The sequence below is a fragment of the Pseudomonas prosekii genome (assembly GCF_900105155.1).
GTDB classification, from domain to species: domain Bacteria; phylum Pseudomonadota; class Gammaproteobacteria; order Pseudomonadales; family Pseudomonadaceae; genus Aquipseudomonas; species Aquipseudomonas prosekii.
The window spans coordinates 1,031,934-1,089,604 of the sequence record NZ_LT629762.1 but is presented as its reverse complement, the minus strand read 5'-3'; the positions used below and the strand labels follow the sequence as shown (position 1 = coordinate 1,089,604).

The following is a 57,671-nucleotide window of genomic DNA, read 5'->3' as shown; positions in this document are numbered from 1 at the left end:
GGGGTCCGGCATGTAAACCGGCACTCCCAAGGTCGATGCAGCTAGAATAGCCAAACATTTTTTACAGGAGGTGGCCGATGCAGGCTCTCGACGCTTTGCTCAACCGTGTTTCCGTTCCTCGACTGGTCGAACCGGCCCCTAGCGCTGAACAACGTGAAGCATTGTTCGCCGCCGCCATGCGCGCACCGGATCACGGCCATTTGCAGCCATGGCGCTTTTTGACCGTCGAAGGCGCGGCCCGCGAGCAAATGGGCGAGCTGCTCGCCGAAGCGGCGAAATTGCACGACGGCGAAGTGTCCGAAGCCGCGGTGGACAAGGCGCGCAACGGTCCGCTGCGGGCGCCGTTGGTGGTGGTGGTGATCGCGCGGTTGCAGGATCACGTCAAATATCCGAAGTCCGAACAGTTGTTGGCAGCCGGCTGCGCGGCCCACGGGATTTTGCTCGCGGCGTACGCGCAAGGCATTGGCGCGGTGTGGCGGACCGGCGAGTTGGCGTATTCGGCGCACGTGGCCAAAGGTTTGGGCCTGACCGAAGGCGAGGAAGTGATTGCGTTCCTGTACCTCGGCACCCCGCAGAAAGAACCGCGCGTGGCCGAGAAAGTTGACCTGGCTGAATTCGTCAGCGCCTGGCCTGGTAAAGCCTGATACAGGTTGTTTGTGGGTGAGGGGTGAGTCATTGAGAGTCACCCCTCACCCCAACCCTCTCCCCAAAGGGGCGAGGGGGCTGACCGAGTTGCATGGGCTATGTGCTGGGACCTGCGGCTCCGAGTCGAACCAGGGTTTGAAAGGCTTGAAGATGGGCTCCCTTTCCCCCTCTCCCCAAAGGGGCGAGGGAGCTGACCGAGTTGCATGGGCTATGTGCTGCGACCTGCGGCTCCGAGTCGAACCAGGATTTGAAAGGCTTGAAGATGGGCTCCCTTTCCCCCTCTCCCCACTGGGGCGAGGGGGCTGACCGAGTTGCATGGGCTATGTGCTGCGACCTGCGGCGCCGAGTCGAACCAGGGTTTGAAAGGCTTGAAGATGGGCTCCCTTTCCCCCTCTCCCCACTGGGGAGAGGGGGCTGACCGAGTTGAATGGGCTATGTGCTGCGACCTGCGGCTCTGAGTCGAACCAGGATTTGAAAGGCTTGAAGATGGGCTCCCTTTCCCCCTCTCCCCACTGGGGCGAGGGGGCTGACCGAGTTGCATGGGCTATGTGCTGCGACCTGCGGCGCCGAGTCGAACCAGGGTTTGAAAGGCTTGAAGATGGGCTCCCTTTCCCCCTCTCCCCAAAGGGGCGAGGGGGCTGACCGAGTTGCATGGGCTATGTGCTGCGACCTGCGGCTCCGAGTCGAACCAGGATTTGAAAGGCTTGAAGATGGGCTCCCTTTCCCCTCTCCCCAAAGGGGCGAGGGGGCTGACCGAGTTGCATGGGCTATGTGCTGCGACCTGCGGCTCCGAGTCGGACCAGGATTTGAAAGGCCTGAAGATGGGCTCCCTTTCTCTCTCCCCAAAGGGACGAGGGGGCTGACCGAGTTGAGTGAACTATGTGCTGCGACCTGCGGCTCCGAGTCGAACCAGGATTTGAAAGGCTTGAAGATGGGCTCCCTTTCCCACTCTCCCCAAAGGGGCGAGGGGCTGAACGAGTGAATGAACTATGTGCTGCGACCTGGGGCTCTGAGTCGAACCAGGATTTGAAAGGCTTGAAGATGGGCTCCCTTTCCCCCTCTCCCCACTGGGGAGAGGGCTGGGGTGAGGGGTGGTTTTCAGGGCTGGACCACAGCCCCCGGCACCAGCGGCAATTCAAGGCTGGCGATGAAACCGCCTTGCGGGTGGTTGGACAATACCAGGCTGCCACCGTGGCGTTCGGCGGCACGGCGCGCAATCGCCAAGCCCAGGCCATGCCCGGCCGCGGTCTGCCCCGGCGCGCGGTAGAACGGTTCGCCGAGCAGGCTCAAGTGTTCGGCTTCGACGCCCGGCCCATGGTCGCGCACGCTGACCACCATGCGCTCGCCCTGACGCGAGGCGTGCATTTCAATCGGCTGGCCCACCGGGTTGAAGCGCTGGGCATTGCGCAGCAGATTGTCCACCGCGCGCTCGATCATCGTCGGCCAGCCCTTGAGGCTCAGTTGCGGTTCGGCCTCTAGGCGCACGGTCTGTTCCGGGAAGCCCAGTTGCGCGTCCTTTTGCAAGGTCTGCAGCAACGCATTCAGATCCACTTCCTCGGCACTGGCGTTGTCGGCATCGACCCGCGCCAACACCAGAATCTCGCTGATCAACGCTTCCAGCCGATCACATTCGCGGGTCAGGCGAGGCCAGAGTTTTTCGCGTTCTTCAGGATTGGCGCGCTCGGCCAGCGCCAGCGCAATGCGCAGTCGGGCCAGCGGTGAGCGCAACTCGTGGGAGACGTCGCGCAGCAGTTGCCGTTGACTGCCGATCAAACTCTGCAGGCGCGCGCCCATGCGGTTGAAATCGTTGGCCAGTACGCCGAATTCATCGCGGCGGTTGGCCAGTTTCACCAGGCTGTTCTGCTGATAAGTGGTTTGCCCCAGATCATGCACCGCGCCGCGCAAACGGCTGAGCGGGCGGGTGATCGACAGCGTCACCAACAGGCTGAACAACGTCAGCACCACCAGCGCAATACCCAGCGCACTCAATGGCCAAAGCAGACTTTCGCGGTGCCAGGCGTCGAGTTCCGGGTGGGCGATGCGGTAGATCAGCAAGTACGTGTTGCCGGTTTTTTCGCTGGTGTACTCGGCGGTCAGACGGCGCCACGGCAAGCGTCGGTCATCGTCATTTTGCCGCGCTTCAAAAGCCGCCGCGCGTCGTGGGAAAGTGCCGCGCACCACCGGGTCGCCGCTTTCGTTGAGCACCTGGACGTCGATGTGATATTGGCGTTTGCGCTGTTCGAGAATGTCTTGTGCGGCTTCTTCGCCCTGGGCTTCGAAGGTTTGCGTCCACTGCTCGGCGAGGTTGTTGAGGCCCGGATGGCGGCTGAGAATCCATGCGTCCTGGTTGAGCATGTGCCCCAGCAGAATGGACAGCCCTGCCACCAGAGCGATGGCCAGCCAGAAGCTGGCCAGGATACGCCAGAACAATGAACGCACAGAAAATCCTCAAGCAAACACAAATCCCATGTGGCGGCGGGTTTGTTGTGGCGAGGGGGCTTGCCCCAGTCCGGCTGCGAAGCAGTCGTGAAGCGGTCGGCACTTTCCAATCCAAGATCGCACTGACTGCTTCAGGAGCGCTTCGCGCTTCAACGGGGGCAAACCCCCTCGCCACACAAGCCTCGTTCCTGCAGGGGGCTGAATGGCAAAAAACCCAACGGCGTTGGCCGTTGGGTCCGGGGTCAGCGCATTATTGCGCTTTTTGCGGCTGTTGCGCTTTCCAGGCTTTGAACTCAGCCCACTCGGCGCGGCGCTCGGCTCGTTTTTTCTGCATCTCGTCGAATTTCTTCTGTTGATCCGGTTTCAGCACGGCGCGGACATCGGTTTGCGCTTTTTCACGTTTGGCGGCGATTTCGTCCTTCATGGCTTTCTGGTCAGCCGGGGAGAGTTTCTCCAGGTATTTGTCGACCAGTTGTTTGCGATCATGCATCTGCTCGCCCATGATTTTGCGGATCTGTTCGCGCTGTTCCTTGCTCAGGTCCAGCTGGCTGTACGGACCTTTGCCGTGCATGTCGCCGTGCATCTGACCGCCGTGGCGCGGGCCGTCCAGCGGACCACCCATTGGGCCGGCGCCTTCAGGCATGGCCATGGCAACGGTTGGCAGAGCGGCAGCGAACATCAGAGCGATAAGAGTCTTGCGCATGGTGAATCTCCTTGTCTCGTTCCCGGTACGTTCCGGATGAGTTCAGATTACGCAGATCAAGGTCAGCGGCGGTCAGCGGAGCGTAAAGCTTGGGTAAAGACACCATCTCGTCAACCTGACAAAACCACCCCCCACACCACAAACCACCCATGCTTATGTAGCAGCTGCCGAGCACCAGCGAGGCTGCGTCCGACGACAAAGTCAGACGCAGCCTCGCTGGGCTCGGCAGCTGCTACAGGGTTAGCGACGGATTCAGAGGCTGTAGTAATAACCGCGGCTGCGCAGCGCGACGATGCGCGGGCGGCCGTCGGGGTGCGGGCCGATCTTCTTGCGCAGGTTGCTGACGTGCATGTCGAGGCTGCGGTCGTACAGGGTCAGCTTGCGGCCGAGGGCGATCTGCGCCAGTTCCTGCTTGTCCAGCGGTTCGCCGGGCTGCTTGATCAGCGCTTCGAGCAAGCGACTTTCGGAAACTGTCAGGGTGAATTCCTGCTCATCGATGCTGACCACGCCGCGCACCGGGCTGAAACACAAGTCACCGAGTTCGAGCTGACTCGACACCGCCGCCGGATGGCTGCGGCGCAACACCGCGCGCAAACGGGCGGTCAGTTCCCGTGGATCGCACGGCTTGGCCAGGTAATCGTCGGCGCCGAGTTCGAGGCCGAGGATGCGATCCAGCGGCTCGCCACGCGCCGACAACATCAGCACCGGCAAGTCCGGGTGATCGCTGCGCAACTGCTTGAGCAGTTCCAGGCCGCTGCCATCGGGCAGCATGACGTCCAGCACCACGGCGGCCGGGGAGGTTTCGGCCAACGCGCGGCGGGCACTCTTGCCGTCGTGGCAGGCGTGCACGACAAAGCCTTCCTGGCTCAGCCAACTGCTCAGGAGCTCGCACAGCTCCTGGTCATCATCAATTAATAACAGCTCGCTCATGACTCACTCAATTTAGCCATTGCCGACGTTTTCGACTTGCTCCGCTGGCAAAGATACCGCACAGCAGGGCCAATAGCGCTACTCCACCGCCGGTGACGAACCATTGCTGCTGGTCGGTCAACAGCCGCGACACCGGGCTGGCGGCCAACGCTTCCTTGAGTTGCAGCTTCAGGCGCTGGTTCTCCTGGCGCAACCGGCTCAGTTGGGCGCTTTCACGTTCGGCAGCGGAATTTTGCAATTGTTTGCTCAGTGCTTCCCGTTGCTGCTCGCTGACTTTCAAGCGCTGCTGCAACTCGGTGATCTGACTGCCGGCGCTCAACGACAACGGCGTCGAAGCAACGCCATCGGCGCTTTCCTCACCGTGGGCGGGGAAGCCGATCGACAACGTGACCAACATCAGACACAACGGACCCTTGCGCATCGCGACTCCTGATTCCAATCGAGTGATTGGGCAAGTTGTCGGCCGGCAAACGAGAATAATGAGCGATTGAGAGCGCGATGAACCGAGAAGGTTCATCGCGTGAGCAGGGGATTGCCGGGGATTGATGCGATTTACGGCAGGACTTGCTTGAACGGCTTCACGGAAACGTTGGCGTAGACGCCAGCCGCGACAAACGGATCAGCCTCGGCCCAGGCTTGCGCAGCGCTCAGGGATTCGAACTCGGCAACGATCAGGCTGCCGGTGAAACCCGCCGCGCCCGGATCATTGCTGTCGACTGCCGGGTTAGGGCCGGCGAGGACGATGCGACCTTCACTTTTGAGCTGGTGCAGGCGCTCAAGGTGCGCCGGCCGGTTGGCCAGGCGAGCTTCCAGGGAGTTGGCGACGTCTGTAGCAACGATGGCGTAAAGCATATCAGTCCTCGGTTTTTGGCGTTGTGGTGTCGGTGTCATGCAGATGGCGCGACAGGTAAATACCCTGCGCGACCAGGAACAGCAGCGTCATGCCCAGGCTGCCGAAGACCTTGAAGTCGACCCAGTAGCTCTGGAAGGTGAACGCGACAAACAGGTTGGCGGCGCCGCAGAACAGGAAAAATGCGATCCAGGCGATGTTCAGGCGCGTCCAGATTTGATCCGGCAATGTCAGCGCGTGGCCCATGATGCGTTTGATCAGCAACTGGTCGCCGATGAAATGGCTGCCGATGAACGCCAGCGCAAACAGCCAGTTGACCACCGGCGCTTTCCATTTCAGGAAGGTTTCGCTGTGGAATGCCAGGGTCAGGCTACCGAAGACCAGGCACGCGATGAGGGTCAGCCATTGGCTCTTTTCCAGCTTGCGCTGCTTGATGAAGAGCGCGCCGTAGACCACCAGCGAGCTGATGATCAGCATCGCGGTGGCGCTGTAGATACCGCCTACAGTGACCTCATGACCGGCAATGTCGACGACCCGTGGGTCGATTTTGAAGACAATGAAAAACAGCAGAAGCGGGATGAAGTCGATGAATTGTTTCACAGTGGCAGCCAGAAGCAGGATGTGTCGGCATAATAACAAACATATTGGCGCGCGATAGCGCCAGCTGATTTGAGGTTACAAAGCCCTGTGAATGTTGATTTGCACTGCCATAGCACGGCCTCCGATGGCGCCCTGGCGCCTGCGGTACTGGTTGCGCGTGCGTTCGAGAAAGGCGTGCGAGTGCTGGCCTTGACCGATCACGACACCCTTGAGGGCCTCGACGAGGCCCGCAGCGCCGCGACGGCGTTGGGGATGCAATTGGTCAACGGCGTCGAATTGTCCTGCACCTGGGGCGGCGCGACCATTCACGTGCTGGGCTACGGTTTCGACGTCAACGCTGTACCGTTGGTCGAGGCGATTGCCAAATTGCACGATGGCCGTTGGCTACGGTCAGAAGAAATAAGTCGCAAACTGGAACTCAAGGGCATGCCAGGCGCGCTCGAAGGTGCGCGGGCCCTGCAGCAGGAACTGGGCGACAGCGGCAACGCGCCGGCCCGTCCGCATTTCGCCGACTGGATGGTGCGCGAAGGTTTCGTCAAGGATCGCGCCGAAGCGTTCCGCAAATGGCTCGGCGCCGGCAAACTCGGTGACGTCAAGCAACACTGGCCGACCCTCGAAGACACCGTCGCGACCTTGCGCGCTGCCGGCGCCTGGGTCAGCCTCGCGCATCCTTGGCACTACGATTTCACTCGCAGCAAGCGCCGTCGCCTGATTGCCGACTATATTCAAGCAGGCGGCCACGCGATTGAAGTGGTCAATGGCCATCAGCCCGCCGAGCAGGTCGGCAGCCTGGCCATTCTTGCCCGCGAGTTCGGTCTGCTGGTCAGCGCCGGCAGTGATTTTCATGGCCCAGGAGGCTGGTCGGAGATCGGTGAGTACCGCCCGGTTCCGGAGGATCTGCCACCGTTATGGTGTCGATTCAAACATGACCCAATTATTGCCGCCGTCTGAACAGGTAGAGAATGTGAGTCAATTTTTCCAGATTCATCCGGAAAACCCGCAAGCGCGCCTGATCAAACAGGCTGTCGAAATCATCCGCAACGGCGGGGTGGTGGTTTATCCCACTGACTCGTCCTATGCCATCGGTTGCCAGATCGGCGACAAGAATGCCGTGGAGCGCGTGCGCCGTTTGCGCCAGCTCGACGATAAGCACAACTTTGCGCTGATCTGCAGCGATCTGTCGCAACTGGGGATCTTCGCCAAGATCGACACCGGCACTTTCCGGATTCTCAAGGCGCATCTGCCCGGGCCTTACACGTTCATCCTTAACGCCACACGTGAAGTGCCGCGGCTGTTGCTGCACCCGAAAAAACGCACCATCGGCCTGCGTGTGCCCAGCCATCCGATTGCCCTGGCGCTGCTCGCCGAACTGGGCGAGCCGTTGATGAGCGTGACCCTGATCATGCCCGGCGACACTGATCCGATGAGCGATCCCTACGAGATTCGCCAGTTGCTCGAGCATCAGGTCGACCTGATCATCGACGGCGGTTTCGGCGGGATCAAGGCGTCCACCGTGATCAATCTCGCCGACGGCGAGCCGGAAGTCATCCGCGTCGGTTGCGGCGATCCTGCGCCGTTCATGGCCGAGGCCTAGATGTCGGCAGTGGAACCCGTCGACAGTCAGGCCGGCGCCCAGCAAGAGCTGCCATTTGCCATGGTCTATGGCCAGGCAGTCATGGAAATGCCGCTGGATTTGTACATTCCGCCGGACGCGCTTGAAGTATTTCTCGAAGCCTTCGAAGGCCCGCTCGACCTGCTGCTGTACCTGATCCGCAAACAGAACATCAATATTCTCGACATCCCGGTGGCGGAAATCACTCGCCAATACATGGGTTATGTCGAGTTGATGCAGTCGGTGCGCCTGGAACTGGCCGCCGAATACCTGGTGATGGCCGCGATGCTGGCCGAGATCAAGTCGCGGATGTTGCTGCCGCGTGCCGAAACCATCGAGGCCGAAGAAGACGATCCGCGCGCCGAGCTGATTCGCCGCTTGCAAGAGTACGAGCGCTTCAAAGCGGCGGCGGAAGGCATCGACGGCCTCAGCCGGGTGGGCCGTGACGTCGTGGTGCCCAAGCTCGATGCTCCCGAAGCGCGGGCGCGCAAGCTGTTGCCGGACGTCAGCCTCGAAGAGTTGCTGATGTCGATGGCCGAGGTCCTGCGCCGTGGCGACATGTTCGAAAGCCACCAGGTCAGCCGCGAGGCGCTGTCCACCCGCGAACGCATGAGCGACGTGCTGGAACGCCTCAAGGGCGGCGGTTTTGTGCCGTTCGTCGAGCTGTTCACGGCGGAGGAGGGCAAGCTCGGCGTGGTCGTGACTTTTATGGCGATTCTCGAACTGGTCAAGGAATCCTTGGTCGAGCTGGTGCAGAATGAGCCGTTCGCGCCGATCCATGTGCGGGCCCGAGCCGAATAACGAGTTGAATCATGAACCTGACTGAACCCCGCGAGCTGGCGCCACTGCTTGAAGCCTTTCTGTTGGCCTCGGGAAAACCGCAATCGCTTGAACGCCTGTTCGAACTGTTTGAAGAAGGCGAGCGCCCGGAGCCGCCGGTGTTCAAGAAAGCGCTGACGATTCTCGCCAAGTCCTGCGACGGCCGCGCCTTTGAGTTGAAGGAAGTGGCTTCCGGGTATCGCTTGCAGATTCGCGAGAAGTTTTCGCCGTGGGTCGGGCGGTTGTGGGAAGAGCGCCCGCAACGTTATTCGCGGGCGATGCTCGAAACCATGGCGCTGATCGCCTATCGCCAGCCGATCACCCGTGGCGAGATCGAAGACGTGCGCGGCGTCGCGGTAAACAGTGACATCGTCAAAAAGCTGCTGGAACGCGAGTGGATTCGCATCGTCGGCTACCGCGACGTGCCGGGGAAACCAGCGATGTTTGCGACCACTAAAGGCTTTCTCGATCACTTCAACCTGAAGAACCTTGACGATTTGCCGCCGCTCGCCGAACTGCGCGAAATGGAACCCGACCCGGTGCTCGACTTCGACGACGCGCCGGTGCCCGCCGGTTTGCAGGAGCTGGCCGATGCCAGCGCCGAACCGGAAGAGCCCAAGGAAGAAACCAGTTTCCACACGTTGTTGCTGGAACTGGATGACATGGAGCAGGGGATCAAAACCGATTTTGATGATTTGTTGCGCGATGGCGCGGTGACAGAAACTGAAGACGGTTCGGATCGGGCAGCGCCGGATGGGCAAATCCAGGTTGAACTTCAAATCGAGCCCGAAGCCTCAATTGAAGACGTGCCGGCAGACGTCCCAGAACCAGCACCGGAGGAAGACGTGTTGGGTGTGGCCGAAGCCCGCGAGAAACTCCTCGCCGCCGTCGCCGCCCTGCAGCAACCGGCGCCCGAGAGCGAAGAAAGCGAGGAAGAAGCCGAGGCCCGCGCGCTGGCCGAAGCCATTGAAGCTGAACGCCGCGAATTCGACGACTGACATACGGTCGGCGAATGATGAAATTCCACTGTGGGAGCAAAGCTTGCTCGCGAGACGGCGGCACAGCCAGCATTTGCGTCGCAGGTACACCGCCATCGCGAGCAAGCTTTGCTCCTACAGAGTGCGCATTCTCAGGAGGCATTAATGAGCTCAACCAAAGACCCGTGCATCAGCGTCTGTAAGTTCACCGACGATATCTGCGTCGGTTGCGGGCGCAGCAAGCGTGAGATCAAGTCGTGGAAGAAACTCGACAAGGCCGATAAGCGCACGGTGCTGGCCGAAGCGGCGCTGCGTTTGATCAAGCTGGGCGCGACCGGTCGGCGGAAACACAAGTAAGTCACCCGCCATCAGCTAGTCTCTGATGCGCGAACGCTGACATGAGCGTATGATTCGCGACCCTCCGACGATCCCTTCGTCCGAGAACAAGTTTTCAACGCTTCAGGCCCTCACCTCAGAGCTGCCTGAACAGACCACACCGGGAGGTGCCCAGATGAGTATCAACGACCAGAAAGACGGCCCAAAAGACGATCAGGAAATCGGTCCTGCAGGCGAAAAACTGCAGAAAGTCCTCGCCCGCATCGGCGTCGGCTCGCGCCGTGACGTGGAAGCCTGGATCAGCCACGGTCGCATCAAGGTCAATGGCAAGGACGCGACCCTCGGTCAACGCGTCGATATGCACGACGCCATCACCATCGATGGCCGCGTGATCAAGCGCGAAGAAGCCGCCGAGTCGGTACGCCGCGTGATCATGTACAACAAGCCCGACGGTGAAATCTGCACTCGCCTTGACCCGGAAGGCCGTCCAACCGTATTCGACAAGATGCCAAAACCGAAAGAAGGTCGCTGGATCAACATCGGTCGTCTGGACATCAACACCACCGGTCTGCTGATGTTCACCACCGACGGTGAACTGGCCAACCGCCTGATGCACCCTTCCTACGAAATGGACCGTGAATACGCGGTGCGTGTGCGTGGCGAAGTCGATGACGAGATGATCGAGCGCTTGAAAGCAGGCGTCGTCCTCGAAGACGGCCCGGCCAAGTTCACCGACATCAAGCAGGCGCCGGGTGGCGAAGGTTTCAACCACTGGTACCACTGCGTGGTAATGGAAGGTCGCAACCGCGAAGTTCGTCGTCTGTGGGAATCCCAGGGCCTGGTGGTCAGCCGTCTGAAACGCGTGCGTTTTGGTCCGGTGTTCCTCAACTCGGACCTGCCGATGGGTCGCTGGCGCGAAATGAGCCAGTACGAAGTCGACATTCTCAGTGCTGAAGTGGGCCTGACGCCTGTGGCAATGCCGCAGATGAACGCCAAGAGCAAAGACAAGCTCGACCGCATGCAGCGTAAATCGTCGCGTCCGATGGGCAAGACCGAGCGCGTGCGTTCGTTGCGTCCAGCGATCGGCAACCAGACCGCCGCGACCCCGCGTGATACCCGCGAGCCGCATATCGAAGGTGAGCGCCCGGCCCGTAAACCGGTAGCACCGCGTGCTGACGGCGAACGCGGTCCACGCACGCCACGTCCGGCCAATGGTCGCACCGAGCGCGGCGAAGGCCGTGGTGCGCCAAGCGGTGGTCGTAGCGATCGTGGTGCTCCAGCAGGTCGCGGCGAGCCGCGTGGTGATTCGAGTCGCGGTGCGCCAGTGGCGGACCGTCCGGCCGATACCAAGCGCCCGGCCAAGGCCCCGGCGAAAAAACGCCCAGGCATCGTTCTGGTCAACAAGGACGCGCCATCGGGCAAGCGTCGCGGCGCACCTGCCGGTTCGGGCCAACGCCCGGGCTTCGGTCGTCGCAAGCCGGAGTAAGCGGCAAGCGCTGGATAAAAAAACGCCAACCTTCGGGTTGGCGTTTTTTTTTGGTCTGGCGTTAGTGGTGCGGCGTCTGGGAGTCAGTCATCGCGAGCAAGCTCGCTTCCACAGGAGATTATCGGTTTGGCGAAGATGCAATGTGGGAGCGAGCTTGCTCGCGATGAGGTCGGTAGCAGCACCGCCACTTCAGGGCTTAAAAGACAAACCGGCCATCAAATACCGGCTCGTCATCCAGCGCCAACACGCCGCTGGAGAAGATCAAATCCAGATGATGGCTGCCCTTGGCCCCACCGCCCAAGCCGAGGTGCAAGCCGCAATGGCGTTCCTCGAACCCGGCGTTGCGCGCATAGAGTTCCTTCACGCCTTCATTGGTGCCAATGCCCAATTCTTCGATTCGCCGATTTGACGGATTGGCGTCCAGGTATTTATTGAAATCATGTTCCAGCCCCGGAACATCTGTAGCAATTTTGCTGATAGTCGAGTTCTCGATCCATAACTCCAGCGGCGACTCCAATACCCCGTATTTACGGGCGAATGGAATAGTACTGAGGAACGTCCCCATAAACTTCACGCGACCATTAATGGCTTCGCTGTGCGTGGCAATTTCACCAGGCGCCAAGTCGAAGTTGCCGACACCATTGATATCGGTCCACTTCTTGATACTGCTCATGGGTGTTTCAAACCATGAGCCATGTTCATCTTTGAAACTAAGCGTCGTGGCGTGGGCCATGCGCTGGATCAAATGGCTATTGAGCCCGGCAATACGCTGCGGGGTGACACTGAACGTGTCGTAGAAGTAATCACCGTAATCCTTGAACAGCAGCGACTTTTTCCAGTTCTCCGCCATTACCCCTTGCAGCGCGCGGACAAAATCCGGGCCGTCGGGACGAGGGTTGGGGAGGGTGGAAGAGTCGTAAAAGAAAATGTACAGATCGCTGTCGGCAATCGCCTGGGCCAGCAGATCCGTGGGTTCGAGGTCCAGGCGCATGGCGCTGAAGCTGAACTGTTGGCTGTTTGCGGCCTGTTCGGCGATGGCGCCGGTCAGTGCCTGGTAATCAGCGGTGTGGCCGAGCAAGACCTTCGCCGGGTTGATTCCGACAAGGGCTGGGTGGTGTTCGAGGTAGTAAAGGAAATGCGAGATAGCACGTTGCTTATCCATGTAGTCCTCCCTGACAAACCGAGAAAATGTGGCAGGCACGACCGGCCGGATCGTGCCTGCCTGGATCGCTTACAGAGGCCACATCGCCGTGCCGAACGGAACAACCGCGTCGGCTTGCATCATTTCCACGGCGGCTTCATGGGTCGGTGCTTCAAACCAATCGTCCAGTTGCAGTTCAGTTTCCAAGTCTTTTTCAAGTGCTTGCATTGTGAATCTCCTAGATGACTTTTGAGTAATAAAGCGGCGCTGCTTTCAGTCAGTGAATACAACACCAACTTGCCGGTCGAGGCGGCTCGGCAAGTCGCTCAAAAACTAGTTCAGACAGTTTGATAATGCAAAATAATAATTAAATAAGATTGTTGGGAACTTGTTTCGCAGTTCTTTGGAAGTAGATTTTGTGTTTAAAAAACAAAAAACTAACTCGACCTGATCCTTAGGAAGCTTCCTATCGTCAATTTGCAGGCGTCCTACAGCCTTATCTGATTTGGCAAATTAACGTTACGGCGTGTAACGGAAGTTTTACGAAATCTGCGATGAAGTCCCGTGAAATGAAGCTGTCACGGAACGCGTAAGGAAAACCTTCCGCACGTCCGATTCGTGCTAGCGCTGCAAGGCTCTGGCGTGCTTGTTTCAGAGGCGTTTGAAGGGTGAGATGCGCCCCATGCCTGCCGTGCAGGTGCATAACAAGAAGGAGGCGCAATGAACGCCGTGCATCATCTCCATCTCTCCCCGTGGGCGGATTTTCCCCTCGCTTGCGTCGATGACCTGCAAAGGTCTGACTCCTTATTTGCAGCCGCCCGAGTGCTTCGTGGCGGACACAGGCAATCCCGGCAACCGACACGCTGATCCAGAGGTGTCTGGCAGCAGGGGGTTAGCGGTGTACAATGCGCCGCGTTTTAACTGTGACCTCCTGCGCATCAGCGCAAATTTCAAGGCTATCCGCCTTGTTCACTCCGCCGCGCCACAAGCGTGTCGGGTTCGATTTCGTCACAGATAAAAACAAACAGGTGACGCATGACCGTTGTTAATTCGCTGAACTCCTGGTGCTTGCGCTGGGGTTTGATCGGCGCTGCTTGAAATTGCAACCGAGCAGCAACGTCTACTGAACATCATCAAACCTTGCGTGAGACCCTTTTCATGAGTGGACAAAACTCGCATTCAGGCGAGCTGAAACGCGGCCTGAAAAATCGCCACATTCAACTGATCGCCCTCGGTGGCGCGATCGGTACCGGGCTGTTCCTCGGCTCGGCGGGCGTGCTGAAATCCGCCGGCCCGTCGATGATCCTCGGCTACGCCATTTGCGGCTTCATCGCGTTCATGATCATGCGCCAGCTCGGCGAGATGATCGTCGAAGAGCCAGTGGCCGGTTCCTTCAGCCACTTCGCGCACAAATACTGGGGTGGTTTTGCCGGTTTCCTCTCGGGCTGGAACTGCTGGATTCTGTACATCCTGGTGGGCATGTCGGAGCTGACGGCGGTCGGCAAGTACATCCACTACTGGGCGCCGGACATCCCGACCTGGGTCTCGGCCGCCGGTTTCTTCGTGCTGATCAACCTGATCAACCTGGCCAACGTCAAAGTCTTTGGCGAGGCCGAGTTCTGGTTCGCGATCATCAAGGTCGTGGCGATTGTCGGCATGATCGCCTTGGGCAGCTATTTGCTGGTCAGCGGCAACGGTGGCCCGCAAGCGTCGGTCAGCAACCTTTGGTCCCACGGTGGTTTCTTCCCGAACGGGGTCAGTGGTCTGGTGATGGCCATGGCGATCATCATGTTCTCCTTCGGCGGTCTGGAAATGCTCGGTTTCACCGCCGCTGAAGCCGACCAACCGAAAACCGTGATCCCGAAAGCGATCAATCAGGTGATCTACCGGATCCTGATTTTCTACATCGGCGCACTGGTGATCCTGTTGTCGCTGACGCCTTGGGACAGCCTGTTGGCCACGCTCAACGCTTCCGGCGATTCCTACAGCGGCAGCCCGTTTGTGCAAGTGTTCTCGATGCTCGGCAGCAACACCGCCGCGCACATCCTCAACTTCGTGGTGCTGACCGCCGCGTTGTCGGTGTACAACAGCGGCACCTACTGCAACAGCCGCATGCTGCTGGGCATGGCCGAGCAGGGCGATGCGCCGAAAGCGCTGGCCAAAATCGACAAGCGCGGCGTGCCGGTGCGTTCGATTCTCGCCTCGGCGGCGGTGACGCTGATCGCCGTGTTGCTCAACTACCTGATCCCGCACAGCGCGCTGGAACTGCTGATGTCGCTGGTTGTGGCGACTCTGGTGATCAACTGGGCGATGATCAGTTTCTCGCACTTCAAGTTCCGCCAGCACATGGACAAAACCCGGCAGACGCCGCTGTTCAAGGCCTTGTGGTACCCGTACGGCAACTACATCTGCCTGGCGTTCGTCGGGTTCATTCTGTGCGTGATGCTGCTGATTCCGGGCATCCAGATCTCGGTGTACGCGATCCCGGTGTGGGTGGCGTTCATGTGGATCTGCTACGGCATCAAAAACAAGCGCCGCGCGCAAAATGCTCTGCACGCTGTCACGAAATGACGTAAAACGCAGGAATGAAAAACCCGGCCATTGTGCCGGGTTTTTTTTGGTTCTTTTTTGTGGCGGCCATTCCGCCGGCAGTTAGCGGACTCGTTCTGAGGTCTTATTCCTACATGCGTGGTTATTACGTACTACAGATATTTCGGAAAAGATAAAAAACAGAGCGCTCTGTTATTGATTCGGAAACAGCCTACAACTCGCCCGGCTGATTTTTCCTTAGTCTGTTGCTCCAGAAATATTAAAGAGCGGGATCTGTGGCGATTCTTTATAAAAAATATTGCCTGGGCTCACGTAATTGCGGCTATGAGTGCTTATAGCTCTTGGAGTGAAGAGTGTGAATGAAGAAGCTTGTGATATTCATGATGTTACGCGCACGGCTTCTGATTTGGTTATCTCCATCAAACAGTTTTTGCAAAGCACGGTAATGGTAATGCCGCTTATTATTCCATGGATTTATTCTTGTCGGTTTTCGGCTTGTTGAGGCCGGTTCGAAAAGTCGGCTCATTCGAACTGTTCAGGTATGATTCGATAAATTACGAGAGCGCGTTTCGGCAAACAGGAAAGTTGATATTGATGTTCGAAGCTTTGGTTGATTTTTTAACAGTGGATGCGTTGCTTAAGGAAACCCCTGCGGGGGAGTGAAGTTTGAATGGCCAGTCATTTTATACGTGCCGATAGCTTGATTTTGTGTGAGTGATTGGTTGGGACCCTCCCGCGCGGATAAGAGGATGAGGTCAATGTTGCTTGAGAATATTCGATATTATTTTTCTGTTACTTGCCTGGTACTCGGTTGCTCAGGCTTGCCGACGGGAATCATTGTCTGGGGCATAACTGAAATTGTTCCCTTGGAGGGGAGGTCTCTGGATATTGCCTACTTGATCACTTACGTGGTTCTGGTCTTTTTTGGATTGCGCTTTTACATTCCGAGAATGCGGGGGCACGCGTAAGGACGGTGATGGTAAAACCGCAGCCCTTTGCTTTTCAAAGCCACATTGTAAGAGAAGCCAGCCTCTTAAGTCGTCGTTGCTGTGACGTATGAGCTGTTTACGTTTTACCGTGCATTCTTGGTATGTAGATAATCAGCCCGACAATAACGACGATTGTGTAGGATGCCAAGTAGGCTTTGTATAGATATCTCTCGTCGATGTGAAATATTTGCCTGATACCGAATACAATAAGTCCGGAGGGTAGTTCAGAGCAGCCAAGAACTAGAAGTGTGATCGAAATATAATATCTTATTTTTTTTAGGTTCATGGGTGTAAGAAGTCTGGTTGATTGGAGCTGTCAGAGTAGAGAACTTGTTTGAATCAGAGCAACTCTTTTTGGGCGTATCAGTCGTGATCGTAAAGATTATCCAAGTCGCTTTTCCTAAATTGCATTTGATATTAACCACCACATTCGCGGTATCCTGCACGTCCTGACCCCGGACGTTTTTCCATGCTGGTGATTTCCAACAATGTGCATCTGCCGGATGCCGAGATCGAGTTGACTGCCATCCGCGCTCAGGGCGCCGGTGGGCAGAACGTCAACAAGGTGTCCAGCGCGATGCACCTGCGCTTCGACATTCAGGCGTCGTCGTTGCCCGAGTTTTACAAGGAGCGACTGCTGGCGCTGCGCGACAGTCGCATCACCAGCGATGGCGTGTTGATCATCAAGGCCCAGCAATACCGCACGCAGGAGGCCAATCGCGCCGACGCGCTGGAGCGGCTGGTCGAGTTGATTCTCAGCGCCACCAAGGTTGAAAAGAAGCGTCGTCCGACCAAGCCGACTCTCGGTTCGAAGAAGCGTCGGCTCGAATCAAAAACCAAGCGCGGCAGCATCAAGGCTGGCCGCGGCAAGGTGGATTTCTAGCGTTTGGCTTTTTCTTCGCGGTACTTTTCGCTGAGATGTTTCGGCGCCTGCCGGTATAGATAAACGCTCAATGCCAAACCGGTCAGCGCCGCCAGGGCGGCGAACAGGAAGATCGAGGCAAAACCAAATCCGGCCGCGATCGCTCCGGCCAGCGGCCCGGTGATGCCCAGCGACAAATCGATGAACAACGAATAAGCGCCGACTGCCGCGCCACGACTCGATGCTGGCACCAGGTTCACCGCCTCCACGCCCAGCGCCGGGAACACCAGTGAGAAGCCAAAGCCGCTCAATGCAGCACCGGCCAAAGCCCAATTGGCGTCTGGCGCGAGCCACAACAGCAGCAACCCCAACGTCTCCACGGACAGGCAGGCAATCGCCACGCGAAAGCCGCCGAGCCGGTTGATCAAATTGCCGAACAGCAACCGCGCGCCAATAAAACTGGCGCCGAATACGCTCAGGCACAGCACCGCGTTCGACCAATGCTGCGTCGCGTAATACAGCGTGATAAACGTGGCGATGGTGCCAAACCCAATCGAGCCCAGCGCCAGACCGCAGCCGTGCGGCAATACCCGACCCAGCACGTGCATGAACGGCAGGCGTTCACCGACGACAATCGGCGCAGCGATCTTCGGCCAGGCCAGCACCAGGCCCAACACCGCCAGCAGCACAATGCTCACGCCCATGCTCCACAAACCCAATTCGTCGACCAGCCATACGCCGAGCGGCGCGCCGATGGCGATCGCGCCGTAACTGGCGATGCCGTTCCAGGAAATCACTTTGGCGGTATTCGCCGCACCGACGCGGCCGATGCCCCAGCCAATCGAGCCCGAGCCGACCAGGCTTTCTGCGCTGCCGAGCACCAGACGGCCGATCAACAGGCTGATCAAACTGAGCATCGGCAGACTCTGGGTCCACGCCGAAATCAGCATGAACACACCGCTCAAGCCGCACCCGGCGAGTCCATACATCACCGCCAGTTTGCTGCCCTTGTTGTCGATGATGCGCCCGGCATACGGGCGGCTGAGCAGGGTCGCTAGGTATTGCACGCTGATCACCAGCCCGGCGATGACCGCGCCGAAACCGAGTTCGCTGTGGACGTAGCCGGGCAATACGGCCAGGGGAATGCCGATGTTCAGGTAACCGATGAAGGTGAAAAGGACGATGGAGACGACTTGCAGCGTGACCGCCAGGGGGCGCTGGTTTTCTGACATGGGTAAAGGTCCACGGGGCAGCAGGATAGATAGGCTGCTTATGATAGCGGCGCGAGGGGCGGGCGGTCGTGGAAAAGTAAAACTATTTGCCGGGCGGGGATCGATCAGGGTTTGGCGGGGGCGACCAGTTGCGTGGTGACGAGGGCGGCGAGGGCATTTTCTTCGCTGCCGAAACGCGCCAGCAGCGTGGCTTGTTTTTCCGGCGAGAGGCGATTCCAGATATCGATCATTTTCTCGGCGGTGCCGATCAGCACGCTGGCTTGCAGCGCTTCATCGTGGGCAGGAGTGGATTCGTCGGTCATGGCGGGGCTCGGGGTTCAGGCGGTGTGGAAAGCGCATGTTAGCGCTTTCCACACGGTCTGGCATTGCAGGTGTTTCAGTCTTCGCTGTCAGCCTGGCGGCTGTCAGTGGCTTCCTGGGTCTCGGGCTGTTGGGCACCGGCTTGTTGCGTGGCTGTCTGCTCAGTTTCGTGCAGGCTTGGGAAGGGGAGATTAGGGATCTCGTGCATGTTCGCGCTCCTCGCAAAGTCTGTTGATAGATCTGGTAGATCCGCGCTTTTAAAAAGCTTGGGCAGGATACAGCAGGAAAAATGACAAATAGACTTTTATCTCGAATTTCTGCGACCAATGGCCGCAGGGGGCGAGTTTTTTCGACCGTCGCGCAAACCAGTGTGGGAGCGAGCTTGCTCGCGATAGCGTCAGCACATTCAACATCAATGTGGCTGATAAACCGCCATCGCGAGCAAGCTCGCTCCCACAGGGGATAGGGTGTGCCTGAAGTTACTTGCAGACTTCGGCGATGGCTTCGGCCAGCAGTGACAGGCGGGTCGCGTCGATGCCGGCGACGTTGGCCCGGCCGGAGTTGACCATGTACACGCTGTGGTGATCGCGCAGCTGTTTGACTTGCTCCGCCGTCAGCCCGGTGTAGGAAAACATCCCGCGCTGCACGCCGATGTGCGCGAAGCGCTCGCGCAAACCGTGCGGTTCCAGTGCTTCAACCAGACCGCTGCGCAACTGCGCGATGCGCAAACGCATGGCTTCCACTTCGTCGGCCCAGATGCTTTTCAGTTCCGGGTCGCCGAGGATTGTCGCGACCACTGCCGCGCCGTGATCCGGTGGCGTCGACCACAGGTTGCGGGCGATGTTGGCCAATTGGCTGCGGATATCGAGCAGCTTGTCAGCGCTTTTCGCACAGACAATCAGCGCGCCGGTGCGATCGCGGTACAAACCGAAGTTCTTCGAGCAGGAGCTGGTGATCAGCACTTCCGGCAACGCTTCGACGAACAACCGGGTCGACCACGCGTCCTGTTCCAGACCGTCGCCGAAACCTTGATAAGCAAAGTCGATCAGCGGCAGCAGCTCGCGGCGGCGAACCACCTCAAGCACCCGGCGCCAGTCGTCATGCGCCAGATCAAAACCGGTCGGGTTGTGGCAGCAGGCGTGCAACAACACCACGTCACCCTTCGACGCTTCGTTCAGCGCGGCGAGCATCGCATCGACGTCAAGACGGTTGTCGCTGCCCACGTACGGGTAGTGACTGACCTTGAGCCCGGCGGTGGCGAAAATTGTTTCGTGGATCGGCCAGGTCGGGTTGCTCAACCAGATGCCACGGCCCGGCAGCATCTGCGCGATGAAATCAGCGCTCAAGCGCAACGCGCCGGTGCCGCCCGGGGTCTGGGTGACGCCAGCACGTTGTTCGGCGATCAGCGCCGAATCGGCGCCGAGCACCAATTCGTTCATGACTTTGCCGAACGCCGGGTCGCCGTGACCACCGATGTAAGTCTTGGTGGTCTGCCGCTCAACCAGCCGCGCTTCGGCGAGTTTCACCGCTTGCGGAATCGGCGTCAGGCCCTGGGAGTCTTTATAAACGCCCACGCCCAAGTCGAACTTGCGCGGGTTGGGGTCCTGCGCGTAGGCCTCCATCAGGCCCAGAATCGGGTCGCCGGGGACGCGGCCGATGGCGTCGAAATGCATTACTTGCGGCCCTCGGCGTCTTTCGCCACTTCGTCAGTGCGCGCGGCCATGATGAAGTCGTTGCGGTGCAGGCCTTTGATCGAGTGGCTCCACCAGGTCACGGTGACTTTGCCCCACTCGGTCAACAGACCCGGGTGATGGCCTTCAGCCTCGGAGATTTCGCCGACGGCGTTGGTGAACGCCAGGGCGTGCTTGAAGTTCTTGAACAGGAAGACTTTTTCCAGTTGCATCACGCTGTCGCGAACTTCGATGTTCCAGTCAGGGATCTGCTTGATCAGTACCGGCAGTTCTTCGTCGCTGACTTGCGGGGCATCGGCGCGGCAGGCTTCGCAATGGGCTTGGTTCAATGTGGACATGGTCTGGTTCCCGATTCGATTCTTGTTAGACGTTACTGGTTTTGCGCGCACACCGCGAGTGTCGGTTGCGCTCAGGCGGCTTTCGGCTTGGGCGGAAATTTCGGCGCGTGCAAGCCCAACTGCATGCCTTGTTGGACCATACCCATGATGTCTTCGTGGGCCAGGTCGAACAAACGCTTGAGGTTGGGCAGGACAAAGTACAGCGGTTGCAGGATGTCGATGCGATACGGCGTGCGCATGCATTCCAGCGGATCGAAGGCCTGATGCTCGGGCTCGTCCGACATGCAATAAACAGTTTCTTTTGGTGAAGACAGGATGCCGCCGCCGTAGATGCGCTGGCCCTGCGGGGTGTCGACCATGCCGAACTCGATGGTCATCCAGTACAGGCGCGCCAGATAAACGCGTTCTTCCTTGGAAGCCTGTAGGCCAAGTTTGCCGTAGGTGTGGGTAAATTCGGCAAACCACGGATTGGTCAGCAAAGGGCAGTGACCAAAGATCTCGTGGAAAATATCCGGCTCTTGCAGGTAGTCCAATTCTTCACGGGTACGGATAAACGTCGCCACCGGAAACTGCTTGTTGGCGAGCAACTCGAAGAAGGTCTGGAACGGGATCAGCGCCGGAACGCGGGCGACTTGCCAACCGGTGGTTTCACCGAGGACTTTGTTGATCTCGCCGAGTTGCGGAATGCGGTCGTGGGGCAGACCGAGTTTTTCGATACCGTCCAGGTATTCCTGGCACGCACGCCCTTCGATCACTTTCAGTTGACGAGTGATCAGCGTGTTCCACACCGCGTGTTCTTCGGCGGGGTAGTCGATAAAACCTTGCGCATCGGGCTCGCGGGCCACGTATTGCGTCTGCTTCATGCTGTTCTCCTGCTAGGGGAATTCGTTTTTGTTATGTCCAGCGATGGCTTTAGAGATACCCGAAGGCGTGCCGGGATGCAGCAGCAGCTCAGCGTCGCGCGTAGGAATAATCCGAGGATTTCGTAAAGTTTTCGTTACGATTTGGCGGGTGGTGCGCAGATATTGAGTTTTTACGGTTTGAAAAGGCCTGTGGGTGTCACATAATCTTGACGATTAACTGAGCGGCTCGGCAGAAATGTGCGCCGAAATGCGCTGCAAAACCCTTGTGGGAGCGAGCTTGCTCGCGATTACGGTGGGTCAGACAACCTTACATTGAATGACCCGCCGCCATCGCGAGCAAGCTCGCTCCCACAGGAATAGGTGTTCGGCATCTACTTTACTCACCGCTTTTTCGGGCCTTTTTTATGCGTATCAAAGTCCACTGCCAGAACCGCATCGGCATCCTGCGCGACATTCTCAATCTGCTGGTGGAATACGGCATCAACGTCGCGCGCGGCGAGGTCGGCGGTGAGCACGGCAACGCGATCTACCTGCATTGCCCCAACCTGATCAACATCCAATTCCAGGCGCTAAGAGCAAAGTTCGAAGCGATTGCCGGGGTCTTCGGCGTCAAGCGTGTAGGCCTGATGCCCAGCGAGCGCCGGCACATGGAGCTCAATGCGTTGCTCGGTGCGCTGGAGTTTCCGGTGTTGTCGATCGACATGGGCGGCTCGATCGTCGCGGCCAACCGCGCGGCGGCGCAGTTGCTTGGCGTGCGCGTTGACGAGGTGCCGGGGATTCCGTTGTCGCGTTACGCCGAGGATTTTGATCTGCCGGAACTGGTGCGCGCCAACAAGTCGCGGATCAACGGCCTGCGCGTGAAAGTGAAGGGCGACGTGTTTCTCGCCGACATCGCGCCGCTGCAATCGGAGCACGACGACAGCGAAGCGATGGCTGGCGCGGTGTTGACGTTGCACCGCGCCGACCGCGTCGGCGAGCGCATTTACAACGTGCGCAAGCAAGAGTTGCGCGGCTTCGACAGCATCTTCCAGAGCTCCAAAGTCATGGCCGCCGTGGTGCGCGAGGCCCGGCGCATGGCGCCGCTGGATGCGCCGCTATTAATAGAGGGCGAAACCGGCACCGGCAAAGAGCTGTTGGCGCGCGCTTGCCACCTCGCCAGTCCGCGCGGGCAATCGCCGTTGATGGCGCTCAATTGCGCGGGGCTGCCGGAATCCATGGCCGAGACTGAATTGTTCGGTTATGGCCCCGGCGCGTTCGAAGGCGCGCGCGCGGAGGGCAAGCTCGGGCTGCTGGAATTGACCGCGGGCGGAACGCTGTTTCTCGATGGCGTCGGCGAAATGAGCCCGCGCCTGCAGGTGAAATTGCTGCGCTTCTTGCAGGACGGCTGCTTCCGGCGTGTCGGCAGTGATGAAGAGGTGTACCTCGACGTGCGGGTGATTTGCGCGACGCAAGTGGACCTTTCCGAATTGTGCGCGCGCGGCGAGTTTCGTCAGGATCTGTATCACCGCTTGAATGTGCTGTCGCTGCACATCCCGCCGCTGCGCGAATGCCTCGACGGTTTGACGCCGCTGGTCGAGCACTTCCTCGATCAGGCCAGTCGGCAGATTGGTTGTCCGCTGCCAAAGCTGGCGCCGGCGGCGATGGAACGGCTGAGTCATTACCATTGGCCGGGCAACGTGCGGCAATTGGAGAACGTGCTGTTCCAGGCGGTTTCGCTGTGCGAGGGCGGGACGGTGAAAGCCGAGCACATTCGTTTGCCGGATTACGGCGTGCGTCAGCCGCTTGGCGATTTCTCGCTGGAAGGCGGGCTCGACACGATTGTCGGGCGTTTCGAGAAAGCTGTGCTGGAACGTTTGTATTCCGAACACCCGAGCAGTCGGCAATTGGGCAAGCGCTTGGGCGTTTCGCACACCACCATTGCCAACAAACTGCGTGAGCATCAAGTCGGCAAAGAACCCGGCTGATTGGCGCGTGTGGCGAGGGGGCTTGCCCCTGTCGGGATGCGCAGCAGCCCCCTGCAACCTTCCAGACTCACCGCGTCGCCCGCAATTGCGACTGCTGCGCAGCCGAACGGGGGCAAGCCCCCTCGCCACGGGTTTTTGCGTTGGCCTGGAGGTCGACGCTTGCCGTTAGCGGCATAACACCGCCGGTTTTTCGTCTCCGATACATTTCCCCAATCCCCGCAAAACCCCGCAAGTCCTTTGTTTGCCGGGCTTCGCGCCGTCAAAAGAAAGTTGGTCTGCAAATTGCTTAAGGCTCAGCAGTACAGCAGTGGACGGCAAACGTCCGGCATGCAGAGGATAGAGCGTGGACAAGTACCTTTATGTGGCAATGACCGGCGCCAGCCAGAATGCACTGGCGCAGAAGGCTCATGCGAACAACCTGGCGAACATCTCCACCAACGGTTTTCAGAAGGACCTCGAGCAGGCCCGTTCGATGCCGGTGTTTGGTGACAGCTTTCCGGCGCGCGCCTATGCCATGACCGAACGCCCGGCCACCGACTTTTCCGCTGGCACGCTGGTGGAAACCGGCCGTGACCTCGACGTTGCCGTGAGCGGCAATGGCTGGATCGCCGTGCAAACCCCCGGTGGCGGCGAAAGCTACGTGCGCACCGGCAGCCTCAACATTGACGCCCTCGGCGTTTTGCGCGCCGGCAACGGCATGCCGGTGATGGGCAATGGCGGGCCGATTGCCGTGCCGCCCGAGCAGAAAATCGAAGTGGGCGAGGACGGCACCATCAGCATTCGTTCGATGGGCGAAGGTCCGCGCGTGATGGCCGAAATCGACCGGATCAAACTGGTCAACCCGGACCTGAAGAACATGACCAAGGGCCTCGACGGTTCGATCCACACCAAGGACGGCCAGCCGGCGCCAGCCGAAGCCGGCGTGAAACTGGTGTCCGGGTTCCTTGAGTCGAGCAACGTCAACGCCGTCGAGGAAATGACCTCGGTGTTGGCTTTGTCCAAGCAATTCGAGCTGCACATCAAGATGATGAACACCGCCAAAGAAGATGACCAAGCCATGGCTCGGGTCTTGCAGATCACCTAATTATCAGAACGTCGCGCCGTAAAACAGGCGCACGAGGAGAATCGAATGCTTCCGGCTCTATGGGTTGCCAAAACAGGTCTGTCCGCCCAGGACACTAACCTGACGACCATTTCCAACAACCTGGCGAACGTATCGACCACGGGTTTCAAACGTGATCGCGCCGAGTTCCAGGACTTGCTGTACCAGATCAAACGCCAGCCAGGCGCCCAGTCCACCCAAGACAGCGAACTGCCGTCGGGCCTGCAAGTGGGTACCGGTGTGCGCATCGTCGGCACGCAGAAAAACTTCACCGCCGGCAGCCTGCAAACCACCGAAAACCCGCTGGACATGGCAGTCGACGGTCGCGGTTTCTTCCAGATCCTGCAACCGGACGGCACTACGTCCTACACCCGTGACGGCACTTTCCACCTCGACTCCAACGGTCAAGTGGTGAACGCCAGCGGTTTTGCCCTGGAGCCGGCGATTGTCATCCCCAACAACGCCCAGACCTTCACGGTCGGTCGTGACGGCACCGTGTCCATCACCATTGCCGGCAACGCTGCCTCGCAAGTGATCGGCAACCTGCAAACCGCCGACTTCATCAACCCGGCCGGTCTGCAGGCAGTGGGCAACAACCTGTTCCTGGAAACCGCTGCCAGCGGCGCGCCGCAAGTCGGCACTCCGGGCCTCAACGGGTTCGGCACGACGCTGCAGAACACCCTGGAAACGTCCAACGTCAGCACCGTTGAAGAGATGGTCAACATGATCACCACTCAGCGCGCTTACGAGATGAACTCCAAGGTGATCTCCACCGCCGACCAGATGCTCTCGTTCGTCACGCAGAACATGTAATCAAGTCTATGGGGCGACCATAACGTCGCCAGCTACACCGTGAGGTAGGGTCATGAAGCGCTTTGTATCTGTTCTGGCACTGGGTGGGGTTGTCGCACTCGCGGGCTGCGTCGCGCCGACGCCAAAGCCCAATGACCCTTACTACGCCCCGGTGCTGCCACGCACGCCGTTGCCGGCGGCGGCCAATAATGGCTCGATTTACCAGGCCGGTTTCGAACAGAACCTGTACAGCGACCGCAAGGCGTTCCGGGTCGGTGACATCATCACCATCACCCTCAACGAGCGCACGCAGGCGAGCAAGGGCGCCAACTCGCAGATCGACAAGACCAGCAAAACCAGCATCGGTCTGTCGTCGCTGTTCGGTGGCGGCTTGAGCACCAGCGACCCGGTCGGCAGCGGCAGTTTGAGCCTCGACGCAGGCTATAGCGGCGACCGTGCCACCAATGGCGCGAGCAAGTCCGGGCAGAGCAACAGCCTGACTGGCTCGATCACCGTGACCGTCGCCGACGTCTTGCCCAACGGCATCATCGCCGTGCGCGGCGAGAAGTGGATGACCCTGAACTCGGGCGACGAGCTGGTGCGCATTGCCGGTCTGGTGCGCGCTGATGACATCGCCACTGACAACACCGTGTCGTCGACCCGCGTCGCCGATGCACGGATCACCTATTCGGGCACCGGTGCGTTTGCCGATGCGAGTCAGCCAGGCTGGTTCGACCGTTTCTTCCTCAGCCCGCTGTTCCCTTTCTAGGTGGCTACGTTGAATCTTAAACAGCTGTTGCTGGGCGCCTGCCTGTTGTCCGCAGCCTTCGGTGCTCACGCCGAACGGCTGAAGGACATCGCCAGCATTTCCGGGGTTCGGACCAACCAATTGATTGGTTACGGCCTGGTGGTCGGGCTTAACGGCACCGGCGACCAGACGACACAAACCCCGTTTACCCTGCAAACCTTCAACAACATGCTCTCGCAGTTCGGCATCAAAGTGCCGCCGGGCTCGGGCAACGTGCAGTTGAAGAACGTCGCTGCGGTGTCGATCAGCGCTGACCTGCCGGCGTTTGCCAAGCCGGGTCAACAAGTCGACATCACCGTTTCGTCCATCGGTAACTCCAAGAGCCTGCGCGGCGGCACTTTGCTGCTGACGCCACTCAAAGGTATCGACGGCAATGTTTACGCCATCGCTCAGGGCAACCTGGTCGTTGGCGGCTTTGATGCGGAAGGTCGTGACGGTTCGAAAATCACCGTTAACGTGCCTTCGGCCGGGCGTATTCCTGGCGGTGCTTCGGTCGAGCGTTCGGTGCCGAGCGGTTTCAATCAGGGCAACAGCCTGACCTTGAACCTCAACCGTTCCGACTTCACCACCGCCAAACGCGTGGTCGACAAGATCAACGACCTGCTCGGCCCAGGCGTGGCCCAGGCGATTGACGGCGGTTCGATCCGCGTCACCGCGCCGCTCGATCCGAGCCAGCGCGTCGACTACTTGTCGATCCTCGAAAACCTTGAAGTCGACCCGGGTCAGGCGGTGGCGAAAGTCATCATCAACTCGCGCACCGGCACCATCGTTATCGGCCAGAACGTCAAGGTTTCGCCGGCCGCCGTGACCCACGGCAGCCTGACCGTGACCATCACCGAAGACCCGATTGTCAGCCAGCCCGGCCCTCTGTCCAACGGTCAGACTGCCGTGGTGCCACGCTCGCGAGTCAACGCCGAGCAGGAAGCCAAGCCAATGTTCAAGTTCGGCCCGGGGACCACCCTCGACGAAATCGTGCGTGCGGTGAACCAGGTCGGCGCGGCGCCGGGTGACTTGATGGCGATCCTTGAAGCTCTGAAACAGGCCGGCGCGTTGCAAGCCGACCTGATTGTGATCTGAGGACAGCAACCATGGACATGCGCAAGAGCGGGGCGGTCAGCAATAGCGATTCGGGTTCTTATTCGGACCTCAATCGCCTGAATCAGCTCAAGGTCGGCGACAAGAACAGCGACGGCAATATGCGCAAGGTTGCGCAGGAATTCGAGTCGCTGTTCCTCGGTGAAATGCTCAAGTCCATGCGCTCGGCCACCGATGCGCTGGGCCAGGACAATCCGCTCAATACGCCTGCGGCCAAGCAATACCAGGAAATGTACGACCAGCAGTTGGCCGTTTCCATGTCCCGCGAGGGCGGCGGTATCGGCCTGGCTGACGTGCTGATGCGGCAGATGTCGAAGAACAAAGCGCTGGCGCCCGGCGAAGCGGCGATCCTGTCTGCACAAAAGCAGGAAGAAGCGAAAAAAGCGGCGGTGGAAACGCCGATTGCCGCCGGCACGATTGCTACCAATGGGCCGTTGTCGCGGGTCAATGGCGAGCGTCCGTTGTGGGCCTCGCGCTCGCTCAAAGGTTCGCAAGCGGTCAGCGATCACAGCAACGACGTGGCGCTGCTCAACCAGCGTCGGTTGGCTTTGCCGCCGAAACTCGCCGATCGTTTGCTCGCCGGTCTGGTGCCATCGACGCCAGCCACGGCCAACATTGCGACCAACGCTACGGCCAACAATGCGGCCAACGCCATCGTCAACCAAACCCCGTTGCCAGAACGCGCGGCGACGCCAACCGGCGCCGGCCCGCTGTACAACGGCGACTGGCTGGCGGCGCAAACCGACACCTCGACTGCATCGAATGGGCGCATGCAGGTTTACGGTCGGGCGATGGCGCAGATTCCGTTGGCGCCGGCGAAAAAAGCCTTCAGTTCCGCCGACGAATTTGTCGCCACCATGCTGCCGATGGCCAAGGAAGCCGCCGAGCGCATCGGCGTCGATCCGCGTTATCTGGTGGCCCAGGCTGCGCTGGAAACCGGTTGGGGCAAATCGGTCATGCGCGCCCAGGATGGCAGCAGCAGTCACAACCTGTTCGGGATCAAGGCCGGCACTAGCTGGAAGGGCGATTCGGCGCGGGCGATCACCAGCGAATTCAGGGATGGCGCGATGGTCAAGGAGACCGCGCAGTTCCGTTCCTACGACTCCTACAAGGACAGCTTCCACGACTTGGTGACATTGCTGCAAAGCAACAATCGTTATCAAGATGTGCTGAAGTCGGCCGATAACCCAGAACAGTTTGTACGCGAGTTGCAGAAGGCCGGTTACGCAACCGACCCGAACTACGCCAACAAGATTTCGAAGATAGCCATGCAGATGACGAGTTACCAAAACTACGCTGCGGCGGGCGTTTCCACTACGCCTCTATAAGGCACAAGGAATAAGGTCTGAACCATGAGTTTGCTTAATATCGGGATGTCGGGACTGGCGGCGAGCCAATCCTCTTTAGCTGTGACGGGCAACAACATTGCCAACGTCGACACCGCCGGTTATTCGCGTCAGCAAACCGTGCAGGGCACCAAAGCCTCGCAGCAGTACGGGAACGTTTTCATCGGCTCGGGCACGACCCTGGCGGACGTTCGTCGCGTCTACAACTCGTACCTCGATTCGCAGCTGCAAACCGCTACTTCGCTGAATAGCGAGTCGGCCGCGTACCTGAATCAGGCAACGCCGCTGGATGCTTCGCTGTCGGACACCAACACCGGCCTGACCGGCGTGTTGCAGAAATTCTTCACCTCGATGCAGGGCGTTTCGACCTCGGCCACCGACGACACGTCGCGCCAGTCGGTGCTGACCGGTGCGCAGGCGTTGACCAGCCGTTTCAACACCATCGCCAAGCAGCTCAATGATCAGAACGCCACGATCAATGGCAGCCTCGCGGACATGGCGGCGCAGGTGAACAAACTGGCGACTTCGATTGCCAACCTGAACCAGAAGATCGGCGAAATCTCCACCAGTGGCGGCCAGCCCAACGACCTGCTCGACACCCGTAACGAAGCGGTGCGTCAGCTCTCGCAGATGGTCGGCGCACAAGTCGTCGAGCGCGGCAGCAGCTACGACATCTACGTTGGCAGCGGCCAGCCGTTGGTGATGGGCAACACCACCAACACCCTGGAAACCGTCGCGAGCAAAGACGATCCGACGCGCATGGGCCTGCAGATGAATCGCGGCTCCAGCACCATCGACATCACGTCGGTGATCAGCGGTGGCGAGATCGGTGGCCTGCTGACGTATCGCAAAGAAGTGCTCGACCCTTCGCTCAATGAGTTGGGGCGCGTGGCCCTGGTGGTTGCTGACCAGATCAACAGTCAGCAGGCGCAAGGCATCGACAAGAATGGCGAGTTCGGCGCGCCGCTGTTCAGCAACATCAACAGCGCCGCACTGATCAGCCAGCGCAGCATTGGCGGGGCGAACAACAGCGCCGGTTCCGGCAACCTCGATGTGACCATCAAGGACACCGGCAAGCTGACCACCAACGATTACCAGGTGACGTTCACCAGCGCGACCAACTACTCGGTCAAGCGCTCGGACGGCACCGACATGGGCGCGTTCAGCACCACGACCACCCCGGCGCCAGTGATCGACGGCTTCAGCCTGTCGCTGAATGGCGCGGCCCTGAGTGCTGGTGACAGCTTCAAGGTGACCCCGACCCGTGGCGCCGCGACCAGCATTCAGACGGTCTTGAGCGACCCGAAAAAGATCGCTGCCGCCGCACCGTTGAGCGGCGTTACCAGCGCCAACAATGGCGGCACTTACACCCAGCCAACGCTGACCACCAAACTCGATATCTACAACCCGGTGTCGCAGTCGGAGTTGCAAGCGGCGCTGAAAAACTCGACGCCGGTCAAGCTGACCTTCGCTGCCGCCAGCGGTGGCAGCCAGACCTACCAACTGACCGACGCCCAAGGCAATTCGCTGGGCAGCGGCACGATTGTTCCGGGCCAGAGCAATACCGTGAACATGAAAATCGGCATGGTCGACGGCAGCGGCAACCCGATCATGGACGGCGGCACGCCGCCGGCGCAGAAAACCTTCACCGTGCAGACCACGGTGGGCGGCACGCCCAAAGCCAACGAAAGCTTCACCGTTTCGTTGACCGGCGCCGGCTCCTCGGATAACCGCAACGCTCAGGCGCTGGTCGGCCTGCAAACCAAACAGACGGTAGACACCGGTTCGGCGAGCAAGGGCATCAGCCTGACTGACGCCTACAGCAAGCTGGTCACCAACGTTGGCACCAAGGCTGCCCAAGGCAAGTCCGACAGTGCCGCCACCACGGCGATTCTGGCGCAGGCCAAAGGCGCGCGTGATTCGTTGTCCGGGGTCGACCTGGATGAAGAAACCGGCAACCTGGTGAAATACCAGCAGTACTACACCGCCTCTTCGCAGATCATCAAAGCTGCGCAGGAAACTTTCAGCGTGCTGATCAACAGCCTTTAAGGAGTCGTAATTCATGCGCATTTCTACCGCCCAGTATTACGAAACAACCGCTGCCAACTATCAGCGCAACTTCAACAAGGCGATCGCCACCAGCAATGAAGCCAGCAACCTGACGCGCATCAACACCGCCGCCGATGATCCGCTGGGTGCCGGTCGTTTGCTCAAACTGGGCCAGCAAAGTGCCGCACTTGAGCAATACACCACCAACATCAGCACCACCAAAAGCGCCTTGAGCCTTCAGGAAACCACCCTGACCTCGATTGGCAGCGCCTTGCAGCGCGCCAAGGAAATCGGCCTGGCCGCCAATAACGGCATCGCCACCGATGCTGACCGCAAGGCCTACGCCGCCGAGATCAGCCAGATCCAGCAACAAGTGCTGGGCCTGATGAACTCCAAGGACGCCAACGGCAATTACCTGTTCGCCGGGTCGAAAACTGACACCCCGCCGTACTCGCCGAACTCCGACGGCACCTTCAGCTACAGCGGTGACCAGAGCAGCATCGACTTGGGCATTGGCGATGGCATGTCGGTTGCCACCAACACCACCGGTTGGGATGCCTTCCAGCAGACCATCAACACCAGCCGCACCCAAACCAGCATGACCGCGCCGGCGGTGGATGATGGTCGCGTGGTTCTGTCCCAGGGGTCGGTTGGCACCGCAGCCACCTACAACGCCAAATTTGCCGGTGGCGAGCCGTACACCGTCAGCTTCCTGAGCAGCACCCAGCTGAAAATCACCGATGCCCTGGGCAACGACGTGACCGCTGAAGCCAGCCAGAATGGCGTTATCAGCAACAGCAACGGGGCGAATCAGCAAGTCAGTTTCCGCGGTGTCGACCTGAAGTTGAACATCAACCTCAAGGCTGGGGACACCAACCCAGACGCAGTGATTGCCGGTCACAGCTTTACGCTGTCGGCGACCCCGGACACCTTCAACACCTCGCGCAGCCCGGGCAACGTCTCGACGGCGGTGATCACCAGTTCCACCGTGACCGATCAGGCGGCTTACAACAAAGCCTTCCCGGCGGGCGGGGCGGTGCTGAAGTTCACCAGCGCCACCGATTTCGACCTGTACGCGGCGCCAGTGACCGCTGACAGCCGACCGGTTTCGTCGGGCACCATGGTCGGCAACAACGCCACCGCTGCCGGCGTGACCTTCGCGGTGAACGGCACGCCAACCGGCGGCGATCAGTTTGTCTCGCAGTCGAACAACCATCAGACGCAGAACGTGCTCGACACGCTGGGGAAAATGGTCACGGCGCTGAACACGCCGATCGACGGCGATGCAGTGGCCAAGCAGAAGTTTCAAGGGGCGATGGAAGCCGGTCTGGGCAACATCGACAGCGCCGCCAACCAGCTCGGCTCGGCGGTCACTTCGATCGGTGCGCGTGGGCAGTCGCTGGACAGCCAGACGACCACCAACGAGAGCCTGACGCTGGCGAATACCGCCACCCAGTCGTCGATTCGTGATTCCGACCCTGCCGAAGTCATGACCCGCCTGACCTTGCAGCAAACCATGCTGCAAGCGGCGCAACTGGCCTTCAGCAAAATCACCTCGCTGGGTTTGTTCAACAAGATCTGACGGTGACCGGGCGCCAAGGCGCCCGATTGCCCGAGCCTTCCCTGTTTATTGTCTTTTAGCGGTTTGAAGGGCTCGCTTTCCGGAGCGGGCACGCACCGCCAGTGAGCCCGCCGTGAATCCACTTCCCCTCGTCAGCCTGGTCATCCCTGCCTTCAACCCGAGGTTTTTCGAACGCACGCTGCGCAGTGCCGTCGGTCAGGGTTATGCCAACCTCGAAATCATCGTGTGTGATGACAGTCGCGGCGACGAGATTCGCGCGGTTGTCGATCAGGTCTGCGAGCACAGCGGCGTGCCGGTGCGCTATGTGCGCAACCCGCGCACGCTCGGGCTGGTGGGCAACCTGCAGGCGTGTCTGGCGCAGGCGCAGGGCGAATTCGTCAAATTCCTGTGTGACGATGACTTGCTGTTCGGCTCGTGTATCGAGGTTCAGGCGCATCTGCTGAGCGAGAACCCGGACGTCAACCTCGCGCTGGCCCAGCGTCTGTACTGGGATGCCAACGACGCGCCGTTGCCGTCGCGTCTGGAAAACACGCCGTTGTCGCCAAACAGCTGCGTGTTCAAGGGTGAAGACCTGCTGGCGATTTTCGAGAAGTTTCCGGTGAACATTCTCGGCGGCTTCAGCAGCTCACTGTTCCGTCGCGCCGACCTGCTGCAGTGGTTGCCGGCGCTGACCGAGCCCGGACACTGTTTTGTCGCCAGCCTCGATTTTGCCTTGTACGTCTGCCTGTTGCGGCGCGGCAACGTGGCCGTGTCCAACCAGGTGCTGATCGTCGAGCGCTTGTATCCCGAGCGCCTGAGCAATCAGCAGTCGATCAAGGATGCCCTGCAAACCGAACGCCAGTGGCTGATGCAAATGATTCAGGCACGCAGCGGTGAGGCCGCGCCCGCGCCAGGCTGGGCACGTTATATGCCGTTGGATCGCCTCGGCGAAACCCCGCGAGTCTGGGAAGAACTGGCGCTGAACCGCACGCTGGGCAACAGGCAGACCACCGAGATCTGGGAAGTCGGTATCGCCAGCGAAAGTTTTGCCGAGCTCTACCAACAGTGGCTGGCCTGCCGGACGCTGACCGACTGCCAGCGCGAGCTATTGCCGGACACTTTGGCGGGCTGGCCGCGCGTGCCGAAAATCGTGCCGATCATTGTTGACGAGCATGGCAGTCGTGCCGCGCTGAACGTCACCCTCGACTCACTGGCCGCGCAAGATTACGCGCCTCACCTGACGTTGGTGCTGTCCGTAACCTGCACCGAAGCCGCGCTGGACGGGCGAGTGTTCCGCTTGCCGCTGCAAGCGGATTGGCAACAGCAGATCAACCAGATGCTGGCGCAGCTCGACGGCGCTGACTGGTTTTATTTGCTGCGCGCCGGTGATCGACTGGTGGCGCCGGCGCTGCTGATGATGGCCGAGCGCATCGCCACGACGCCGGCGTTTGCCTGCCTGTATGGCGACGAGGGCGGATTGCTGCAGGGCGAGTCGACCGACCCGGTGTTCAAGCCGGATTTCAACCTCGATCTGATGCGCAGCTATCCGTACGTCGGTCGGGCGCTGGCCTTTGAATGCGAGCGTTTCCTGGCGCTGGGCGGTTTCGATTCCGGGCACGGTGAATTGGCCCCGCATGATCTGCTGTGGCGTCTGGTTGAAACCGACGGTACGCAGGCGATCGGTCACGTTGCCGAAGTGCTGCTGGAATCCGCTTTCGACTTGACCCAATGGTTGTCGCTGCCCGAGGTGATGGAAGCCAATCCGTTGTTGCTGCAAGCGCATCTGCAACGCCTGGGCATTGCGCACCAGATTCGCGACGGCAGTTCGACGTTGCTCAATCGCGTCGATTATCTGCATGTCGCTCGGCCGCTGGTGTCGATTGTGATTGTCAGCAACGACCAGACGGTCGCGGTACAACGCTGCGTCGAGAGCCTGTTGGAAAAAACGTCTTACGGCGAATATGAGCTGCTGCTGGTGGACAACGGCAGCCAGAGCGAGGAGGCGCGCATCTGGTTCGACGGCATGACGCAATTGGGCAGCGAGCGGATTCGGGTCATTGCCTGGCCGTCGCAGGACTATCCACCGCAGGGCAATGCAGCGGCGGTGGGCAATTTCGCCGTGGCGCAGGCGCGTGGCGAATACGTGCTGATGCTCAATCCTTACGCGGTGATCACCCAGGGTGACTGGCTGACCGAGCTGCTCAACCACGCGCAACGTCCGGAAGTCGGTGCCGTCGGCGCCAAGCTGTTCAACCCGGAAGGTCGAGTGGTGCAGGCCGGTTTGATTCTGGGGCTGCATGGGCCGGCCGGCGTGCCGTTTGCCGGCGAGACCCTGCACGCGAAAGGCTACATGTATCGCCTGCAAACCGCGCACAACCCGAGCGCCGTCGCCGGTGATTGCCTGATGCTGCGCAAAGCGGTTTTTGCTGCCGTCGGCGGTTTTGACGAGCAAGGCCTGGCGCAGTCGCTGAACGACGTCGACCTGTGCCTGCGGATCGGCCAGCAAGGCTATCTGGTGGTCTGGACGCCGCACGCACAATTGGCGCTGGGCGCGCAACCACCGCAAGCCGCCGATCAGGCCCGTAGTGATCAGGAGCAAGAGGTTTTCTACAAGCGCTGGTTGCCGGTGATCGCCCGTGATCCGGCGTACAACGTCAACCTGACGCTGGAGGGCCGGGGCGGGGTCAGTTTTGTCCTGGAGCCGGGTTTGCGCAGGGGCTGGAGCCCTTTTTCGAAATCGCCGCTGCCGAAGATTCTTGCCTTGCCGGCCAACGCTTCAGCCATCGGCCACTATCGCGTGACGCAGCCGTTGCTCGAGCTCGAAGCCGCCGACCGGGTGCGCGGGCGTATCTACTACAACCGCCCTTCGATTATCGAAATCGAACGGTTGTCGCCAGACGTGATCGTTCTGCAGGGCCGTTATTCCGAAGGGCTGATCAACGAGATCCCGGTGTTTCGCACCTATTCCAACGCGCGGCGAATCTACGAGCTGGATGACTACGTAATCAACGTCCCCCAGCGCAATGCGCACATTCGCAACATGCCGGGCAGCGACGACATGGAGAAGCTGGTGCGCCGGGCGATCGGCATGTGCGACCGCGTCGTGGTGTCTACCGAAGCCCTCGGCAATGCGTTGTCGGACATGCACGACGACATCCGCGTGGTGCCGAACATGCTCGCCAAACACCTGTGGAGCGACATGCCGAGCCAGCGCCGTACCTCGAAAAAACCGCGCGTCGGCTGGGGTGGCGGCACCAGTCACCATGGCGATCTGGCGGTGATCGCCGAGGTCGTGCGTGAACTGGCGAACGAAGTCGACTGGGTGTTTTTCGGCATGTGCCCGGATGATTTGCGCCCGTACATGCATGAGTTCCACGGCGTGATCGGCCTCGACGTGTACCCGGCGAAACTGGCCAGCCTGAACCTCGATCTGGCCTTGGCGCCGCTGGAATTCCACGTTTTCAACGACTGCAAAAGCAACCTGCGCCTGCTCGAATACGGCGCGTGCGGTTACCCGGTGATCTGCAGTGACACCGAGGCGTATCGCGGTTATCTGCCGTGCACGCGGATCAAGACCAACACCACCGATGAATGGCTGCAAGCGATCCGCATGCACCTGGCCGACCCGGATGCCAGCTATCGCATGGGCGATCAGTTGCGCGAAGTGGTGATGCGCGACTACGTGCTGCGCGGCGACAACTTGCGCTACTGGGAAAACGGCTGGCTCGCCGACTGAACCAAACCCGTAGGAGCATGGCTTGGCCGCGATGGCGGTTTGTCAGTTGACCTGATGTTGAATGTGCCACCGTCTTCGCGGGCAAGCCTAGCTCCCACAGGAGTTGGTGGTGATGCCTCCATCCAGATCCAGCACGATCACTGTGGGAGCATGGCTTGCCCGCGATGGCGGTTTATCAGTTGACTTGATGTTGAAGGTGCCACCGTCTTCGCGGGCAAGCCTCGCTCCTACAGGAGTTGGTGGTGATGCCTCCATCCAGATTCACCACGATCACTGTGGGAGCAAGCCTCGCTCCCACAGGTTTTCCTGGTCGTGAGCTGGCGCGTTTCCTGCAAGCCCCCCTTTATATCGCCATAAAACGAGCACTGACGGCGTTGTCAGCGGTGCCGTGCGCGGCGTTCAGCGTTTTATCCAGATGGCCCGCACATGCTTGAAATAGCGTGCCCGGGCCCTGTGACGAGCAAGAGGGGAAGCGGATGAAGGCAGTTATTTTGGCGGGTGGTCTCGGCACGCGCATCAGTGAAGAGTCGCACCTCAAGCCCAAGCCGATGATCGAGATCGGCGGCAAGCCAATTCTCTGGCACATCATGAAGCAGTACTCCGCGCACGGAATCCACGATTTCGTGATTTGCCTCGGCTACAAGGGCTACGCGATCAAGGACTTCTTCGCCAACTACTTCCTGCACACCTCCGACGTCACCTTCGACATGCGCAACAACCGCATGGACGTGCACCAGAACTACAGCGAGCCATGGCGCGTGACGCTGATCGACACTGGCGAAGAGACCATGACCGGCGGCCGTTTGCGCCGTGCCTCGCGCTATCTCGAAGACGAGCAAGCGTTCTGCTTCACCTACGGCGATGGCGTCTCGGACATCAACATCGGCGCGCTGGTGGATTTCCATTTGGCCCACGGCAAACTCGCCACCGTCACGGCCGTTCAGCCACCCGGACGTTACGGTGCGCTGGAGCGCGACGGCGATTCGGTAATGGGCTTCACCGAAAAACCTCGCGGTGACGGCGGCTGGATCAATGGCGGTTTCTTCGTGTTGTCGCCCAAAGTCTTGCCGTTCATTGCCGACGATCACACGTCGTGGGAAGCCGAGCCGCTCGCCGCGCTGGCCCAAGACCAGCAATTGCAAGCCTTCCAGCACGACGGTTTCTGGCATCCGATGGACACCCTGCGCGACAAAAACCATCTCGAAGCGCTGTGGCAGAGCGGGGAGGCCCCATGGAAGCAATGGGATTGAGCCCGGCATTCTGGCGCGGCAAACGGGTTCTGGTCACCGGGCACACCGGTTTCAAGGGCAGTTGGCTGACCCTGTGGCTGCAAAGCCTGGGTGCCGAAGTCAGCGGTTTTGCCCTCGATCCGTCGACCGAACCGAGCCTGTTTGAACTGGCACGAGTCCACGAGGGCATCAACGATCAGCGCGGCGACCTGCGCGACCTCGGCGCCTTGCTGGAACTGATCGCCGACACCGAACCGGAAATCGTCCTGCACCTGGCGGCGCAACCGCTGGTGCGCGAAGGCTATCGCGACCCGTTGGGCACTTATTCCAGCAACGTCATGGGCACGCTCAACCTGCTCGAAGCGATCCGCCAGGTCGGTTGCGTGCGCGCTTGCGTGCTAGTGACCACCGACAAGGTCTACGCCAACAAGGAATGGCTGTGGCCGTATCGCGAGGACGAAGCGCTCGGCGGTCACGACCCTTACAGCAGCAGCAAGGCTTGCTGCGAATTGCTCGCGCAGTCATATGCCGCCTCGTTTTTCGCCGCTGATCGCTATGAAGAACACGGTCTGGCGCTGGCCACCGCCCGTGCCGGCAATGTCCTCGGCGGCGGCGATTTCGCCCCGGAGCGGTTGATCCCGGACGTGCTCAAGGCATGGTCGGCAGACGAACCGGTAACCCTGCGCTATCCGCAAGCGGTGCGCCCGTGGCAACACGCGCTGGAGCCATTGGCCGGTTACCTGCAACTCGCGGCCGGCCTCTACGAACAAGGCCCGCAATACGCCGGCGCGTGGAACTTCGGCCCGAGCGAAGCGGATATGTGCAGCGTTGGCGAAGTGGTCGAACTGCTCGCCAACCGCTGGCCGCAAGCACGCGGTTTGCGCATCGAGCCGAGTGAATTGCACGAAGCCGGCCTGTTGCGTCTGGACAGCAGCCGCGCCAAACAACTGCTGGGCTGGCAACCGCGCTGGTCGTTGCAGCAATGCCTGGCGCAGACGCTCGACTGGCACCTGGCGTGGCAGAACGGCGAAGACATGCGCGAAGTCACCCTGAACCAATTGAATCTCTACAAGGATCGGTCATGAGCGAGCTGACACTCCATGCGTTGAAACTGGAAGGGTTGTTTCTGATCCAGCAAAAAGTCTTCTGCGATGATCGCGGACGTTTTGCGCGATTGTTTTGCCAGACCAGTCTGACCGCGCAGGGCCGGCCGTTCGCGATTCGCCAGATCAACCATTCGCGGACCGCCGAGCAGGGCAGCGTGCGCGGATTGCATTATCAACACGCCGGTTTTGCCGAGTCCAAGTTGATTACCTGCGTGCGCGGCGCGGTGTGGGATGTGGTGGTGGACCTGCGCCCGCAGTCGCCAACCTATCTGCAATGGCACGCCGAAGAATTGCGCGCCGACGATGGCCGCAGCCTGCTGATCCCGGCGGGTTTTGCCCACGGGTTTCAATCGCTGACCGACGATTCCGAAGTGCTGTACCTGACCGACGCCGATTACGCGCCGGCGCATGAAGCAGGGTTGTCGGTGAACGATCCGGCGTTGGCGATCCCTTGGCCGTTGCCCGTCAAGAACTTGTCGGCCAAGGATGCCAGCCATCCGCTGCTCGACGACACGTTCCGCGGGGTCGAGCTGTGACGGCTCGCGCATTGAACGTGCTGGTCACTGGCGCCAGTGGTTTTGTCGGCCGGCACCTGGTCAGCGCTTTGCTCGGCAAAGGTTTCAAGGTCCGCGCGGTGTCGCGCGACCTCGATGCGGCGCGAGCCTTGCCGTGGTTCGACGAGGTGGAATTCGTCGCCGCCGATATTCAGGACCCGAACCTCGACGTCGCAGCCCTGGCCGAGGGCATTGACGTGATCGCGCACCTGGCCTGGAGCGGTCTGCCGAATTATCAGGCGCTGTTCCATTTCGAGCGCAACTTGCCGCTCGATTACGCATTCCTCAAGCGGGTGATCGAGGCCGGCGTCAGCCAGGTTCTGGTCACTGGCACCTGCTTCGAATATGGGCTGCAAAGTGGTCCGCTCAGCGAAGCCATTGCGCCGCAACCGAACACGCCTTATGGCTTGGCCAAACACACCTTGCGCCAATTTCTTGAGGCGTTGCAGCGCCAGCAGCCGTTCACGTTGCAGTGGGCGCGGTTGTTTTATCTGCATGGCGAAGGGCAGAACCCCAACAGTTTGTTGGCCAGCCTCGACCGCGCGATTGATGCCGGTGAGGCGCAGTTCAATATGTCGGCGGGCGACCAGTTGCGCGACTACCTGGAAATCCGCCAGGCCGCCGCCATGCTCGCGGCGCTGGTGGCTCGTCGCGATGTTGCCGGCGTGATCAATTGCTGCAGCGGTCAACCGGTGTCCGTCAGGGCTTTGGTCGAGCAGCGCGTGGCCGAACGTCAAGCAAATATCGCCCTCAACCTCGGGCACTACGGTTATTCCGCCCACGAACCGATGGCGTTCTGGGGCGTGGCCGAGCGGATTTCGCAATTGGCAGGAGAACAACATGCAGCATGAGCTCTATCGTGTCAGCGGCCTGCCGGTCTTGCAGAACCGCACGTTTGCCAGCGCCGAACAGGCGCGCGCCTCGGGCAGCGCCGACATCGTGTTGGTGCAGGACAGTGACAGCGGGCTGATCTTCAATCAGGCGTTCGACGCCAGCAAGCTCAGCTATGACGCCGACTATCAGAACGAACAGGCGCATTCGGTGCAATTCCAGCAGCACTTGAATGACGTCGAGGCGATTCTTGCCCGGCATTTCAAGGGGCAAAGCCTGATCGAAGTCGGCTGCGGCAAAGGCTATTTCCTCGAAATGCTGCGCGGGCTCGGCTACGCGATTACCGGCATCGACCCTTCCTATGAGGGCGATAACAGCGAAGTGATCAAGGCGCCATTCACTCAGGAATTGGGCCTCAATGCTGACGCGATTGTGTTGCGCCACGTGCTGGAACACATCAGCGACCCGGTGAGTTTTCTCGCCGATATCGCCGCCGCCAATCGCGGTGGGCAGATCTACATCGAGGTGCCGTGCTTCGACTGGATCGTCGAGCACAACGCCTGGTTCGACGTGTTCTACGAACACGTGAATTACTTCCGCCTCGCCGACCTGCGCGGGTTGTTCGATACCGTGCATGAAGCCGGGCATCTGTTTGGCGGTCAGTACCTGTACATCGTCGCGGACCTGTCGACGTTGCGCCGCACACCGCTGCAACCGCCGCAACTGCTCAGCCTGGCGGACAACTTTACCGCCAGCATCGATAAAGCCGTGCAGATCATTCAGGCCAGCGGCAGCCACGGCGCCGGCATCTGGGGCGCCTCGTCCAAAGGCGTGATTTATTCGCTGGCGCTGCAACGTGCCGGGGTCTCGGTCGAGCACGTGGTCGACATCAACCCGTCCAAGCAAGGCCGTTATCTGCCGCTGAGCGGGGTGCGCGTGTCGTCGCCGCAAGAGGCGATCGACGGCCTGCCCGAAGGCGCCCATCTGTTTGTGATGAACTCCAACTACCTCGAAGAAATCAAGCGCATGACCGGTGGACGCTACGTCTATCACGCCGTCGACAGCGCTTCATTCCAGTGACTATTGAGACCTCGAAATGACTGTAAGTACGCTTCCCCAAACCTTCGAGCCGACGCTGCCCCTGAGTGAATTGTTGACGGTGGTGTTGATCACCCACAACCGCCCGGTTTTCCTGCGCCGGGCGTTGCAGTACTACCGTAATCTGCCTTGCAAAGTGATGGTGCTGGATTCGTCGAGTGAACGTCCCGACGGCGACTTTTCGGCGGTCGATTATCACCATTTGCCGCAGATCGCCTATTGGGGCCTGCAGTCCAAATTGACCTTCGGCGTCGAGCGATTGACCACCCCGTACATGGTGTTCGCCGCCGACGATGATTTCTTGCTGCACGGTGCGCTGGGCGAAGCGGTGAGCTTCCTCGAAGCCAATCACGATTACGCGCTGTGCATCGGCTACAGCCTGATGTATCTGGCGATGGCCGGCAGCGTCAATTACTTCCGCCGCGACAAAAAGGTCTGCGAGGACTATCCGTCTGAGGACGCTGGGCAGCGGCTGCAGGGTTTCATGCACCAGTTCATCCCGCCGTTTTATGGCGTGTGCCGCACCTCGGTGGTCAAGGACTGGTACGCCAGATTGCCGCAAGGCACCAGTTTCGAATGGCAGGAAATCGGCCACGCCTACTTCCTGTTGATGAACGCCAAGGCGCGCATTTTGCCGATCCCGTACTCGGTACGGGAAATGAACTATGGATTCTCCGATCACGACACCGACGTCTATCGCGCGCTGAGCTATACCGACGCCAAGTCGGTGGCCGCGCGTGAGGCGTTCGCCGACTTCCTCGCCTCGCTGCCGCATGGTGTCGAGCACCTCGAGCCGGCACAACGCAAGGCGCTGGCGCTGGACAGTTTTGCGACCATGGCCGACAGCCTTATCGCCCATCGCGGCTTGACCATGGAACTGATTTTCGAGTCGTGCTGGAACCACGCAGTGGCCGAGCCGGTGCGGCGCTTCGGGCCACGGCAATATGTCGAAATGCCTTTCTACAATCAGCCGTTTTTCGATCTGCTGACCGAGATCGAATTCCTGATTCACGCAATGCCTGCCGGGCGCGTGCAGCTGGAAAGACTGGAAGGCGTGTGGACTCGCCAGGAGCATCTGTTGCGCGCGCGCAACAACGATACGCCGCAAAGTGTCGCCGACCGTTTGTGGCAGGCCCACGATCTGGACGTGTTCAACCGCGCGGTGGTCAAGCGCCTGGCGCAACAGACGCAATTGCTCGGCGAGGATGACGAGGCACAAAACCTGACCGAGTGGGCCGGGCGTCTGGAAGCGCTGTCAGCGAAAGACCCGCACGCGGTTTTCAGTCGCATGCACTCCAGTCGCTTGCTCGATTGGCTGGCCGCGCGTCAGCCGGATGCCGAGCAGGCCGCGCAAATCGCCAGTCACTTGGCGGCGCATGACGGCGGCCCGCAGTTCGGGATTTTTCTGCTGGATGTCGACAACGACATCGACAAAGTTCAGGTCACGCTCGACAGCCTGGTCGAAGGTCACTGCAAAGCTTTCAAGATTGTCGTGTTCACCACCGGTGAGCCGCCAGCGGCGACCACTGCGCAAAACACCCTGCACTTTGTCCGGGTGACGCAAAGCAATTTCGTCGACAAGCTCAACCAGAGCGCCGGCCAATCGCCGTGCGACTGGCTGTTGCTGGCGCAGGCGGGCGACGAGTTCACACCTGGCGGGCTGCTGCGCGCCAGTCTCGAATTGCTCAATGTCAGCGGTCTGGACGCTGTGGCCACCGATGAAATCCAGCGCAAAGCAGATGGCGCACTGGTTGATGTGTTCCGTCCGGGGTTCAACCTTGATCTGTTGCAAAGCCTGCCGGCGCTGATGGCGCGGCACTGGTTGATCCGTCGAGAGGCGGTGCTGGAAGTGGGCGGTTATCAGGCCGATTTCAGCAATGCCCTGGAGTTCGACTTGTTGTTGCGCATCATCGAGCACAGTGGCCTCGGCGGCCTCGCGCACCTCGACGAACCGCTGCTGATTACCCAGGCGCCGGAGCTGGAAGAAAACGCCCACGAGCGACTGGCATTGCTGCGGCACCTCGGCAATCGCGGCTACAAGGCCAAAATCACCTCGCAACTGCCGGGCACTTACCAGATCGATTACCGTCACGCCGAGCGGCCACTGGTGTCGATTATCGTCCCGGCCGGGGATGATCTGGCCGCGCTGCAACGTTGCGTCGACGGGCTGCTGCTTAAGACCCGTTACCTGCGTTACGAAGTATTGATCGCGGTTAATCCGGCCCAGTCGGCGGCCGTCGATGACTGGCTCGGCGCGTTGCAAAACATCAAGGTGCGCCTGCTGCACGCCGAGCAACCGATGAGCGACGTGGCGTTGAGCAATTTCGCCAGTGAGAAAGCGCAGGGCGAGTACCTGGTGCTGCTGGCGGCCGACGCCGAAGTGGTCAACCCGAACTGGATCGAGTCGCTGCTCAACCATGCGCAGCGTCCGGAAGTCGGGGTGGTCGGGGCGAAACTGGTCAATCGCGACGGCAAGATCTCCAGCGCCGGGCTGATTCTCGGGTTCAATGGCGCGGTCGGCTCAGCCTTCGTCGGCGAAAAGCATGACGCCAGCGTGTACTTGCAACGCCTGGCCGTAGAGCAGAATTATTCTGCGGTGTCGAAGGTGTGCCTGATGGTGCGCAAGGAATTGTTCGACGACTTGGGCGGGCTTGATGACGAAACGTTTGCGCAAGGTTTCAGCGACGTTGACCTGTGCCTGCGCGCCGGTCAGGCCGGCTACGTGACGGTGTGGACGCCGCTGGTGCAGGTTCTGCATCAAGGCGAGCAACCGTCAGCGCCGCAGGCGCTCGAGGCATTACGCGAAAAATGGAGCACGGCGTTCGCCCAGGATCCGGCCTACAGCGCGCATTTGGCGTTGACCGGCAAAGGCTTCACATTGGGTGAAAGCGCGCCGATCAATTGGGCGCAACTGCTGGCCTGAGAGGCGTGAGCTGACAGAGGTCACTTGGCGCGGCAACCGCGCCAAGTTGTCTGAACGCGCATTTGCTGGTGAAATGCCTGGCCCTTGCGACGAGCATTTGTTCGTAGCAAAGGTTCAGGCAGCCACCGTGACCCGCAGTTTTTCCGGTGGAAGACGTCACGTGGTTTCTCCGGGAAAAGCACTTTTGAACAGCGTCGCAATCATTCTGGCCAATCGTGCCGAACACTATTATCGGGCTCGCATCGATGCGCTTTTGCGCGCGTTGAAAACGCGTGGCGGTTGGCGATGAGTGCGGCGATGAAAGTGGCGATGAGAGTGCTGATCCGCTCCGACGCCTCACCGACGATTGGCAGCGGCCATATCGCGCGTTTGCTGCCCTTGGCCAGAACCCTGCGCCAGCAAGGGGTACACGTGGCGTTTGCCTGTCGCGAATTGCCCGGTCATCGCCTCGACAGCCTCGCCGCCGAAGGTTTCGAGACATTCTGTTTGCCGGCGCGTTATCCCGATGAAGACCCGCAACAGGCAATCGAGTCGATGCTGCCGTGGCAGGCCGACATCGATGCGCTGGACCAATTGCTGCAAAACCACTCAGCGTTCGACTGGGTCATCGTCGACCATTACGGCCTCGATCATCACTGGCAAACCGCCGCTCGGCGCTGGGCGCCACGGATCGCGGCGGTGGATGATCTGGCGACACGCACTTACCGCGTCGATCTGCTGCTCAACCAGAATCTCTCGGGTACCGCCGAGGCCTATGTCGGCCTGCTCGGTGACGATTGCCAGACCTTGTTCGGCCCGCGCTTCGCTATGCTGCGCGATGAATTTTGCTGTCCGGCACTGCCGATCAAACCCGTGGCCAAACGCGTGTTGGTCAACTTCGGCGGCTTCGATGCGGCGCGGCAAACCCATCACGCGATGCTGGCGTTGCAGGATTTTCATGATCTTGAGGTCGATTTTGTCGCTGGCGCCGCCAACCCGGCGTGGGACGAGATGCAAGCGCTGGCGGCCGCGCGGCCGAATTGGCGCCTGCACAGTTTTGTCAGCGACTTTCAGCGCTTGATGACCGAAGCCGATCTGTTTGTCGGCGCTGGGGGTGGCACCAGTTGGGAACGCGCGGCGATGGGCTTGCCGACGATTTGCATCGCTGTGTCGAATAATCAGCAGGCCAACGGCGAGGTCATGGCCACCTCGGGCGCGCACGTGTTTCTCGGCGCGCGTGAGCAGGTCAGCGTCGAGCAGTTGCGCCTGGCGGTGGGTTTTGTCGCCGGCAATCAGGGCTTGCGCCAAAGCATGGCCGAGCGCTCGCGACAGTTGGTCGATGGCCGTGGCGCACAGCGCGTGGCGGCAGCGCTGGTCGGCGCAATGTTGCCGTTGCGCGAGGCGACGCTCGACGATGCTCGTCTGTTGTTCGCGGGACGCAACGCCGAGGCCGTGCGGCGCTGGTCGCTGGACAGCCGCGAGATCGATTGGCCGGCGCATCAGGCGTGGCTCGCGGCGAGCCTGGACAATCCGCAGCGTTTGTTGCTGATCGCCGAGGCCGCTGATGGCCCGGTCGGTGTGCTGCGTTATGAGCTGCGCGGCGTCAGCGCCGAAGTCTCGATTTATCTGTTCGAAGGACGTTTTGGCCTCGGGTGGGGCAGGGCGCTGCTGGCGCGCGGCGAGGCGTTTGTCCGCCCCCGTTGGCCGCAACTGCAAAGCCTCAGCGCGCAGGTATTACCTGGCAATCAGCCGTCGCTGAGGCTGTTTGCTGAGGCAGGTTTCACGCAGAGTGCCTGCGTGTTCACCCGTCTCATGCCCGCAGACCTGGATCTGCCCGAGCCCTTCATCTAGTACCTGAACAGCGCGCCACGGCACTCCGCGGCTCATTGGTCGAATAAGCGTTGTCGGGTTGATTCGGCAAAATAGCGTGACCTGTGAGTCATAACGCGCATCTTCACTGTATTGTATTGACCGGGGAGATGGCGCCTGGCCCGTTATCGGGTCCAGTGATAGCCCTCAACGCTCCCCGCTGTCGCCCGTTGCGGCGACTGAAAATCACTGTATGTCGGCGCCCCTCGAATCCTTGCGAGCGGTGGTATTGGGCTGTTTATTATTGGGAAGCCGTAATGATTGGCATAAAGAGCATTGCGAGCTACGTTCCTGTAGCCGGCGTGGACAATTACGCACAAGGTGCAAAATTCGAGAAGGATGAAGAGTTCATCCTTGGCAAGATCGGTTCAGCGTTCCTGCCGCGCAAAGACGCCGCGCAGGAAACCTCGGACCTGTGTGTCGAAGCCGTCAACGCGTTGTTCGCCAGCAACCCTGAGCTGAAACGCGAATCCATTGACGTGCTGATCGTCGTCACCCAGAACGGCGACGAAGAAGGCCTGCCGCACACCGCCGCAATTGTTCAGGACAAGCTCGGCTTGTCGACCAACGTTGCCGCGTTCGATATCTCGCTGGGCTGCTCGGGTTACGTCTATGGCATCTACGCGATCAAGGGTTTCATGGAAGCCACCGGCCTGAAAAACGGCTTGCTGGTCACCGCTGATCCGTACTCGAAGATCGTCGACCCGGAAGACCGCAACACCACCATGCTGTTTGGCGACGCTGCTACCGCGACGTGGATGGGCGAAGAAGCGCCGTGGCAGTTGGGCAAAGCCAAGTTCGGCACCGACGGTTCCGGCGCGCCGCACTTGAAGGTCACCGATGGCGTGTTCTATATGAACGGTCGTCAGGTCTTCAACTTTGCCTTGCTCAAAGTCCCGGCGCATTTGCACGAGTTGCTCGATGAGTCGAATTTGCAGGCTGACGATATCGACGCCTTCTGCATTCACCAGGGCAGCGCGGCAATTGTTGACGCCGTCGCCCGACGTTTCGAAGGCGAACCGGAGAAATTCATCAAGGACATGGTCGAGACCGGCAACACGGTGTCTTCGAGTATTCCGCTATTGTTGGAAAAGCACGTACTGGACTCGGACTGGAAACGCGTGGCACTGAGCGGTTTTGGTGTGGGCCTGTCGTGGGGCTCGGCGATTATCTATCGCCCTTAAGCAGTAGTTGGTACGAAAAAACCATCAGCCGGCTACAAAAAAAGCGTTCAAGGCATCCCTTGAACGCTTTTTTTTGCCTGCGCGAAAAGTGGCTTTGGGCAGCGCTGCAACGCCGCTTGGCGCCACGGACAGTTTTATGACGTCATTTTTATGTGGGTGGAATCGCGCTAAGCCTTTGTTTTCCGGGGGGTGGCCGGGTGATGGCAAATATTTTTAAAAAAGCCCTCAAGCAACCTGCGAAACCGACGATAACTATTACGAAGGTTCTCTAGGCCACACCCGGCGCTTGCCAGGGCCGGAAGCCGCAGTACCCAACCAACGAGGAATTCGTCATGGCTTTAACAGTAAACACTAACGTTACATCGTTGAACGTTCAGAAAAACCTGAACCGTGCTTCCGATGCACTTTCGACCTCGATGCAGCGCCTGTCCTCCGGCCTGAAAATCAACAGCGCCAAAGACGACGCCGCCGGCCTGCAGATCGCTACTCGCATGAGCTCGCAGATCCGTGGTGGTACTCAGGCAATCCAGAACGCCAACGACGGTATCTCCGTTGCGCAAACCGCTGAAGGCGCGCTGCAGGCTTCGACCGACATTCTGCAACGTATGCGTGAACTGGCTGTTAAAGCACGTAACGGCACCAACGGCGACAAAGACCAGGAAGCGACCAACTCCGAATTCGCTCAGATGTCTGACGAATTGACTCGTATCTCGGCTTCCACCAACCTGAACGGCAAAAACCTGCTCGACGGTTCGGCTGGTACTGTAACTCTGCAAGTTGGCGCGAACACTGGTTCGGCTAACCACATCGACCTGGTACTGAGCGGCAAGTTCGACGCCGTCAGCCTGTCGGTAGGCAGCGGTACTGTTGCTCTGACTGGCGCTTCCCCAAGCGACGCCGCCCTGGCAGCTGACAACGCGATCACCGCTATCGATGCCGCAATTGCGTCCATCAACAGCACTCGCGCCAGCCTCGGTGCTTCGCAAAACCGTCTGACCAGCACCATCTCCAACCTGCAAAACATCAACGAAAACACCACTGCTGCACAGGGTCGCGTACAAGATACCGACTTCGCCGCAGAAACAGCTAACCTGACCAAACAGCAGACTCTGCAACAAGCTTCCACCGCTGTTCTGGCCCAGGCTAACCAGCTGCCATCCGCCGTACTGAAACTGCTTCAGTAAGATCGGATTGAGTTTTGGCGGGGGAGTGCGCTTGCGTGCTCTCTCGCTTTTTCCGTTTAAGAGGTGATGGTCATGGACATGAGCGTGAAGCTGAATTTGTCTTACCCGGCCGCGAAACCGACGGTCAGCACTACCGAGAAGCCGGTCGACAAGCCTCGCGCCGAAAGTACCCAGGCTGTTGCTGCCAATAGCTCGGAATCGGGCAATCCGGACAATTCGGAAAAATTGAAAACTGCAGTGCAGGAAATTGAAAAATTCGTTCAGTCGGTCAAGCGCAATCTTGAGTTTTCGATCGATGAAACATCTGGCAAGGTCATTGTCAAAGTGATTGCGAGCGAATCCGGTGAAGTCATTCGACAGATTCCGTCGGCCGAAGCAATGAAGCTCGCTGAAAGTCTGCATAACGCCAGTAACGTGTTGTTCGACGCCAAAGCCTGATGCTGGCATGAAACGTGTTTGTACGATCATTGATCGCTGATAGTGGTCAAAAGACCGGCGACACACAGAGAGGGAGATGCACATGGCAAGTCCAATTCTACCGGGTTCGGGTTTAGGCTCGGGTCTGGACATCGGCGCGATCGTCAGTGCGCTGGTAGGCGCCGACAAATCGGCCAAGCAAACCCAGATCGACACCCAGACCAAAACCAACACGCTGAAAATCTCCGGTGTCGGTGCCCTGAAAAGCGCATTGACCGCGTTCCAGACGGCGATGAAAAACCTAGGCAGTACGACGACTCCTGCATTTGCGGGTTTTACCGCTTCCTCGGGCAATACCTCGATTCTCGCTGCGACCTCGGACAACACAGCGGTTGCCGGGACTTACAGCGTTGTCGTGACGAATCTGGCCACCGGCTCGAAAGTGGCGAGCGCTGCTTTTGCGGGCGGTACTGCCAGTGCCATTCCGAGTGGTACTCTGAAAATCAGTCAAAATGGCACTGACTACAATGTCGCGATTCCCGCCAATGCGACCCTGCAGTCGACCCGAGACGCGATCAACACCGCGCAGGGCGCCAACGGTATCTCGGCCAACATCGTGACGGACAGCACCGGCGCTTCGCGTCTGGTGATCAGTTCGAACAAGACTGGCGCCGGTTCCGACCTTACCGTCAGCGGCATCGCCGGCCTTGAAATCGACGGCACCCAGCCGATGAGCGCGAGCCCGACGCCGGGCGCCTCGGGTGCGGTGAATGGGATTGCCTCGGATGCGACGGTGATCATCGACGGCCTGACCGTCACCAGCAAAAGCAATACGGTTACCGGTGCGATCAGTGGCCTGACGCTCAACCTGGCTGCCGTTAGCACCGGTACGCCGGCGACTGCCACAGCGGTCACCGTCGCCAACAACACCACCGGTTTGCAGACCTCCGTTCAGGCGTTTGTCGATGCTTACAACACCCTGAAGAAAACCGTCGATACCTTGTCCAAAGCGACGGCCGACGATGACGGTAATCCGACCGTTTCCGCGGCGTTCACCGGTGACTCCTTGCCGCGTTCATTGATTGCCGACATCCGCGGTCAGTTGACTGCGCCCGGCGCCGGTGGTCCTTTGGCAGTGCTGTCGCAGATCGGTGTAATGACCGACCAGAACACCGGTAACCTGGCGTTTGACTCCGCGACCTTCACCAAGAACATGGCCACCAACGGCATGACCGGTCAGGTGCAGCAGTTGTTCACCGGGACCAATTCGACCAATGGGCTGCTGGCGCGCATGAGCGCTGCTGTCGATCCATACGTCAAGACCGGCGGTTTGCTCGATCAGCGCAGTTCCAACCTGACGACTGTCGGCAAAACCCTGACGACTCAGCAGAAAGCTTTGGATATGCACGTCACCAATCTCACTGCGACCCTGACGGCCAAGTACAACGCGATGGACCTGATCGTCGGGCAAATGAAGGCGACGGCCAGCAACATCACCTCGTTCTTCGCGTCGCTGAACGCGCAGCAGTCCAGCAAGTAGTCATGAACTGACGACAGAAACCCGGCTACGCTTTTTCAAGTGCGCCGGGTTTTTGTCTTTTCAATCTAAAGTTTTCTGGCTCAACGACGATACAGTGGTCATACGAGTCAACGTGGCAATGAGGTAAAACATGAACCCAATGTTAGCCCTTCGGCAATATCAGAAGGTTGGCGCGCAGGCGCAGACGTCCGAAGCCAGTCCGCACCGTCTGGTGCAAATGTTGATGGAGGGTGGTCTGGATCGTATCGCCCAGGCCAAAGGCTCCATCGAGCGCAAGGACGTCCCGGGCAAGTGCGTGTCGATCAGCAAGGCGATCGGCATTGTCGGTGGCCTGCGTGAAGGCCTGGACCTGGAGAACTCTGCCGAAGCCGTCGGCGAGCTCGACCAGTTGTACATCTACATGATGAAGCGTCTCGCCGAGGCGAACATCAAGAGTGACCCGCGGATCCTCGACGAAGTCGCGGGTTTGCTGCGCACGGTCAAAGAAGGCTGGGATGCCATCGCGGCGCCAGGTCCTCAGTTTTAAGGAGATCACCATGAGTCTTGTATTGCAGCGAATAGAACATACCCGCGTAGCGTTGGTGAGTGCATTGGCCGACCGCAACTGGGAGGTGATCGGTCAGTTGGATCTGGATTGCCGTTCCTGCATGGAAGACGTTTTGAGTGAAGCTTCGCTGGACGAGGCCGCGTTGCGCGACAACCTCGAGGAGCTGCTGTATGTCTACAAGCAGCTTCTGGAAGTGGCGATGGGGGAGAGGCAGGCAATAGTCGACGAGATGTCTCAGATCCACCAAGCGCAGAACGCCGCAAAGGTTTACCATCTGTTTGGTTAATTAATCCCCAGTTAATCCAAACTAGTGCGCCATAAATTTGACTGTGCACAGTTTTTTGACTTAACTAGTGGCTGTATCCAGATTTCAGGCGTCTACAGGCTTAACGAGTCTGCAAGCGTCTAGCTTGCCCCCTCATTTCGGGCATTGAGTTGACTAGGGAAGTTGCTATTGCATGTGGCGTGAAACCAAAATTCTGCTAATTGATGACGATAGCGTCCGCCGCCGCGATTTGGCGGTGATCCTTAATTTTCTTGGCGAAGAAAATTTGCCCTGCGGCAGCCATGACTGGCAGCAGGCGGTCGGCTCTTTGTCATCAAGTCGTGAAGTCATTTGCGTACTGATCGGGACGGTAAATGCTCCTGGCGCGCTTTTGGGCTTGTTAAAGACACTCTCAACCTGGGATGAGTTCCTTCCGGTTTTGTTAATGGGCGATAATTCTTCCGTTGACCTGCCCGAAGACCAGCGTCGCCGAGTGCTTTCGACCCTCGAGATGCCGCCCAGCTACAGCAAATTGCTCGACTCCCTGCACCGTGCCCAGGTCTATCGCGAGATGTACGACCAGGCCCGCGAGCGCGGTCGTCACCGCGAACCCAATCTGTTCCGCAGCCTCGTCGGCACCAGCCGGGCGATTCAGCACGTGCGCCAGATGATGCAGCAAGTCGCTGACACTGACGCCAGCGTGCTGATCCTCGGCGAGTCCGGCACCGGCAAGGAAGTGGTCGCGCGCAACTTGCACTATCACTCCAAGCGCCGCGACGGGCCATTCGTCCCAGTCAACTGCGGGGCGATCCCGGCCGAGTTGCTGGAAAGCGAATTGTTCGGTCACGAGAAAGGCGCTTTCACCGGGGCGATCACCAGCCGCGCCGGGCGTTTTGAACTGGCCAACGGCGGCACGCTGTTCCTCGACGAAATCGGCGACATGCCGCTGCCGATGCAGGTCAAGTTGCTGCGCGTGCTGCAGGAACGCACTTTTGAGCGCGTGGGCAGCAACAAGACGCAAAGCGTCGACGTGCGCATCATTGCCGCGACGCACAAAAATCTCGAAAGCATGATCGAGATCGGCACCTTCCGCGAAGACCTTTACTATCGCCTGAACGTGTTCCCGATCGAGATGGCGCCGCTGCGCGAACGTGTCGAAGATATTCCGCTGCTGATGAACGAGCTTATCTCGCGCATGGAGCATGAGAAACGCGGCTCGATCCGCTTCAACTCCGCCGCGATCATGTCCCTGTGCCGCCACGGCTGGCCGGGCAACGTCCGTGAGCTGGCCAACCTGGTGGAACGCATGGCGATCATGCATCCGTACGGGGTGATCGGCGTGGTCGAATTGCCGAAGAAATTCCGCTACGTCGACGACGAAGACGAGCAACTGGTCGACAGCCTGCGCAGCGACCTCGAAGAACGCGTGGCCATCAACGGTCACACTCCGGACTTCAGCGCCAATGCCCTGCTGCCGCCGGAAGGCCTGGACCTCAAGGACTACCTCGGTGGTCTGGAGCAAGGGTTGATTCAGCAAGCGCTGGATGATGCCAATGGCATCGTCGCGCGCGCCGCCGAACGCCTGCGCATTCGTCGCACCACGCTGGTGGAAAAGATGCGCAAGTACGGCATGAGTCGCCGTGATGGAGATGAACAGGCGGATGATTGACGCCTGTTTTTCAAGTCCTTCATTTATAAGCGATTTTTTTTAGGCACGGGTATTGCTATAGCTCTCGCAACGTTCCGTTTAACTGACGGTCAGCCAAGCGAGAGAGCACGATGCCCCAAGCCGCCCAGATGTCTCCTGTCCCTGATACTTCGGGGCTGCCGCTGCCCGTAGAGCAGGCGAGCCGTCTCGGACTTGAGCAGGCGTTCGCGCTGTTCAACCAGATGTCGAGCCAACTGACCGATTCCTACAGCATGCTCGAAGCCCGGGTCACCGAGCTTAAAGGCGAGCTGGCGGTGGTCAGCGCCCAGCGCATGCAAGAGTTGGCGGAAAAGGAACGCCTGGCCAACCGTCTGCAAAACCTCCTCGATCTGTTACCCGGCGGCGTGATCGTCATCGATGCCCAAGGCATGGTGCGCGAAGCCAACCCGGCCGCGTGCGAATTGCTCGGCTTGCCGCTCGAAGGCGAGTTGTGGCGCCAGGTCATCGCCCGTTGTTTCGCGCCCCGTGAAGACGACGGTCATGAAATCTCCTTGAAGGACGGTCGGCGCCTGTCGATTGCCACGCGCTCGCTGGATGCCGAGCCCGGTCAGTTGGTGTTGCTCAACGACCTCACCGAAACCCGGCATTTGCAGGATCAACTGGCGCGTCACGAACGTTTGTCGTCGCTGGGGCGCATGGTTGCTTCGCTGGCTCATCAAATTCGCACGCCGCTGTCCGCCGCACTGCTGTACGCCAGTCATTTGACCGAGCAGGAATTGCCGGTCGCCACCCAGCAACGTTTTGCCGGGCGCTTGAAAGAACGTCTGCACGAACTCGAACATCAGGTGCGCGACATGCTGGTGTTTGCCCGTGGCGAACTGCCGCTGACCAACCGCGTCACTCCCAAAGAACTCATGCAGGCGCTGCAAGCGGCGGCGTTGACGCATGTGCAGGATTTGCCGATTCGCTGGCAGTGCGACAGCCATGCCGGCGAATTGCTGTGCAATCGCGACACTTTGGTCGGGGCAATTCTGAATCTGATCGAGAACGCGATTCAGGCCAGCAGCGGCGCGGCGCGCTTGAAAGTCCACCTGTATAGCCGCGACAACAATTTGCGCCTGTGTGTCAGCGACAGCGGCAGCGGCATTGATCCGGTGGTGCTGGCGCGTTTGGGCGAGCCTTTTTTCACCACCAAAACCACCGGGACCGGGCTTGGCCTGACCGTGGTCAAGGCAGTGGCTCGCGCGCATCAGGGAGAATTGCAGTTGCGCTCGCGGCTCGGTCGCGGCACGTCTGCATTGCTGACCTTGCCGTTGTTTTCCAGCGCAGCGGAGACGGAGTGAAGGGCATGCCAATCAAGGTTTTACTGGTCGAGGATGACCGCGCGCTGCGCGAAGCACTGGCCGACACCCTGCTGCTCGCGGGCCACGATTTCAAGGCTGTCGGTTCTGCCGAAGAGGCGCTGACGGCGGTCGCTGTCGAGGCGTTCAATCTGGTGGTCAGCGACGTCAATATGCCGGGCATGGACGGCCATCAACTGTTGGCGTTGCTGCGAGCACGCCAACCGCAATTGCCGGTGTTGCTGATGACGGCGCATGGTGCCGTGGAGCGTGCCGTCGACGCGATGCGCCAGGGCGCGGCGGATTATCTGGTCAAGCCGTTCGAGCCCAAAGCCTTGCTCGATCTGGTGGCGCGGCATGCGTTGGGCAGTCTCGGCCCGAGCGACAGCGAAGGCCCGATCGCCTTCGAACCGGCCAGCGCCCAGTTGCTGGAACTGGCCAAACGCGTGGCGCGCAGCGATTCGACCGTGTTGATCTCCGGCGAATCCGGCACCGGCAAAGAGGTGCTGGCACGCTTTATTCACCAGCACTCGAACCGCGCCAATCAACCGTTTATCGCGATCAACTGCGCGGCGATTCCCGACAACATGCTCGAAGCGACGTTGTTCGGGCATGAGAAAGGTTCGTTCACCGGCGCCATCGCCGCTCAGGCCGGCAAGTTTGAACAGGCTGACGGCGGGACCATTCTGCTCGACGAGATTTCCGAAATGCCCATGGGCCTGCAGGCCAAGTTGCTGCGGGTGTTGCAGGAGCGCGAAGTCGAGCGGGTCGGTGCGCGCAAGCCGATCACTTTGGACATTCGCGTGGTTGCCACCACCAACCGTGATCTGGCCGGTGAAGTGGCGGCGGGGCGTTTTCGTGAAGACCTTTATTACCGGTTGTCGGTTTTTCCGCTGGCCTGGCGTCCGTTGCGCGAGCGCACCGCCGACATCCTGCCGCTGGCCGAGCGGCTGTTGGCCAAACACGTCAATAAAATGAAGCATGCGGCGGCGCGTCTGTCGCCGGACGCGCAGGCGTGCCTGATCGGTTACCCATGGCCGGGCAACGTGCGCGAACTGGATAATGCGATTCAGCGCGCGTTGATTCTACAGCAGGGTGGTTTGATTCAGCCGCAGGATTTCTGCCTGTCGGGGCCGGTGGCCTGTGCGCCGTTGCCGACGTTGGCGCCGACATTGGCATCAACGCTGACGCCGCTGCGGGCGGCGGACGTGGATGTGGAGTCGGCGAATGCCTTGGGCGATGACCTGCGCCGCCATGAATTCCAGATGATCATCGACACCCTTCGCGCCGAGCGTGGCCGCCGCAAGGAAGCCGCCGAACGCCTGGGCATCAGCCCGCGCACCCTGCGCTACAAACTCGCGCAAATGCGTGACGCCGGCATGGACGTGGAAGCGTACCTGTTCGCCACCTGAGTGCGGCGCGCCGCATAACCCCTGTAGGAGCGAGCTTGCTCGCGATAGCGGTGTATCAGTCGACATTTATGTAACTGATACACCGCCATCGCGAGCAGGCTCACTCCTACAGTAGTTTTCGCATCTGCAGGCTTTTCTGAAGGCTATGTCGCCGAGCTGGCACCCTTGTTGCTAACACCTCAGTACCCGCCGAGTGAGTGTCAAAAAATTGCGGGTCGTCAGAGAGAGAGACCATGAGCCAAGGTATTGAATTTAATCGATTGATGTTGGACATGCGTTCCATGCAAATGGACGCAATGTCGGCACCCAAATCGACTGCAGCCGTTCCGGAACTGGGTGGCAGCAGCTTTGCAGACATGCTTGGCATGGCCGTCAATAAAGTCAGCGAGACTCAGCAGGCGTCGAGCCAGTTGGCCAATGCCTTCGAGATCGGCAAAAGCGGCGTTGATCTGACGGACGTGATGATTTCCTCGCAGAAGGCTACTGTGTCTTTTCAGGCGTTGACCCAAGTGCGTAACAAGTTGGTTCAGGCTTACCAAGACATCATGCAGATGCCGGTTTAAGGACGAGATTGAGTCATGGCTGATGCGATCGCCGATAATGTTCCGGCCAAGGCCACCCCGGTAGACGGCAAACCGCCGCTGTTCGGGTTGTCCTTCCTGGAAAACCTCTCCGAGATGACCATGCTGCGTCAGGTAGGCCTGTTGGTCGGCCTGGCTGCGAGCGTGGCGATTGGCTTCGCCGTGGTGTTGTGGTCGCAGCAGCCGGATTACCGGCCGCTGTACGGCAGCCTCGCCGGGATGGACGCCAAGCAGGTCATGGAAACCCTGGCCGCCGCCGACATTCCTTATTCCGTTGAACCCAATTCCGGTGCCTTGCTGGTCAAGGCCGATGATGTGTCGCGCGCGCGGCTCAAGCTCGCGGCCGCTGGTGTCACTCCCAGCGACGGCAACATCGGTTTTGAAATCCTCGACAAGGAACAGGGGCTGGGCACCAGCCAGTTCATGGAAGCGACCCGTTATCGTCGCGGCCTCGAAGGCGAACTGGCGCGGACCATTTCCAGCCTGAACAACGTCAAGGGTGCCCGCGTGCACCTGGCGATCCCGAAAAGCTCGGTGTTCGTGCGTGATGAGCGCAAGCCAAGTGCGTCGATTCTGGTCGAGCTGTATTCCGGCCGTTCGCTGGAGCCGGGTCAGGTTTTGGCGATCATCAACCTGGTCGCCACCAGCGTGCCTGAGCTGAGCAAGTCGCAGATCACCGTCGTCGACCAAAAGGGCAACCTGCTGTCCGATCAGGCGGAAAACTCCGAACTGACCATGGCCGGCAAGCAATTCGATTACAGCCGTCGCATGGAAAGCATGCTCACCCAGCGTGTGCACAACATCCTGCAACCGGTGCTGGGCAACGACCGCTACAAGGCAGAAGTGTCGGCGGACGTCGATTTCAGCGCTGTCGAGTCGACTTCCGAGCAGTTCAACCCGGATCAACCGGCGTTGCGCAGCGAGCAATCGACCTCTGAGCAACGGACTTCCAGCAATGGCCCGCAAGGTGTGCCGGGTGCCCTCAGCAACCAGCCGCCAGCGCCAGCCTCGGCGCCGCAAACCACCGGTGGCGCGACTGCGGCGGCGGGCATGGTGCAGCCAGGTCAGCCATTGCTTGATGCCAACGGTCAGCAAATCATGGACCCGGCCACCGGCCAGCCTATGCTTGCACCGTACCCGGCGGACAAGCGTCAACAATCCACCAAGAACTTCGAGCTCGATCGCTCCATCAGCCACACCAAGCAGCAACAGGGCCGGTTGAATCGCCTGTCGGTGTCGGTGGTGGTCGATGATCAGGTCAAGGTCAACGCGGCCAACGGCGAAACCAGCCGTGCGCCGTGGAGCGCCGACGAATTGGCGCGCTTCACTCGCCTGGTGCAGGACGCCGTCGGTTTCGACGCCAGCCGTGGTGACAGCGTCAGCGTGATCAACATGCCGTTCTCCGCCGAACGCGGCGAAGTGATTGCCGATATTCCGTTCTACTCCCAGCCTTGGTTCTGGGACATCGTCAAACAAGTGCTGGGTGTGTTGTTCATCCTTGTGCTGGTTTTCGGTGTGCTGCGTCCGGTGCTGAACAACATCACCGGTGGCGGCAAAGGCAAGCAACTGGCCGGGATCGGCAGCGACGTCGAGTTGGGTGGCATGGGCGGCCTGGACGGCGAACTGGCCAACGACCGCGTCAGCCTCGGCGGCCCGACCAGCATTTTGCTGCCGAGCCCGAGCGAAGGCTATGACGCCCAGTTGAACGCAATCAAAAGTTTGGTGGCAGAAGATCCGGGTCGTGTGGCCCAGGTCGTGAAAGAGTGGATTAACGCAGATGAGTGATAACCGAGCCGCTGTCGCCAAACTGTCCCGTGTCGATAAAGCCGCGATCCTGCTGCTGTCGCTCGGTTCGACGGATGCCGCCCAAGTGCTGCGCCACATGGGGCCCAAAGAGGTCCAGCGTGTGGGCGTGGCCATGGCGCAAATGGGTAACGTGCACCGTGAGCAGGTCGAGCAGGTGATGAGCGAGTTCGTCGACATCGTCGGCGATCAGACCAGCCTCGGCGTCGGTTCTGACGACTACGTGCGCAAAATGCTCACTCAGGCCTTGGGCGAAGACAAGGCCAACGGCCTGATCGACCGCATTCTGCTGGGCGGCAACACCAGTGGCCTCGACAGCCTGAAGTGGATGGAGCCGCGCGCCGT

At 60.0% G+C, this 57,671-nt stretch carries 51 protein-coding genes (1 of these 51 only partly in view); 37 read left to right on the top strand and 14 right to left on the bottom strand.

The genetic code is table 11. From position 1 onward, the window contains the following. Nucleotides 1-77 precede the first annotated feature (77 nt). On the top strand, nt 78-644 hold the full coding sequence (locus tag BLU01_RS05015) for an NAD(P)H nitroreductase (RefSeq protein ID WP_092271554.1): 567 nt from the start codon (nt 78-80) through the stop codon (nt 642-644). 1,099 nt (nt 645-1,743) lie between these two features. On the opposite strand, the gene BLU01_RS05010 is transcribed toward BLU01_RS05015, so the two are convergent. The 6 genes from BLU01_RS05010 to BLU01_RS04985 all read right to left on the bottom strand — a co-directional run bounded on the left by BLU01_RS05010 (nt 1,744) and on the right by BLU01_RS04985 (nt 6,167). Continuing rightward, on the bottom strand, nt 1,744-3,084 hold the full coding sequence (locus tag BLU01_RS05010) for a sensor histidine kinase (RefSeq protein ID WP_092271552.1): 1,341 nt from the start codon (nt 3,082-3,084) through the stop codon (nt 1,744-1,746). 250 nt (nt 3,085-3,334) lie between these two features. Further along, nucleotides 3,335-3,787: a Spy/CpxP family protein refolding chaperone gene (locus tag BLU01_RS05005; RefSeq protein ID WP_092271550.1), complete on the bottom strand. Its 453-nt coding sequence runs from the start codon at nt 3,785-3,787 to the stop codon at nt 3,335-3,337. A 252-nt stretch (nt 3,788-4,039) separates the two neighbouring features. Further along, a complete protein-coding gene (locus tag BLU01_RS05000) occupies nt 4,040-4,717 on the bottom strand; it encodes a response regulator transcription factor (protein ID WP_092271548.1) in 678 nt (225 codons plus the stop codon). 7 nt (nt 4,718-4,724) lie between these two features. After that, complete coding sequence (locus tag BLU01_RS04995; RefSeq protein ID WP_092271546.1) at nt 4,725-5,138, bottom strand: translation initiation factor 2; 414 nt, start codon at nt 5,136-5,138, stop codon at nt 4,725-4,727. Between the two features lie 131 nt (nt 5,139-5,269). Beyond that, nucleotides 5,270-5,569 carry a YciI family protein gene (locus BLU01_RS04990; protein ID WP_092271544.1) on the bottom strand — a complete coding sequence of 100 codons (300 nt, stop codon included), beginning with the start codon at nt 5,567-5,569 and terminating at the stop codon, nt 5,270-5,272. Nucleotide 5,570: 1 nt separating this feature from the next. After that, nucleotides 5,571-6,167: a septation protein A gene (locus BLU01_RS04985; RefSeq protein WP_092271542.1), complete on the bottom strand. Its 597-nt coding sequence runs from the start codon at nt 6,165-6,167 to the stop codon at nt 5,571-5,573. Nucleotides 6,168-6,254: 87 nt separating this feature from the next. Here BLU01_RS04985 and BLU01_RS04980 point away from each other — a divergent pair, with 87 nt between their 5' ends. From BLU01_RS04980 to rluB, 6 genes are all read left to right on the top strand, one after another. Next, a complete protein-coding gene (locus tag BLU01_RS04980; RefSeq protein ID WP_092271540.1) occupies nt 6,255-7,118 on the top strand; it encodes a PHP domain-containing protein in 864 nt (287 codons plus the stop codon). A gap of 13 nt (nt 7,119-7,131) precedes the next feature. Next, nucleotides 7,132-7,761: an L-threonylcarbamoyladenylate synthase gene (locus tag BLU01_RS04975; protein WP_092281471.1), complete on the top strand. Its 630-nt coding sequence runs from the start codon at nt 7,132-7,134 to the stop codon at nt 7,759-7,761. A 60-nt stretch (nt 7,762-7,821) separates the two neighbouring features. After that, nucleotides 7,822-8,580, top strand: a complete 759-nt coding sequence (locus BLU01_RS04970; protein ID WP_178076528.1) for a segregation and condensation protein A — start codon at nt 7,822-7,824, stop codon at nt 8,578-8,580. An 11-nt stretch (nt 8,581-8,591) separates the two neighbouring features. Beyond that, the gene (gene scpB, locus BLU01_RS04965; protein ID WP_092271536.1) at nt 8,592-9,596 is read left to right on the top strand and encodes an SMC-Scp complex subunit ScpB; all 1,005 of its coding nucleotides are present in this window, start codon (nt 8,592-8,594) and stop codon (nt 9,594-9,596) included. A gap of 144 nt (nt 9,597-9,740) precedes the next feature. After that, nucleotides 9,741-9,932: a DUF1289 domain-containing protein gene (locus tag BLU01_RS04960; protein ID WP_092271534.1), complete on the top strand. Its 192-nt coding sequence runs from the start codon at nt 9,741-9,743 to the stop codon at nt 9,930-9,932. A 154-nt stretch (nt 9,933-10,086) separates the two neighbouring features. After that, on the top strand, nt 10,087-11,397 hold the full coding sequence (rluB, locus tag BLU01_RS04955; protein WP_092271532.1) for a 23S rRNA pseudouridine(2605) synthase RluB: 1,311 nt from the start codon (nt 10,087-10,089) through the stop codon (nt 11,395-11,397). Between the two features lie 196 nt (nt 11,398-11,593). On the opposite strand, the gene BLU01_RS04950 is transcribed toward rluB, so the two are convergent. Next, on the bottom strand, nt 11,594-12,559 hold the full coding sequence (locus BLU01_RS04950; protein ID WP_092271530.1) for a M29 family metallopeptidase: 966 nt from the start codon (nt 12,557-12,559) through the stop codon (nt 11,594-11,596). Between the two features lie 69 nt (nt 12,560-12,628). Continuing rightward, a complete protein-coding gene (locus BLU01_RS27730; RefSeq protein ID WP_010461921.1) occupies nt 12,629-12,766 on the bottom strand; it encodes a hypothetical protein in 138 nt (45 codons plus the stop codon). 930 nt (nt 12,767-13,696) lie between these two features. Between BLU01_RS27730 and BLU01_RS04945 the strand changes: the two genes are divergently transcribed. Together BLU01_RS04945 and arfB are read left to right on the top strand one after the other, a co-directional pair. Next, on the top strand, nt 13,697-15,109 hold the full coding sequence (locus BLU01_RS04945) for an amino acid permease (protein WP_092271528.1): 1,413 nt from the start codon (nt 13,697-13,699) through the stop codon (nt 15,107-15,109). A gap of 1,437 nt (nt 15,110-16,546) precedes the next feature. Beyond that, complete coding sequence (gene arfB / locus BLU01_RS04930; protein WP_092271522.1) at nt 16,547-16,960, top strand: alternative ribosome rescue aminoacyl-tRNA hydrolase ArfB; 414 nt, start codon at nt 16,547-16,549, stop codon at nt 16,958-16,960. Here the strand turns inward: arfB and BLU01_RS04925 are convergent. The 6 genes from BLU01_RS04925 to phhA all read right to left on the bottom strand — a co-directional run bounded on the left by BLU01_RS04925 (nt 16,957) and on the right by phhA (nt 21,363). Continuing rightward, complete coding sequence (locus BLU01_RS04925) at nt 16,957-18,171, bottom strand: MFS transporter (RefSeq protein WP_092271520.1); 1,215 nt, start codon at nt 18,169-18,171, stop codon at nt 16,957-16,959. The genes arfB and BLU01_RS04925 overlap by 4 nt on opposite strands. A gap of 104 nt (nt 18,172-18,275) precedes the next feature. After that, entirely contained in the window at nt 18,276-18,473 is a 198-nt protein-coding gene (locus BLU01_RS04920) for a hypothetical protein (protein WP_092271518.1), read from the bottom strand. Between the two features lie 74 nt (nt 18,474-18,547). Next, nucleotides 18,548-18,679, bottom strand: coding sequence for a hypothetical protein (locus BLU01_RS28175; RefSeq protein WP_256592739.1), 132 nt, complete (start codon nt 18,677-18,679; stop codon nt 18,548-18,550). Nucleotides 18,680-18,950: 271 nt separating this feature from the next. Next, a complete protein-coding gene (locus tag BLU01_RS04915; protein ID WP_092271515.1) occupies nt 18,951-20,144 on the bottom strand; it encodes an amino acid aminotransferase in 1,194 nt (397 codons plus the stop codon). Continuing rightward, nucleotides 20,144-20,500, bottom strand: a complete 357-nt coding sequence (locus BLU01_RS04910) for a 4a-hydroxytetrahydrobiopterin dehydratase (RefSeq protein ID WP_008030478.1) — start codon at nt 20,498-20,500, stop codon at nt 20,144-20,146. The genes BLU01_RS04915 and BLU01_RS04910 overlap by 1 nt, the downstream gene beginning before the upstream one ends. A 71-nt stretch (nt 20,501-20,571) precedes the next feature. Then, complete coding sequence (gene phhA, locus BLU01_RS04905; protein WP_092271513.1) at nt 20,572-21,363, bottom strand: phenylalanine 4-monooxygenase; 792 nt, start codon at nt 21,361-21,363, stop codon at nt 20,572-20,574. A gap of 404 nt (nt 21,364-21,767) precedes the next feature. Between phhA and BLU01_RS04900 the strand changes: the two genes are divergently transcribed. The 28 genes from BLU01_RS04900 to fliG form a co-directional block, all read left to right on the top strand. Then, nucleotides 21,768-23,327: a sigma-54-dependent transcriptional regulator gene (locus tag BLU01_RS04900; RefSeq protein WP_092271511.1), complete on the top strand. Its 1,560-nt coding sequence runs from the start codon at nt 21,768-21,770 to the stop codon at nt 23,325-23,327. 343 nt (nt 23,328-23,670) lie between these two features. Further along, nucleotides 23,671-24,411, top strand: coding sequence for a flagellar basal body rod protein FlgF (locus tag BLU01_RS04895; protein WP_092271509.1), 741 nt, complete (start codon nt 23,671-23,673; stop codon nt 24,409-24,411). Between the two features lie 45 nt (nt 24,412-24,456). Next, complete coding sequence (gene flgG, locus BLU01_RS04890) at nt 24,457-25,242, top strand: flagellar basal-body rod protein FlgG (RefSeq protein WP_092271507.1); 786 nt, start codon at nt 24,457-24,459, stop codon at nt 25,240-25,242. Between the two features lie 52 nt (nt 25,243-25,294). Further along, nucleotides 25,295-25,990, top strand: a complete 696-nt coding sequence (flgH, locus tag BLU01_RS04885) for a flagellar basal body L-ring protein FlgH (RefSeq protein ID WP_092271505.1) — start codon at nt 25,295-25,297, stop codon at nt 25,988-25,990. A gap of 9 nt (nt 25,991-25,999) precedes the next feature. Continuing rightward, nucleotides 26,000-27,106 carry a flagellar basal body P-ring protein FlgI gene (locus tag BLU01_RS04880; protein WP_092271503.1) on the top strand — a complete coding sequence of 369 codons (1,107 nt, stop codon included), beginning with the start codon at nt 26,000-26,002 and terminating at the stop codon, nt 27,104-27,106. An 11-nt stretch (nt 27,107-27,117) separates the two neighbouring features. Continuing rightward, a complete protein-coding gene (gene flgJ / locus BLU01_RS04875) occupies nt 27,118-28,452 on the top strand; it encodes a flagellar assembly peptidoglycan hydrolase FlgJ (RefSeq protein ID WP_092271501.1) in 1,335 nt (444 codons plus the stop codon). A 24-nt stretch (nt 28,453-28,476) separates the two neighbouring features. Further along, on the top strand, nt 28,477-30,519 hold the full coding sequence (gene flgK / locus BLU01_RS04870) for a flagellar hook-associated protein FlgK (RefSeq protein ID WP_092271499.1): 2,043 nt from the start codon (nt 28,477-28,479) through the stop codon (nt 30,517-30,519). A gap of 13 nt (nt 30,520-30,532) precedes the next feature. Further along, the gene (locus tag BLU01_RS04865; RefSeq protein WP_092271497.1) at nt 30,533-32,101 is read left to right on the top strand and encodes a flagellar hook-associated protein 3; all 1,569 of its coding nucleotides are present in this window, start codon (nt 30,533-30,535) and stop codon (nt 32,099-32,101) included. Between the two features lie 112 nt (nt 32,102-32,213). Beyond that, complete coding sequence (locus tag BLU01_RS04860) at nt 32,214-35,816, top strand: glycosyltransferase (RefSeq protein WP_092271495.1); 3,603 nt, start codon at nt 32,214-32,216, stop codon at nt 35,814-35,816. A 476-nt stretch (nt 35,817-36,292) separates the two neighbouring features. Then, nucleotides 36,293-37,066 carry a glucose-1-phosphate cytidylyltransferase gene (gene rfbF / locus BLU01_RS04855; RefSeq protein WP_092271493.1) on the top strand — a complete coding sequence of 258 codons (774 nt, stop codon included), beginning with the start codon at nt 36,293-36,295 and terminating at the stop codon, nt 37,064-37,066. Beyond that, on the top strand, nt 37,048-38,130 hold the full coding sequence (gene rfbG, locus BLU01_RS04850) for a CDP-glucose 4,6-dehydratase (protein WP_092271491.1): 1,083 nt from the start codon (nt 37,048-37,050) through the stop codon (nt 38,128-38,130). The genes rfbF and rfbG overlap by 19 nt, the downstream gene beginning before the upstream one ends. Continuing rightward, nucleotides 38,127-38,687: a dTDP-4-dehydrorhamnose 3,5-epimerase gene (gene rfbC / locus BLU01_RS04845; RefSeq protein WP_092271489.1), complete on the top strand. Its 561-nt coding sequence runs from the start codon at nt 38,127-38,129 to the stop codon at nt 38,685-38,687. The genes rfbG and rfbC overlap by 4 nt, the downstream gene beginning before the upstream one ends. Nucleotides 38,688-38,698: 11 nt before the next feature. After that, nucleotides 38,699-39,556: an NAD-dependent epimerase/dehydratase family protein gene (locus BLU01_RS04840; protein ID WP_092271487.1), complete on the top strand. Its 858-nt coding sequence runs from the start codon at nt 38,699-38,701 to the stop codon at nt 39,554-39,556. Continuing rightward, nucleotides 39,546-40,616: a class I SAM-dependent methyltransferase gene (locus BLU01_RS04835; RefSeq protein ID WP_092271485.1), complete on the top strand. Its 1,071-nt coding sequence runs from the start codon at nt 39,546-39,548 to the stop codon at nt 40,614-40,616. The genes BLU01_RS04840 and BLU01_RS04835 overlap by 11 nt, the downstream gene beginning before the upstream one ends. Nucleotides 40,617-40,632: 16 nt before the next feature. Continuing rightward, entirely contained in the window at nt 40,633-43,557 is a 2,925-nt protein-coding gene (locus BLU01_RS04830) for a glycosyltransferase family 2 protein (RefSeq protein WP_092271483.1), read from the top strand. Between the two features lie 309 nt (nt 43,558-43,866). After that, nucleotides 43,867-45,387 (top strand): UDP-2,4-diacetamido-2,4,6-trideoxy-beta-L-altropyranose hydrolase, encoded by a 1,521-nt coding sequence (gene pseG / locus BLU01_RS04825; protein ID WP_092281469.1) that lies wholly within the window; start codon nt 43,867-43,869, stop codon nt 45,385-45,387. A gap of 275 nt (nt 45,388-45,662) precedes the next feature. Then, nucleotides 45,663-46,589 carry a ketoacyl-ACP synthase III gene (locus BLU01_RS04820; RefSeq protein WP_092271481.1) on the top strand — a complete coding sequence of 309 codons (927 nt, stop codon included), beginning with the start codon at nt 45,663-45,665 and terminating at the stop codon, nt 46,587-46,589. A 332-nt stretch (nt 46,590-46,921) separates the two neighbouring features. Next, the gene (locus BLU01_RS04815; RefSeq protein WP_092271479.1) at nt 46,922-47,773 is read left to right on the top strand and encodes a flagellin domain-containing protein; all 852 of its coding nucleotides are present in this window, start codon (nt 46,922-46,924) and stop codon (nt 47,771-47,773) included. Nucleotides 47,774-47,845: 72 nt separating this feature from the next. Next, on the top strand, nt 47,846-48,211 hold the full coding sequence (locus BLU01_RS04810; RefSeq protein ID WP_092271477.1) for a flagellar protein FlaG: 366 nt from the start codon (nt 47,846-47,848) through the stop codon (nt 48,209-48,211). A gap of 82 nt (nt 48,212-48,293) precedes the next feature. After that, nucleotides 48,294-49,730 carry a flagellar filament capping protein FliD gene (fliD, locus tag BLU01_RS04805; protein WP_092271475.1) on the top strand — a complete coding sequence of 479 codons (1,437 nt, stop codon included), beginning with the start codon at nt 48,294-48,296 and terminating at the stop codon, nt 49,728-49,730. 130 nt (nt 49,731-49,860) lie between these two features. Further along, nucleotides 49,861-50,256 (top strand): flagellar export chaperone FliS, encoded by a 396-nt coding sequence (gene fliS / locus BLU01_RS04800; RefSeq protein WP_092271473.1) that lies wholly within the window; start codon nt 49,861-49,863, stop codon nt 50,254-50,256. Between the two features lie 10 nt (nt 50,257-50,266). After that, nucleotides 50,267-50,563: a flagellar protein FliT gene (locus BLU01_RS04795; RefSeq protein ID WP_092271471.1), complete on the top strand. Its 297-nt coding sequence runs from the start codon at nt 50,267-50,269 to the stop codon at nt 50,561-50,563. A gap of 172 nt (nt 50,564-50,735) precedes the next feature. Then, on the top strand, nt 50,736-52,211 hold the full coding sequence (locus BLU01_RS04790) for a sigma-54 dependent transcriptional regulator (RefSeq protein WP_092271469.1): 1,476 nt from the start codon (nt 50,736-50,738) through the stop codon (nt 52,209-52,211). A 128-nt stretch (nt 52,212-52,339) separates the two neighbouring features. Continuing rightward, nucleotides 52,340-53,533: a sensor histidine kinase gene (locus BLU01_RS04785; RefSeq protein WP_167370417.1), complete on the top strand. Its 1,194-nt coding sequence runs from the start codon at nt 52,340-52,342 to the stop codon at nt 53,531-53,533. A gap of 5 nt (nt 53,534-53,538) precedes the next feature. Next, on the top strand, nt 53,539-54,942 hold the full coding sequence (locus BLU01_RS04780) for a sigma-54-dependent transcriptional regulator (protein ID WP_092271465.1): 1,404 nt from the start codon (nt 53,539-53,541) through the stop codon (nt 54,940-54,942). Nucleotides 54,943-55,175: 233 nt separating this feature from the next. Then, entirely contained in the window at nt 55,176-55,505 is a 330-nt protein-coding gene (gene fliE / locus BLU01_RS04775; RefSeq protein WP_092271463.1) for a flagellar hook-basal body complex protein FliE, read from the top strand. Nucleotides 55,506-55,520: 15 nt separating this feature from the next. Then, the gene (fliF, locus tag BLU01_RS04770; protein WP_092271461.1) at nt 55,521-57,308 is read left to right on the top strand and encodes a flagellar basal-body MS-ring/collar protein FliF; all 1,788 of its coding nucleotides are present in this window, start codon (nt 55,521-55,523) and stop codon (nt 57,306-57,308) included. Continuing rightward, on the top strand, nt 57,301-57,671 hold the 5' end (the start) of the coding sequence (gene fliG / locus BLU01_RS04765) for a flagellar motor switch protein FliG (protein WP_092271459.1). It continues 649 nt past the right edge of the window; only the first 371 of its 1,020 coding nucleotides appear in the window; the start codon lies at nt 57,301-57,303; its stop codon lies beyond the right edge, outside the window. The genes fliF and fliG overlap by 8 nt, the downstream gene beginning before the upstream one ends.

Bases quoted from the DNA above. Each gene is read 5' to 3' on its own strand.
- pseG (WP_092281469.1), top strand. From the start codon at position 43,867: ATGAGAGTGCTGATCCGCTCCGACGCCTCACCGACGATTGGCAGCGGC.
- flgH (WP_092271505.1), top strand. From the start codon at position 25,295: ATGAAGCGCTTTGTATCTGTTCTGGCACTGGGTGGGGTTGTCGCACTC.
- BLU01_RS04865 (WP_092271497.1), top strand. From the start codon at position 30,533: ATGCGCATTTCTACCGCCCAGTATTACGAAACAACCGCTGCCAACTAT.
- rfbG (WP_092271491.1), top strand. From the start codon at position 37,048: ATGGAAGCAATGGGATTGAGCCCGGCATTCTGGCGCGGCAAACGGGTT.
- rfbC (WP_092271489.1), top strand. From the start codon at position 38,127: ATGAGCGAGCTGACACTCCATGCGTTGAAACTGGAAGGGTTGTTTCTG.
- BLU01_RS04790 (WP_092271469.1), top strand. From the start codon at position 50,736: ATGTGGCGTGAAACCAAAATTCTGCTAATTGATGACGATAGCGTCCGC.
- fliE (WP_092271463.1), top strand. From the start codon at position 55,176: ATGAGCCAAGGTATTGAATTTAATCGATTGATGTTGGACATGCGTTCC.
- flgK (WP_092271499.1), top strand. From the start codon at position 28,477: ATGAGTTTGCTTAATATCGGGATGTCGGGACTGGCGGCGAGCCAATCC.
- BLU01_RS04925 (WP_092271520.1), bottom strand. From the start codon at position 18,171: ATGTCAGAAAACCAGCGCCCCCTGGCGGTCACGCTGCAAGTCGTCTCC.
- BLU01_RS04970 (WP_178076528.1), top strand. From the start codon at position 7,822: ATGGTCTATGGCCAGGCAGTCATGGAAATGCCGCTGGATTTGTACATT.
- BLU01_RS04990 (WP_092271544.1), bottom strand. From the start codon at position 5,569: ATGCTTTACGCCATCGTTGCTACAGACGTCGCCAACTCCCTGGAAGCT.
- BLU01_RS04945 (WP_092271528.1), top strand. From the start codon at position 13,697: ATGAGTGGACAAAACTCGCATTCAGGCGAGCTGAAACGCGGCCTGAAA.
- BLU01_RS04780 (WP_092271465.1), top strand. From the start codon at position 53,539: ATGCCAATCAAGGTTTTACTGGTCGAGGATGACCGCGCGCTGCGCGAA.
- BLU01_RS05005 (WP_092271550.1), bottom strand. From the start codon at position 3,787: ATGCGCAAGACTCTTATCGCTCTGATGTTCGCTGCCGCTCTGCCAACC.
- BLU01_RS04960 (WP_092271534.1), top strand. From the start codon at position 9,741: ATGAGCTCAACCAAAGACCCGTGCATCAGCGTCTGTAAGTTCACCGAC.
- BLU01_RS04915 (WP_092271515.1), bottom strand. From the start codon at position 20,144: ATGCATTTCGACGCCATCGGCCGCGTCCCCGGCGACCCGATTCTGGGC.
- fliD (WP_092271475.1), top strand. From the start codon at position 48,294: ATGGCAAGTCCAATTCTACCGGGTTCGGGTTTAGGCTCGGGTCTGGAC.
- BLU01_RS04785 (WP_167370417.1), top strand. From the start codon at position 52,340: ATGTCTCCTGTCCCTGATACTTCGGGGCTGCCGCTGCCCGTAGAGCAG.
- BLU01_RS04830 (WP_092271483.1), top strand. From the start codon at position 40,633: ATGACTGTAAGTACGCTTCCCCAAACCTTCGAGCCGACGCTGCCCCTG.
- fliF (WP_092271461.1), top strand. From the start codon at position 55,521: ATGGCTGATGCGATCGCCGATAATGTTCCGGCCAAGGCCACCCCGGTA.
- rluB (WP_092271532.1), top strand. From the start codon at position 10,087: ATGAGTATCAACGACCAGAAAGACGGCCCAAAAGACGATCAGGAAATC.
- BLU01_RS04950 (WP_092271530.1), bottom strand. From the start codon at position 12,559: ATGGATAAGCAACGTGCTATCTCGCATTTCCTTTACTACCTCGAACAC.
- rfbF (WP_092271493.1), top strand. From the start codon at position 36,293: ATGAAGGCAGTTATTTTGGCGGGTGGTCTCGGCACGCGCATCAGTGAA.
- scpB (WP_092271536.1), top strand. From the start codon at position 8,592: ATGAACCTGACTGAACCCCGCGAGCTGGCGCCACTGCTTGAAGCCTTT.
- fliS (WP_092271473.1), top strand. From the start codon at position 49,861: ATGAACCCAATGTTAGCCCTTCGGCAATATCAGAAGGTTGGCGCGCAG.
- BLU01_RS04835 (WP_092271485.1), top strand. From the start codon at position 39,546: ATGCAGCATGAGCTCTATCGTGTCAGCGGCCTGCCGGTCTTGCAGAAC.
- BLU01_RS04920 (WP_092271518.1), bottom strand. From the start codon at position 18,473: ATGACCGACGAATCCACTCCTGCCCACGATGAAGCGCTGCAAGCCAGC.
- BLU01_RS05000 (WP_092271548.1), bottom strand. From the start codon at position 4,717: ATGAGCGAGCTGTTATTAATTGATGATGACCAGGAGCTGTGCGAGCTC.
- BLU01_RS04995 (WP_092271546.1), bottom strand. From the start codon at position 5,138: ATGCGCAAGGGTCCGTTGTGTCTGATGTTGGTCACGTTGTCGATCGGC.
- BLU01_RS05015 (WP_092271554.1), top strand. From the start codon at position 78: ATGCAGGCTCTCGACGCTTTGCTCAACCGTGTTTCCGTTCCTCGACTG.
- arfB (WP_092271522.1), top strand. From the start codon at position 16,547: ATGCTGGTGATTTCCAACAATGTGCATCTGCCGGATGCCGAGATCGAG.
- BLU01_RS27730 (WP_010461921.1), bottom strand. From the start codon at position 12,766: ATGCAAGCACTTGAAAAAGACTTGGAAACTGAACTGCAACTGGACGAT.
- BLU01_RS04795 (WP_092271471.1), top strand. From the start codon at position 50,267: ATGAGTCTTGTATTGCAGCGAATAGAACATACCCGCGTAGCGTTGGTG.
- flgJ (WP_092271501.1), top strand. From the start codon at position 27,118: ATGGACATGCGCAAGAGCGGGGCGGTCAGCAATAGCGATTCGGGTTCT.
- phhA (WP_092271513.1), bottom strand. From the start codon at position 21,363: ATGAAGCAGACGCAATACGTGGCCCGCGAGCCCGATGCGCAAGGTTTT.
- BLU01_RS04815 (WP_092271479.1), top strand. From the start codon at position 46,922: ATGGCTTTAACAGTAAACACTAACGTTACATCGTTGAACGTTCAGAAA.
- BLU01_RS28175 (WP_256592739.1), bottom strand. From the start codon at position 18,679: ATGCACGAGATCCCTAATCTCCCCTTCCCAAGCCTGCACGAAACTGAG.
- BLU01_RS04820 (WP_092271481.1), top strand. From the start codon at position 45,663: ATGATTGGCATAAAGAGCATTGCGAGCTACGTTCCTGTAGCCGGCGTG.
- flgG (WP_092271507.1), top strand. From the start codon at position 24,457: ATGCTTCCGGCTCTATGGGTTGCCAAAACAGGTCTGTCCGCCCAGGAC.
- BLU01_RS04810 (WP_092271477.1), top strand. From the start codon at position 47,846: ATGGACATGAGCGTGAAGCTGAATTTGTCTTACCCGGCCGCGAAACCG.
- BLU01_RS04900 (WP_092271511.1), top strand. From the start codon at position 21,768: ATGCGTATCAAAGTCCACTGCCAGAACCGCATCGGCATCCTGCGCGAC.
- BLU01_RS04910 (WP_008030478.1), bottom strand. From the start codon at position 20,500: ATGTCCACATTGAACCAAGCCCATTGCGAAGCCTGCCGCGCCGATGCC.